The organism is Stenotrophomonas sp. GbtcB23 (assembly GCF_019091045.1).
GTDB lineage: Bacteria > Pseudomonadota > Gammaproteobacteria > Xanthomonadales > Xanthomonadaceae > Stenotrophomonas > Stenotrophomonas rhizophila_A.
On the sequence record NZ_JAGXKC010000032.1, the window covers coordinates 1 to 50,904 of the forward strand.

At 67.5% G+C, this 50,904-nt stretch carries 46 protein-coding genes and 1 tRNA gene; 26 read left to right on the top strand and 21 right to left on the bottom strand.

The window, feature by feature from the left end:
* From KVS69_RS13425 to KVS69_RS13435, 3 genes are all read right to left on the bottom strand, one after another.
* Positions 1–73 (bottom strand) — tRNA-Ala (locus KVS69_RS13425).
* Between the two features lie 56 nt (positions 74–129).
* A complete protein-coding gene (locus KVS69_RS13430) occupies positions 130–2,475 on the bottom strand; it encodes a heavy metal translocating P-type ATPase (RefSeq protein ID WP_217538513.1) in 2,346 nt (781 codons plus the stop codon).
* Positions 2,472–2,870 carry a heavy metal-responsive transcriptional regulator gene (locus KVS69_RS13435; protein ID WP_093535924.1) on the bottom strand — a complete coding sequence of 133 codons (399 nt, stop codon included), beginning with the start codon at positions 2,868–2,870 and terminating at the stop codon, positions 2,472–2,474. Before KVS69_RS13435 ends, KVS69_RS13430 begins: the two co-directional genes overlap by 4 nt.
* 217 nt (positions 2,871–3,087) lie before the next feature.
* Here KVS69_RS13435 and KVS69_RS13440 point away from each other — a divergent pair, with 217 nt between their 5' ends.
* The 8 genes from KVS69_RS13440 (at position 3,088) to map (ending at position 12,448) form a co-directional block, all read left to right on the top strand.
* Positions 3,088–4,158, top strand: a complete 1,071-nt coding sequence (locus KVS69_RS13440; RefSeq protein WP_237334251.1) for a helix-turn-helix domain-containing protein — start codon at positions 3,088–3,090, stop codon at positions 4,156–4,158.
* Positions 4,159–4,242: 84 nt separating this feature from the next.
* Positions 4,243–5,076: a thiol:disulfide interchange protein DsbG gene (gene dsbG / locus KVS69_RS13445; RefSeq protein WP_093535922.1), complete on the top strand. Its 834-nt coding sequence runs from the start codon at positions 4,243–4,245 to the stop codon at positions 5,074–5,076.
* Positions 5,077–5,436: 360 nt separating this feature from the next.
* Positions 5,437–6,819 carry a DcaP family trimeric outer membrane transporter gene (locus KVS69_RS13450; RefSeq protein WP_254622184.1) on the top strand — a complete coding sequence of 461 codons (1,383 nt, stop codon included), beginning with the start codon at positions 5,437–5,439 and terminating at the stop codon, positions 6,817–6,819.
* 13 nt (positions 6,820–6,832) lie between these two features.
* Complete coding sequence (adiC, locus tag KVS69_RS13455; protein WP_217538515.1) at positions 6,833–8,182, top strand: arginine/agmatine antiporter; 1,350 nt, start codon at positions 6,833–6,835, stop codon at positions 8,180–8,182.
* A 21-nt stretch (positions 8,183–8,203) separates the two neighbouring features.
* Positions 8,204–10,492, top strand: coding sequence for an Orn/Lys/Arg decarboxylase N-terminal domain-containing protein (locus KVS69_RS13460; protein WP_095362671.1), 2,289 nt, complete (start codon positions 8,204–8,206; stop codon positions 10,490–10,492).
* 26 nt (positions 10,493–10,518) lie between these two features.
* Positions 10,519–11,421, top strand: a complete 903-nt coding sequence (locus KVS69_RS13465; protein ID WP_068852615.1) for a cation transporter — start codon at positions 10,519–10,521, stop codon at positions 11,419–11,421.
* A 47-nt stretch (positions 11,422–11,468) separates the two neighbouring features.
* Entirely contained in the window at positions 11,469–11,681 is a 213-nt protein-coding gene (locus tag KVS69_RS13470) for a ParD-like family protein (protein WP_068852612.1), read from the top strand.
* Positions 11,678–12,448, top strand: coding sequence for a type I methionyl aminopeptidase (gene map, locus KVS69_RS13475; RefSeq protein ID WP_217538516.1), 771 nt, complete (start codon positions 11,678–11,680; stop codon positions 12,446–12,448). Before KVS69_RS13470 ends, map begins: the two co-directional genes overlap by 4 nt.
* A gap of 14 nt (positions 12,449–12,462) precedes the next feature.
* Here map and KVS69_RS13480 read toward each other — a convergent pair whose 3' ends face one another.
* On the bottom strand, positions 12,463–13,242 hold the full coding sequence (locus tag KVS69_RS13480) for a response regulator (RefSeq protein WP_184126899.1): 780 nt from the start codon (positions 13,240–13,242) through the stop codon (positions 12,463–12,465).
* On the bottom strand, positions 13,239–14,363 hold the full coding sequence (locus KVS69_RS13485; protein ID WP_217538517.1) for a histidine kinase: 1,125 nt from the start codon (positions 14,361–14,363) through the stop codon (positions 13,239–13,241). Before KVS69_RS13485 ends, KVS69_RS13480 begins: the two co-directional genes overlap by 4 nt.
* A gap of 187 nt (positions 14,364–14,550) precedes the next feature.
* Between KVS69_RS13485 and KVS69_RS13490 the strand changes: the two genes are divergently transcribed.
* The gene (locus KVS69_RS13490) at positions 14,551–14,871 is read left to right on the top strand and encodes a hypothetical protein (protein ID WP_217538518.1); all 321 of its coding nucleotides are present in this window, start codon (positions 14,551–14,553) and stop codon (positions 14,869–14,871) included.
* 23 nt (positions 14,872–14,894) lie between these two features.
* On the opposite strand, the gene KVS69_RS13495 is transcribed toward KVS69_RS13490, so the two are convergent.
* Positions 14,895–15,842, bottom strand: coding sequence for a LysR family transcriptional regulator (locus KVS69_RS13495; RefSeq protein ID WP_217538519.1), 948 nt, complete (start codon positions 15,840–15,842; stop codon positions 14,895–14,897).
* A gap of 114 nt (positions 15,843–15,956) precedes the next feature.
* Between KVS69_RS13495 and KVS69_RS13500 the strand changes: the two genes are divergently transcribed.
* The 3 genes from KVS69_RS13500 (at position 15,957) to KVS69_RS13510 (ending at position 19,130) form a co-directional block, all read left to right on the top strand.
* Positions 15,957–16,358 (top strand): RidA family protein, encoded by a 402-nt coding sequence (locus KVS69_RS13500; protein ID WP_217538520.1) that lies wholly within the window; start codon positions 15,957–15,959, stop codon positions 16,356–16,358.
* A gap of 106 nt (positions 16,359–16,464) precedes the next feature.
* On the top strand, positions 16,465–16,869 hold the full coding sequence (locus KVS69_RS13505; RefSeq protein WP_068852588.1) for a VOC family protein: 405 nt from the start codon (positions 16,465–16,467) through the stop codon (positions 16,867–16,869).
* Between the two features lie 83 nt (positions 16,870–16,952).
* Entirely contained in the window at positions 16,953–19,130 is a 2,178-nt protein-coding gene (locus KVS69_RS13510) for a hypothetical protein (RefSeq protein ID WP_217538521.1), read from the top strand.
* Between the two features lie 11 nt (positions 19,131–19,141).
* Here the strand turns inward: KVS69_RS13510 and KVS69_RS13515 are convergent, their stop codons facing one another.
* The gene (locus KVS69_RS13515) at positions 19,142–19,327 is read right to left on the bottom strand and encodes a hypothetical protein (RefSeq protein WP_217538522.1); all 186 of its coding nucleotides are present in this window, start codon (positions 19,325–19,327) and stop codon (positions 19,142–19,144) included.
* Between the two features lie 98 nt (positions 19,328–19,425).
* Here KVS69_RS13515 and KVS69_RS13520 point away from each other — a divergent pair, with 98 nt between their 5' ends.
* Entirely contained in the window at positions 19,426–20,325 is a 900-nt protein-coding gene (locus KVS69_RS13520; RefSeq protein WP_184126882.1) for a LysR substrate-binding domain-containing protein, read from the top strand.
* 3 nt (positions 20,326–20,328) lie between these two features.
* Here KVS69_RS13520 and KVS69_RS13525 read toward each other — a convergent pair whose 3' ends face one another.
* From KVS69_RS13525 to imuA, 5 genes are all read right to left on the bottom strand, one after another.
* Complete coding sequence (locus tag KVS69_RS13525) at positions 20,329–21,096, bottom strand: YggS family pyridoxal phosphate-dependent enzyme (protein WP_217538523.1); 768 nt, start codon at positions 21,094–21,096, stop codon at positions 20,329–20,331.
* A 291-nt stretch (positions 21,097–21,387) separates the two neighbouring features.
* Positions 21,388–21,894, bottom strand: coding sequence for a hypothetical protein (locus KVS69_RS13530; protein ID WP_068852574.1), 507 nt, complete (start codon positions 21,892–21,894; stop codon positions 21,388–21,390).
* A gap of 106 nt (positions 21,895–22,000) precedes the next feature.
* Entirely contained in the window at positions 22,001–25,102 is a 3,102-nt protein-coding gene (locus KVS69_RS13535; protein WP_217538524.1) for an error-prone DNA polymerase, read from the bottom strand.
* Positions 25,099–26,514, bottom strand: coding sequence for a DNA polymerase Y family protein (locus tag KVS69_RS13540; protein WP_217538525.1), 1,416 nt, complete (start codon positions 26,512–26,514; stop codon positions 25,099–25,101). Before KVS69_RS13540 ends, KVS69_RS13535 begins: the two co-directional genes overlap by 4 nt.
* A gap of 9 nt (positions 26,515–26,523) precedes the next feature.
* Positions 26,524–27,141 (bottom strand): translesion DNA synthesis-associated protein ImuA, encoded by a 618-nt coding sequence (gene imuA / locus KVS69_RS13545; protein WP_068852565.1) that lies wholly within the window; start codon positions 27,139–27,141, stop codon positions 26,524–26,526.
* A gap of 100 nt (positions 27,142–27,241) precedes the next feature.
* On the opposite strand from imuA, the gene KVS69_RS21330 reads away from it, so the two are divergent.
* The 3 genes from KVS69_RS21330 (at position 27,242) to KVS69_RS13560 (ending at position 33,308) form a co-directional block, all read left to right on the top strand.
* Entirely contained in the window at positions 27,242–27,805 is a 564-nt protein-coding gene (locus KVS69_RS21330; protein ID WP_217538527.1) for a helix-turn-helix domain-containing protein, read from the top strand.
* A 246-nt stretch (positions 27,806–28,051) separates the two neighbouring features.
* Positions 28,052–30,868 carry a glycoside hydrolase family 3 C-terminal domain-containing protein gene (locus KVS69_RS13555; protein WP_217538528.1) on the top strand — a complete coding sequence of 939 codons (2,817 nt, stop codon included), beginning with the start codon at positions 28,052–28,054 and terminating at the stop codon, positions 30,866–30,868.
* Between the two features lie 544 nt (positions 30,869–31,412).
* A complete protein-coding gene (locus tag KVS69_RS13560; RefSeq protein ID WP_217538529.1) occupies positions 31,413–33,308 on the top strand; it encodes a CocE/NonD family hydrolase in 1,896 nt (631 codons plus the stop codon).
* Positions 33,309–33,320: 12 nt separating this feature from the next.
* On the opposite strand, the gene KVS69_RS13565 is transcribed toward KVS69_RS13560, so the two are convergent.
* On the bottom strand, positions 33,321–34,415 hold the full coding sequence (locus tag KVS69_RS13565; protein ID WP_068852552.1) for an alkene reductase: 1,095 nt from the start codon (positions 34,413–34,415) through the stop codon (positions 33,321–33,323).
* Positions 34,416–34,576: 161 nt separating this feature from the next.
* Here KVS69_RS13565 and KVS69_RS13570 point away from each other — a divergent pair, with 161 nt between their 5' ends.
* From KVS69_RS13570 to lldD, 4 genes are all read left to right on the top strand, one after another.
* On the top strand, positions 34,577–35,335 hold the full coding sequence (locus tag KVS69_RS13570) for an SDR family NAD(P)-dependent oxidoreductase (RefSeq protein WP_068852549.1): 759 nt from the start codon (positions 34,577–34,579) through the stop codon (positions 35,333–35,335).
* Between the two features lie 114 nt (positions 35,336–35,449).
* On the top strand, positions 35,450–35,908 hold the full coding sequence (locus tag KVS69_RS13575) for an MgtC/SapB family protein (protein WP_217538541.1): 459 nt from the start codon (positions 35,450–35,452) through the stop codon (positions 35,906–35,908).
* On the top strand, positions 35,905–36,339 hold the full coding sequence (locus KVS69_RS13580; RefSeq protein WP_184123359.1) for a VOC family protein: 435 nt from the start codon (positions 35,905–35,907) through the stop codon (positions 36,337–36,339). The genes KVS69_RS13575 and KVS69_RS13580 overlap by 4 nt, the downstream gene beginning before the upstream one ends.
* A 74-nt stretch (positions 36,340–36,413) precedes the next feature.
* Positions 36,414–37,556: an FMN-dependent L-lactate dehydrogenase LldD gene (gene lldD, locus KVS69_RS13585; protein WP_217538530.1), complete on the top strand. Its 1,143-nt coding sequence runs from the start codon at positions 36,414–36,416 to the stop codon at positions 37,554–37,556.
* A gap of 572 nt (positions 37,557–38,128) precedes the next feature.
* Here the strand turns inward: lldD and KVS69_RS13590 are convergent.
* Entirely contained in the window at positions 38,129–38,434 is a 306-nt protein-coding gene (locus KVS69_RS13590) for a hypothetical protein (RefSeq protein WP_217538531.1), read from the bottom strand.
* A 101-nt stretch (positions 38,435–38,535) separates the two neighbouring features.
* On the opposite strand from KVS69_RS13590, the gene KVS69_RS13595 reads away from it, so the two are divergent.
* On the top strand, positions 38,536–39,030 hold the full coding sequence (locus KVS69_RS13595; protein WP_345776809.1) for a DUF1543 domain-containing protein: 495 nt from the start codon (positions 38,536–38,538) through the stop codon (positions 39,028–39,030).
* Here the strand turns inward: KVS69_RS13595 and KVS69_RS13600 are convergent.
* On the bottom strand, positions 39,012–39,704 hold the full coding sequence (locus tag KVS69_RS13600; RefSeq protein ID WP_217538532.1) for a hypothetical protein: 693 nt from the start codon (positions 39,702–39,704) through the stop codon (positions 39,012–39,014). The two genes, KVS69_RS13595 and KVS69_RS13600, sit on opposite strands and share 19 nt — an antisense overlap.
* A 238-nt stretch (positions 39,705–39,942) precedes the next feature.
* On the opposite strand from KVS69_RS13600, the gene KVS69_RS13605 reads away from it, so the two are divergent.
* A complete protein-coding gene (locus KVS69_RS13605; protein WP_068854682.1) occupies positions 39,943–40,707 on the top strand; it encodes a SapC family protein in 765 nt (254 codons plus the stop codon).
* A gap of 66 nt (positions 40,708–40,773) precedes the next feature.
* Here KVS69_RS13605 and KVS69_RS13610 read toward each other — a convergent pair whose 3' ends face one another.
* Both KVS69_RS13610 and KVS69_RS13615 read right to left on the bottom strand, forming a co-directional pair.
* Positions 40,774–42,132 (bottom strand): CpaF family protein, encoded by a 1,359-nt coding sequence (locus KVS69_RS13610; RefSeq protein WP_217538533.1) that lies wholly within the window; start codon positions 42,130–42,132, stop codon positions 40,774–40,776.
* Entirely contained in the window at positions 42,117–43,382 is a 1,266-nt protein-coding gene (locus KVS69_RS13615) for a fimbrial protein (RefSeq protein ID WP_254622181.1), read from the bottom strand. Before KVS69_RS13615 ends, KVS69_RS13610 begins: the two co-directional genes overlap by 16 nt.
* Before the next feature lie 304 nt (positions 43,383–43,686).
* Between KVS69_RS13615 and KVS69_RS13620 the strand changes: the two genes are divergently transcribed.
* Positions 43,687–44,670, top strand: a complete 984-nt coding sequence (locus KVS69_RS13620; protein ID WP_217538534.1) for a helix-turn-helix domain-containing protein — start codon at positions 43,687–43,689, stop codon at positions 44,668–44,670.
* 276 nt (positions 44,671–44,946) lie between these two features.
* Here the strand turns inward: KVS69_RS13620 and KVS69_RS13625 are convergent, their stop codons facing one another.
* The 3 genes from KVS69_RS13625 to KVS69_RS13635 all read right to left on the bottom strand — a co-directional run bounded on the left by KVS69_RS13625 (position 44,947) and on the right by KVS69_RS13635 (position 47,866).
* The gene (locus KVS69_RS13625; RefSeq protein ID WP_093535850.1) at positions 44,947–45,342 is read right to left on the bottom strand and encodes an OsmC family protein; all 396 of its coding nucleotides are present in this window, start codon (positions 45,340–45,342) and stop codon (positions 44,947–44,949) included.
* A 102-nt stretch (positions 45,343–45,444) separates the two neighbouring features.
* Complete coding sequence (locus tag KVS69_RS13630) at positions 45,445–46,305, bottom strand: phosphatase PAP2 family protein (protein WP_217538535.1); 861 nt, start codon at positions 46,303–46,305, stop codon at positions 45,445–45,447.
* A gap of 22 nt (positions 46,306–46,327) precedes the next feature.
* The gene (locus KVS69_RS13635) at positions 46,328–47,866 is read right to left on the bottom strand and encodes a histidine kinase (RefSeq protein ID WP_217538536.1); all 1,539 of its coding nucleotides are present in this window, start codon (positions 47,864–47,866) and stop codon (positions 46,328–46,330) included.
* A 258-nt stretch (positions 47,867–48,124) separates the two neighbouring features.
* Here KVS69_RS13635 and KVS69_RS13640 point away from each other — a divergent pair, with 258 nt between their 5' ends.
* The 3 genes from KVS69_RS13640 (at position 48,125) to KVS69_RS13650 (ending at position 50,492) form a co-directional block, all read left to right on the top strand.
* Positions 48,125–49,183 (top strand): helix-turn-helix domain-containing protein, encoded by a 1,059-nt coding sequence (locus tag KVS69_RS13640; protein WP_217538537.1) that lies wholly within the window; start codon positions 48,125–48,127, stop codon positions 49,181–49,183.
* A 151-nt stretch (positions 49,184–49,334) separates the two neighbouring features.
* A complete protein-coding gene (locus tag KVS69_RS13645; protein WP_217538538.1) occupies positions 49,335–49,982 on the top strand; it encodes a response regulator transcription factor in 648 nt (215 codons plus the stop codon).
* A 120-nt stretch (positions 49,983–50,102) separates the two neighbouring features.
* Positions 50,103–50,492, top strand: a complete 390-nt coding sequence (locus KVS69_RS13650) for a response regulator transcription factor (RefSeq protein ID WP_217538539.1) — start codon at positions 50,103–50,105, stop codon at positions 50,490–50,492.
* 13 nt (positions 50,493–50,505) lie between these two features.
* On the opposite strand, the gene KVS69_RS13655 is transcribed toward KVS69_RS13650, so the two are convergent.
* Positions 50,506–50,904: hypothetical protein (locus tag KVS69_RS13655; protein WP_217538540.1), on the bottom strand; the 399-nt coding region annotated here is incomplete at its 5' end.

The following is a 50,904-nucleotide window of genomic DNA, read 5'->3' on the forward strand; positions in this document are numbered from 1 at the left end:
TGGAGCCAGGCGGGATCGAACCGCCGACCTCCTGCATGCCATGCAGGCGCTCTCCCAGCTGAGCTATGGCCCCACGTCGTGAGGAGCGAGATCATAGCGATGCTGTTTTCGATTGGCAAGGAAAAACTGTCATGACGTTGGCAATCGTTGATGGCGAAGACGCAACGCATTGCTGATCACCGACACCGAACTGAGGCTCATCGCCACCGCCGCCAGCATCGGCGACATCGTGATGCCCAGTGGATACAGCACACCTGCCGCCACCGGAATGCCCAGGCCGTTGTAGAGGAACGCGAAGCCCAGGTTCTGCCGCATGTTGCGCACACTTGCGGACGACAGCTGGCGCGCCCGCAGGATCCCGCGCAGGTCGCCCTTGACCAGCGTGACCTGTGCGCTGGACATCGCCACGTCCGTGCCGTTGCCCATCGCGATGCCGACATTGGCGCTTGCCAATGCAGGCGCATCGTTGATGCCATCGCCGGCCATGGCCACCGTGCGGCCCTGTGCCTGCAGCGCGCGGATCAGTTCGGCCTTGTCCGCCGGGCGCATTTCACCGTGCACCTCGTCCAGGCCCAGCTCGCGCGCTACGGCTTCCGCCGTGGCGGTGCCGTCGCCGGTCGCCATCACGATGCGCAGGCCATCGCGGTGCAGCTGTGCGATGGCTTCGGCGGTGGACGCCTTGATGGGGTCGGCTACTGCAATCAGCCCGGCCAGGGTGCCGTCGACGGCCAGGAACATCACGCTGGCCGCCGCCTCGCGCAATTGCTTGGCATCGGCGTGCAGGAGCTGCAGGGAGATGTGGTGGTCGGCCATCAGCGCGGCGTTGCCGAGCAGCAGTGTCCTGCCTTCAACCGTGCCACGCACGCCAAGGCCGGTGAGCGAGTCGAAGTCCTCCACCGATGCGAGTGGGCGGCCTCGACGGCGCGCTTCGGCGACGATCGCTGCGGCCAGCGGGTGTTCGCTGCCCTGGTCCAGGCTGGCCGCCCAGTGCAGCACGTCGTCGGCCGCGAATCCGGACACCGCCTTTACGTCGCGGAAGGCGGGCCGGCCTTCGGTGAGCGTGCCGGTCTTGTCCACCACCAGCGTATCCACGCTGCGCAGCGCTTCGATGGCCTCGGCGTCGCGGAACAGCACACCCTGCTGCGCGGCGCGTCCGGTGGCGACCATGATGGTCATCGGCGTGGCCAGGCCAAGGGCGCAGGGGCAGGCAATGATCAGCACCGCCACCGCGCTGAGCACCGCATGCGTCCACGACGGGTCCGGTCCGAACAGGCCCCAGCCGAAGAAGGTCAGCATCGCCGCGCCCAGTACCGCCAGCACGAACCAGTAGGCGACCTTGTCGGCCATCCGCTGCATCGGTGCGCGCGAACGCTGCGCCTGCGCCACCAGCTGCACGATCTGCGCCAGCATGCTGTCGTCGCCCAGCCGCTCGGCACGGATCACCAGGCTGCCGGTCCCGTTGAGGGTGGCGCCGATGACGGTATCGCCCACGGTCTTGGCCACCGGCACCGGTTCGCCGGTCAGCATCGATTCGTCCACCGTGGAACGACCCTCCAGCACGCTGCCATCCACTGGTACTTTCTCGCCCGGCCGCACCCGCAGGCGGTCGCCGGGCTGCAGTGCCGTGATGTCCACGTCTTCCTCGTGGCCGTCCTCGCGCAGCACCCGCGCGGTTTTCGGTGCCAGCCCCAGCAACGCCTTGATCGCCGCCGAGGTCTGGGCGCGGGCGCGCAGTTCCATCAGCTGGCCGAGCAGGGTGAGCGAGATGATGACCGCCGCCGCTTCGAAGTACACGCCCACGTGGCCGTGCTGCTGGAACGACGGCGGGAACAGTCCGGGCGCAATCGTTGCCACCACGCTGTAGCCATACGCGGCCAGCACACCGGTACCGATCAGGGTCCACATGTTCGGGCTGCGGTTGCGGATCGACTGCGCCCAGCGCTGCACGAACGGCCAGCCTGCCCACAGCACCACCGGCGTGGCCAGCACCAGCTCGATCCACACCCGCACGCCCGGCGGCACGCCGTGCAGCAGCGGGGTCATGGCCAGCATTGCCAGCGTCATGGTGGCGATGCTCAGCGGCAAGCTCCACCAGAAGCGCCGGCGGAAGTCGGTGAGCTCCGGATTTTCGCCCTCGTCCAGGCTGGGCATCATCGGTTCCAGCGCCATGCCGCAGATGGGGCAGGTGCCGGGCCCTTCCTGCACGATCTCTGGATCCATCGGGCAGGTGTAGAGCGTGCCGGCCGGTACCGGTTCGGCGATGTGCGAGGCAGGGTCGAGATAGCGCTGCGGCGCAGCGATGAATTTGCGCCGGCAGCCGTCGCTGCAGAAGTGGTAGTCGCTGCCGGCATGCCGGGCATGGTGCGCGGTGGTGTCCGGGTTCACGTCCATGCCGCAGACCAGGTCCTTGACCGTGTTGCCTGCCGGGGCGCCACCGCCGTGCGCAGCGCAGCAGCTGCCTTTGGGCGCGGTCATCGGTGGGGCTCCGTGAGTGCACCCAGGATCGGGCACTGTTCCAGGCCGCCATGGCCGGGGCAGGCATCGACCAGTTGCTCCAGCGCGGCATGCATGCGCTGCAGTTCGGCAACGCGCTGTTCGATGTCCTGCAGCTTCAGCACTGCCGCCTCGCGAACCTGGGCCATGTCCTGGCCGCGCTGGTCGCTCAGGGCGAGCAGTTCGCCGATTTCCTCCAGGGTAAAGCCCAGCGCCTTGGCGCGACGGATGAAGCGAAGGCGGGTCAGGTCGGTGTCGTTGAAGACCCGGTAGCCACCGGCACTGCGCTGGGCCGTGGGCAGCAGATGCTGGCGCTCGTAATAGCGCACGGTATCGATGGGCACGCCGGCCTGGCGTGCGAGTTGTCCAATGTTCACGGCGACCTCTCTGGGGAGCAGGCGCACAGTGTGGACCCTGGAGTCTGGTCAAGAGTCAAGGGTTTGCTGCGGCGGCCTCCAATGTCGTTACCGGTCCGGATTTACAACTAGTTTCATAGCTGCCGTGGGGGGCGCTCCGTACGCTCCATTGGAATCGCCGTCAGGCCTTGATCCAGCAGGGTTTGGCGGTCTCAGCAGCCGTTCCAGGAGCGCCGCCATGGAAGCACTTCCCCCCTCTTCATCGCCCACCCACAAGCCCACGTCCCCGACCCTGATGGAAGTCGCGGTGCTCGAATACCCGGGCAGCCTGCGTGCTGCCGCACCGGTGCTGTCCGAACTTGCCCAGCGCTGCAACCGCACCGCTGCGGCGGGTAAACGCACGGGCGCGCGCATGCTGGTGACCCGCTGGACGCTGTCCACGCGTGGGCATGGCATGCAGCGGGTGGCCGGCGCCGAACTGTTCGGCGATACCCCGCCGGCCGTGATCGTGGTGCCGGGTAACGAGCCCAGCTGGCCGCTGATGCAGGCCGACGAACGCATGCTGACCTGGCTGCGCGACTGCCATGATGCGGGCAGCCTGCTGGCGGGCTGCGAAGAGGGTGGGCTGCTGCTGGCCTCGGCCGGGGTCATGACCGGGCGCTCGGTCAGCGTCCCCGACTTGTCGCGTTGCCCGTCGCTGGCGGCGGTGGTGCCGGGCTGGCATCCGAGCGAGCGCGCGCTGGTGGACGACGGCGACCTGCTGACTGCTTCCGGCCCGGATGCATGGAAATATCTCAGTCTGCGGCTGCTGGCCCGGATCTACGGGCAGAGCGTGATGAGCGCGGCCATCCAGCAGCTTCAGCTGGTCATTCCGCGCGGCGTGCAGGAAGACCTGGAGCGCTTCAGTCCGAACTTCGCCCATGGCGACCGCGGCATCCTGAAGGCGCAGCGATGGCTGCACGGCATCGCGGCGCGTGGCGTCACCCTGCAGGACATCTGCGACGCGGCAGGGCTGGAGCCGCGCACGCTGCAGCGGCGCTTCCTGAAGGCCACCGGTCTGCGTCCGATTGCCTACTGCCAGCGGCTGCGCATCGCAAAGGCGCAGCTGCTGCTGCAGGCGGGCGGTGCGGTCGATGAGGTGTCGTGGGCGGTGGGGTACTCCGACCAGAGCGCCTTCCGCCGGCTGTTCCTGCGCATCGTCGGAGTGACCCCGGCGCGTTACCGGCGGCAGATTTTCGCGCAACGGCGCGAGCGTCCCCGCAGCCCGCTTGCGCAGCTGCAGGGCGAACCGTTGCGCCCGGCGGCCTGAGCCGCTGCGCCAGTGGCTGCAGGGTCAGGCAGATGCGTCTACCCTGTGGGCCATTCGCCGTTCGCGTGCATTCCAGGAGTTGCCATGTTGTTGAAGACCTCGCCCGTGCTGGGCTCCGTGCTGAGCGCTGCATTGCTGCTGGCAGTCGCCGGCTGCAGCCAGGCCCAGCAAAGCCCCGCCACCGCGAAGGCGACGGCCCAAGCGGCATCCTCGAAGAGCGCCAACCGGCCGGCCGTGCTGCAGGGCATCGAGAAGCAGGGCTTCGAGGTCATCGGTGAATTCGACGCACCCGGCGGCCTGCGGGGCTTCGCTGGCGTGGTCGGCGGACAGCAGCCCGCTGCGGCTTACGTAACGGCGGACGGCAAGAATGTGATGGTCGGCACGCTCTTCAATGAGAAGGGTGAGGATGTCGGCGCGGCGCCGCTGGAAAAGCTGGTGGCCAAGCCGATGTCGGATCGGATCTGGAAGCGGCTGGATGGCAGTGCGTGGGTGCGCGATGGGCGCGCCGATGCCCCGCGCGTGGTGTACACGTTCAGCGACGCCAACTGCCCCTACTGCCATCGCTTCTGGGAAGCAGCGCGGCCGTGGGTGGACAGCGGCAAGGTGCAGCTGCGCCACGTCATGGTGGGCGTGATCCGCGAGGACAGCCCGGCAAAGGCGGCCGCGATCCTGGGCGCGCCCAATCCAAGCGCCGTGTTCCTGCAGAACGAACATGACTTCAGCAAGGGTGGCATCAAGCCGGCCGCGACGATCACGCCGGCGCTTGCCAACAAGCTCGACGCCAACCAGGTGCTGATGGTGGAACTGGGCTTCCAGGGCACGCCCGGCATCCTGTTCCGTGATGCGCAGGGCATGGTGCAACGCGTGTCCGGCATGCCGCAGGGCGAGGACATGGAAAAGGTGATGGGCCCGCGTTGATCTGAATCAAGGTCGACCCGCATGCGCGCAGCCACACTGCGCGCATGGCGTTTGACAACGTAAAACTTCACGAAAAACTCACTCCCGACTTGTTACTCAGGGCGCTGGCGCGCGCAGCTTCTGCGCGTCACCCGGGATGAGGAGGGAATCCCACGCGGGTGCACTGCCGATTGCAGCATGGCGATTGCAGCATGTCGCCGGGGTTGCTGCGGTCGTCGTTCTCCTGCGGAGCAGTACCGGGTTGCCGTTATCGGCCGTGCTTGTGAGCACAGCTGACACCGGCAGTATCGTCTGCAGTTCAGGGAGGACGTGATGCGTTGCGCTGCCGTGCTGCTGTTCTCTGCCTTGGCGCTTTCCGCGATGCCGGTGCATGCGCAGGATTCCGCCGACGCCCTGCGCCAGGACATCCGCACCCTGCGACAGACGCTGGAGGCGATGGAAAAGCGCCTCGATGCGCTGGAAACCGCCGAAGGCCACGCGCCTGCGCAGCGTCCCGAGGTAACTGCGGTTGCGCCCACGGCGATCACGCCGTCCGCCACGCTTCCCCATGCAACCACCACCCAGGTGCCCGGCACCGGCCAGGCGATCCTGCCGCCGCGTGATTCAGTGGCCGATCCGTCATCGGCCGCCTCGCGGCCGGACAGTGCGGCCGGCCCGACCGATCCGGAACTGAAAGGGTTCCTGGCCATCCCCAATACCGACACGCTGATCCGCATCGGTGGCTATGCCAAGCTCGATGCGATCGTGGATACCCGTGCGGCCGGGGACGAGGATCAGTTCGTGACCTCCACCATTCCGGTGGGCAGCGCGCATCGCGATGTCTCCAACTTCAACCTGCATGCCAAGCAGACCCGTTTCAGCTTCGAAGCACGCCGCCCGACCAACCGCGGCAACCTGCGCTTCTACCTGGAGAACGACTTCTTCGGCAGCAGTGACGGCTACCAGTTCCGGCTGCGGCATGCCTACGGCCAGCTCGGCAACACCTACGCCGGCTATGGCTACGCCACCTTCATGGATGCCGACAGCCTGCCCGACACGCTGGACTTCGCCGGTCCCGGCGGCGCCGGCTACCTGCTGGTGGCCGGCATTCACCACAGCTTCGCGATGGGCAAGGGCAACACGTTGACGGTGGCGGCCGAAGATCCCGATGCACAGCTGGCGGGGACCACCGAGGCAACGGTAGCCGCCAACCGGGTGCCGGATGTGACCGTTACCGCGCGCCTAGAGCGTGACTGGGGCCACCTGCAGTTGGGTGGCGTGGCGCGCAGCCTTGGCTACGACGGCGACCAGCGCGACGACCGCCGCTTCGGTGGCGGCGTCCAGCTCAGCGGTTCGGCGTCGGTCGGCGAACAGGACCTGCTGCTGTTCGGCGCGCTCGGCGGCAAAGGCCTGAGCCGCTATACCGCCGACCTCACCGGTTCGGACCTGGATGCGGTGATCGGCCAGGACGGTCGCCTGCATGCGCTGTCACTGCAGGGCGGCTTCGTGGGTTACACGCACTACTGGTCGCCGTTGTGGCGCTCGAACCTGATCTACGGCCAGCTCACGATGGCGCGCAACGCCGCGCTCGCGGCCGATGCGTTCCGCCAGAGCCGATACGGGGTGTTCAACCTGATCTGGAGCCCGGCGCCGTCGTGGACGATGGGCATGGAAGTTCTGTACGGGCAACTGGAACAGCAGGACGGGCAACGCGCCGACACGGTGCGGGTGCAGGGCAGCCTGCAATACAACTTCATCAAGTAGCGGAGAGACCGTCATGGCGCAAGCGAAGAAAATCGGGGTTGTCGGCGCCACCTTCCTGGTGGCCGGCAACATGATGGGCTCCGGCGTGTTCCTGCTGCCGTCCAGCCTGGCCAAGATCGGCACCGCCTCGATCTGGGGCTGGCTGGTCACCACCGCCGGCGCACTGCTGCTGGCCTTCGTGTTCGCCAAACTGGGCAAGCTGGCGCCCATGGCGGGCGGCCCGTATGCGTACGCCCGCGACTGGTTCGGGCCGTACATGGGGTTCCAGACCAACACCATCTACTGGTTCGCCAACTGGATCGGCAACGTCGCCATCCCGATCGCGGCGGTGGGCTACTTCAGCTACTTCTTCCCGATCCTGTCCCAGCCGATACCGCGCTGCATCGCCGTGCTCGCGCTGGTGTGGGCGCTGAGTTTCGCCAATGTGATCGGCCCGGCCTTCGTCAGCCGCCTGCAGACGGTGACCACCAGCTTCGCGCTGGTACCGATCCTGGGCATTGCCATCTTCGGCTGGTTCTTCTTCGACCCGGCCATCTTCAAGGGCGCCTACAACGTCTCGGGCGAATCCAACTTCGGCGCGATCTCCAGCGCGGCGGCGCTGACGCTGTGGGCCTTCATCGGGGTCGAGTCGGCCTCGGTCACCGCCGGCGTGGTCGAAAACCCGGAGAAAAACGTGGCGCGGGCCACCCTGGCCGGGGTGTTCCTGGCTGCGGTGGCGTACATCGCCAGCTCGTCGGTGATCATGGGCATGGTGCCCAATGGTGACCTGCAGGTCTCCGATGCACCGTTCGCGCTGGCGGCGGCCAATGCGGTAGGCGGCTGGGGCGGCGCGCTGGTGAGCCTGTGCGCCTTTGTCGGCGCCGCCGGCTCGCTCGGCGGCTGGATCCTGCTGACCGCGCAGAGCGCCAAGGCGGCCTCGGACGATGGCCTGTTCCCCAGCATCTTCAGCAAGACCAACAAGGACGACGTGCCGGTCAAGGGCGTACTGATCGTGGCGGTGCTGATGACCCTGGCCGTCCTGCTCACGTCCACGTCGGAAACCGCCTCGGCGCAGTTCGACGTGATTACGTCGGCGGCGGTGGTATTGACCCTGCTGCCCTACATCTATTCCTGCGTGGCCTGCTACTTCGTGGTCGAACGCTCGCACACCCTGGTGCATACCGGCGCGTTCTGGTTCCTGACCAGCATCACCGTGGTGTACTGCCTGTGGGCGATCTTCGGCTCCTCCGGCAGCATCGTGCAGTACGCCTTCCTGTTCGTGCTGTTCATCACGGTGTTCTACCCCTTCTTCAGCGAGGAGCGCCGCCGCCAGCGCGGCCAGCTGCCGCCGCTGGACAGTCCCGTCAGCACGAAGATTCCGTGACCTTCCCCCAGGAGAAATGCTGTGTATTTCAAGTCTCTGGATTACCCGATCATCGTCATCGACGACGACTACGAGTCCCCGCGCATCGGCGGCATCCTGATCCGCGCGCTGGTCGAGGAACTGCGTGGCAACGACCAGCGCGTGCTGTGCGGGCTGACCCTGGCCGATGCCCAGGCCGGTGCGCGTACCTATGTGGCGGCCTCGGCGGTACTGATCTCGATTGACGGCACCGAAGACAAGCCCGGTGAGTTCCAGCGCCTGCTGGGGTTCCTGCGCGAGCAGAGCGCACGCCGCGGCGGGTTGCCCGTGTTCCTGTACGGCGAGCGCCGCACCATCGAAAAGGTGCCGAGCAAGCTGCTCAAGTACGTGCACGGCTACATCTTCCTGTTCGAGGACACCAAGAGCTTCATCTCGCGCCAGGTGATGCGCGCGGCCGAAGACTACATGCAGCAGTTGCTGCCGCCGTTCTTCAAGGCGCTGATCCACCACACCGCCGAATCCAACTACTCCTGGCACACCCCCGGCCACGCCGGCGGTGTGGCTTTCACCAAGTCACCGGTGGGGCGTGCGTTCCATCAGTTCTACGGTGAGAACACGCTGCGCAGCGATCTGTCGATCTCGGTGCCGGAGCTGGGCTCGCTGCTCGACCACAGCGGGCCGATCAAGGAGGCGGAAAACGAGGCTGCGCGCAACTTCGGCGCCGACCACACCTTCTTCGTCACCAATGGCACCTCCACCGCCAACAAGATCGTCTGGCATGGCACGGTGGGGCGGGGCGATGTGGTGTTCGTCGACCGCAACTGCCACAAGTCGCTGCTGCATTCGCTGATCATGACCGGCGGCGTGCCGGTGTACTTCACCCCCAGCCGCAATGCGCACGGCATCATCGGGCCGATCAGCCTGGACCAGTTCACCCCCGAGGCACTGCAGCAGGCCATCGCTGCCAACCCGCTGGCCAGCAAGGCGTTCCGCGCCGGCTCCAAACCACGGATCGCGGTGGTCACCAATTCCACCTATGACGGGCTGTGCTACAACGCCGAGAAGATCGCCGACGAGATCGGCAGCGCGGTCGATTTCCTGCATTTCGACGAGGCGTGGTACGCCTATGCGGCCTTCCATCCGTTCTATGAAAACCACTACGGCATGGCCAAGGGCAAGCCGCGTGGCCAGGACGCGATCATCTTCACCACCCATTCCACCCACAAGCTGCTGGCCGCGTTCTCGCAGGCCTCGATGATCCACGTGCGCAACGCGGCGACCCGCGAGCTGGATGCCGAACGCTTCAACGAAGCGTTCATGATGCATACCACCACCAGCCCGCATTACGGGGTGATTGCCGCCTGCGACGTGGCGTCCAAGATGATGGAGGGTGCGGCCGGTGAATCGCTGGTGCAGGAAATGCACGACGAGGCGATCGCCTTCCGTCGGGCCATGCTGCACGTACGCGAGGACCTGGGCCGCGACGACTGGTGGTTCAGCGTGTGGCAGCCGGACAAGCTGGAGCGCTCGCTGGGCAAGGGCGATGCACCAACGCCGATGGTGGCCAAGCGCGAGGAATGGTACCTGCAGCCCGATGCGCATTGGCACGGGTTCGATGGCCTGGTCGAAGACTACGTGCTGATCGACCCGATCAAGGTCACCCTGCTGACCCCGGGCCTATCCATCGACGGAGACCTGGGCGAGCTGGGCATTCCCGCCGCCGTGCTGAGCAGGTTCCTGTGGACGCGCGGCATCACGGTGGAGAAGACCAACCTGTACTCGGTGCTGTTCCTGTTCTCGATGGGCATCACCAAGGGCAAGTGGAGCACGCTGGTGACCGAGCTGATGGCCTTCAAGGAACTGTTCGACAACAACGCGCCGCTGACCCGCGCGCTGCCCGACCTGGCGGCAGACTATCCGCAGACTTACGGTGGCTGGGGGTTGCGCGACCTGTGCGAGGCCCTGCATGCCTTCAACCGCGAGTTTGCGGTGGCCCAGGTGATGCGTGCGATGTACGTGGACCTGCCCGAGCCGGTGATGACGCCGGCCGAGGCCTACGACCACCTGGTGCGTGGCCAGATCGAGCGCGTTGATATCGAAGCGATCAGTGGTCGTGTCGCCGGGACCATGCTGGTGCCTTACCCGCCGGGCATTCCGACCATCATGCCGGGCGAGCGCTTCGGCGCGCAGGATGAGCCGATCATCCAGTCGCTGCGCATTGCCCGCGAGCAGAATGTGCGCTTCCCGGGCTTCGAGTCGGACGTGCACGGGCTTATCATCGACCGTGACGGCGACGTGCCGAGCTACAAGGTGGAGGTGCTGAAGACCTGAGCGGCGGCCAGGATCTTCGGCAGGCGATGGATACAGCACGCGAGCAGCGGATCCTGAAATTCTCGATTGGCGTGACGGTGGCGGTCAGCGCCACCGGCTTCATCGGCGGCCTGCTGGTGGGATCGCAGGCGATCCTGTTCGACGGGGTATACAGCCTGGTGGATGTTGCCCTCACGCTGGTGGCGCTGGCCGTGCTGCGCCTGCTGGGGCGTGAGGGCAGCCCACGGTTCCAGTACGGCTATTGGCACCTGGAGCCGATGGTGGAAGCGCTGGGTGGGGCGATCCTGGCGTTGGCCTGCATCTATGCGTTGGCCAATTCGATCATCGGGCTCACCACTGGCGGGCACGTGATCCGCGCCGGGCCGGCGTTGATGTGGGCGACCCTGTTGTGCGTGAGCAACCTGGGCATGGCCGCGTTCGTGCGCGTGCATGCGGCGCGATTGCATTCGCCGCTGCTGTGGCTGGACGTACGCGCCTGGCTGCTCAGCGGCATGATGAGCCTGGCGGTGGTGCTGGCCTTTGCGCTGGCGCTGCTGCTGGAAGACGGCGACCACGCGCACTGGATTCCATTCCTGGATCCGCTGGTGCTGGCGATCATCAGCCTGGCGGTGTTGCCGGTGCCGCTGCGCGGTGCGTGGAAAGCGATGCGCGAGGTGCTGCAGGTGGCGCCCGATACGCTGGACGCGCGCGTACAGGCGGTGATGACGCAGTTCGTGGCCGAGCACGGCTATCTCGGTTTCACCAGCCATGTGGCCAAGATGGGGCGGATGCGCTTCGTGGAGATCCACATCCTCACCCACCCGGACACGGTGATCGGCACCATCGGCAGCGTCGATGCCCTGCGCGATGACATCGCCGAGCGGCTGGATGCCCGCGGCAGCGAGTTCTGGCTGACCATCGATTTCACCGCCGATCCTGCCTGGACCTGAAATATACGTATCGTATATGATGCGTATATTCCGTACCGAGGCATCCCATGGGCATCGTCAACATCGACGACGAACTGCACGACAACCTGCGCCGCGCCAGCGGCGTGTCCGGCCGCTCGATCAACGCCCAGGCCGGCTTCTGGATCAAGGTGGGCATGCTCTGCGAAATGAACCCCGGCATGAGCTACCAGGAGATCGTCAATCGTGAGCTGCGCGCGGCCGGGGTAGATCCCGGTGCCCTGCGGGTGGCGGTCGCGTGATCAAGACGCTCGAGGAACAGGCGCTGATGCGGGCATCGGGGCGGTTGTTGGCGTCGGTATTCGAGGCACTGGACCGCTTGCCGCTGGAAGGCATGAGCACCCTGCAGGTGAACGACTGGGTGGAGCGCTTCATCGTCGATGAACTGCATGCGCGGCCGGCCAGCAAGGGCCAGTACGGCTTTGCGTATGTGCTCAACAGTTCAGTGGACAATGTGGTCTGCCATGGCGTGCCCGCGGCAGACGAGATCCTGCGCGGCGGCAGCATCGTCAACCTGGACATCACGCTGGAGAAGGATGGTTTCATCGCCGATTCCAGCAAGACCTACCTGATCGGCGAGGTCGATTTCCAGGCGAAGCGGCTGGTGCGGGTGACCCGCGAGGCCATGTGGAAAGGCATCTCGGTGGTGCGCCCGGGGGCGACGCTGGGCGATATCGGCTTCGCCATCCAGCAGCACGCCAAGGCGCACGGCTACAGCGTGGTGCGCGAGTTCTGCGGGCACGGCATCGGGCGCGAGATGCACGAAGACCCGCAGGTGCTGCATTACGGCAAGCGCGGTACCGGCGTGGAGCTGGAGCCGGGCATGACGTTCACCATCGAGCCGATGATCAACCAGGGCCGTGCGGCGATCGACATGAGCGAGGACGGCTGGACCGTGACCACCCGTGACAGGAAGTTGTCCGCGCAGGCCGAACATACGGTGCTGGTGACGGAAACCGGGGTGGACGTGCTGACCCTGCGCGAAGGCGAGCGCATCCCGACGGCGTAGCGCCACGCCCGGCGCTACGGTGTGTCCCGGGTGGAGACGAGCTTGAGGAACGCCTCGTTCTGGTAGCGGCTCATGCGCAGCTGCTGGCCGGTGTCCAGGGTGACCACGTGGTGGCCGTTGAACCACGGGTGGATCGCCTTGACCCGCCGGATGTTGACGATGGCCGAGCGGTGCACGCGGGCGAAGTGGCGCGGGTCCAGCCGGGCGGCGAGGGCGGCCATGGTGCCGCGGTGTTCATGCATGCGGCCGGCCAGGTGGATCTCGGCGATGTTGCGTGCGGCCTTGATCCAGACGATCTCGTCCACGTCGACCAGCACCACGTGTTCGTCGACCCGTACCGGTATCCGTTGCAGGTAGGCCTCACGCTGGCGCAGTGCATCCAGTGCCTGCAGGATCTGCGTCGCCGTCTGCGCACTGGTGCCGGCGGCAGTTGAAAGGCGTTGCCGGGCGCGCTGCAGGGTAGCAGCAAAGCGTTCGCGGCTGAACGGCTTGACCAGGTAATCCACCGCATTGGCCTCGAAGGCCTTCACCGCGTACTGCTCGTAGGCGGTGACGAACACGGTGGCCGGCATGCGCTCGGCGCCGATGGTGGCCACCACGTCCAGGCCGGTGATCGCCGGCATCTGGATGTCCAGGAACACCAGGTCGGGCGAGTGCTCGCGGATGGCGTTCACTGCGGAGACGCCGTCGCCGCATTCGCCCAGCAGTTCGATCTCCGGGTCCTCGGCCAGCAGGCGCACGATCGCGCGGCGCGCGAGCGGCTCGTCGTCCACCACCAGCACCGACAGGGTCATGCCGGCGCCACTCCCGCCGTGAACTCCGGCGCTTCGTCTTCCACCTCCAGGGTACGGAAGGGCAGGCGTACACGGCAGGCCACGCCCTCGGGCCAGATCATGTCCAGCCGCACGTCGGCGGCATCGCCGTACAGCTCCTTCAGGCGCAGCCGGGTGTTGGACATGCCGATGCCATGGCCTGCGGGCGCGCCGGGCGTGGCGTCAAGCGTGCTGTTGCGGTTGCGCACTTCAATGCACAGCACCTCGCCGTCGCGGCGCGTTTCGATCTCGATCACGTCACTGCCCACGCGCTGCCCGATGCCGTGGCGCACCGCATTCTCCACCAACGGCTGCAGCAACAGGCTGGGCACGGCGCAGTCGAGAGTATCCGGGGCGATATAGGTACGGGTGGTCAGCCGGTCCTTGAAGCGCACGCGCTGGATGCCCAGGTACAGCTCGATCAAGTCCAGTTCCTGGCGCAGGGGAATCTCCTGGCCGTCGTAGTCTTCCAGGAAGGCGCGCAGCAGTTCGCTCAGGCGCAGCAGCATGTCTTCGGCCGAGACCGTGTCTTCGTCCAGCAGGGTGATGATGGCGTGCAGCGTGTTGAACAGGAAATGTGGCTGCAGCTGGGATTTCAGCGCGAGCAGCCGCGATTGCGCCAGTTCGGTGGCCAGCCGGCTGGCTTCCATTTCGCGCCGCGCCTTTTCGGCCTGGAAGTGCAATGCCTGCTGCAGCGCGAACAGCGCCCAGTAGGTGAGCAGCCCGATGGCGAAATGCTGCGCCAGGAAGTACCCGAGCTGTTCGAAGAAGCCGCTGGGTTCGAACAGCGCGGAGGCCGCTGCGCCGATGAGCATCGCGCCGAAGGTCACCGCCAGGCTGGCCACGACCTGCCTGCCCAGGCCAAGCAGGCGGCGCTGGGGATCCAGCGGGTAGCGCTCGGCCAGGCGGAACACCAGCGGTGCCAGTGCTGCCCAGGTGTACCACTGGATCATGGCCCAGCGCAGGTGCACCAGGAAGGGCCAGCTGTTGCCGTGCAGCCCATCGCTGAGCGAATGCTGGACGGCAAACACCAGCACCACGGCCGTCCACAGCAGCAGGTAGCGGGAAAGGGGGATCGACGTACTGCCAAGGCGAACCATCATGGCCGGTATCCAGGACGCCCGGCGCGGCGGGGCAGGGCCATCTTAGGCGTGCGGGCGGGCCCGGAGAAGCGCCATGAGGGCCCATTACGATTGGTCCTGCCGGGACGACGATTGGTCCCGGATCGGTGGCGTGCGCGGGGCGGCCAGCGGCCTGATGGCGGCGAACCCAACCGCCGGAGATGCCGCGATGTTCCCGATCCGTCTTGCCGTCCTGACCAGCCTGCTTTTCGCCACGGCCACGCATGCCGCCGCCCCGCGTTACCTGACACTGCTCAACCGCGCCCACGACAGCATCACCACGCTGGAGGTGGCCACCGCCGGCAGCGATGCGTTCGAGCAACGGCCGATCGACACCATCGACGGTGGCGGGGGCAGCACCACGATGCGCCTGGGCGATGCCGGCTGCCGCTTCGACCTGCGCCTGCAGTTCCGTAACGGGCGCACGGCGATCTACCGCGACGTCAACGTGTGCAAGGGCGATACGCTGGTGATCGCGCCGCTGCGGTGATGCATGCGTCCCGTTGGCCGATCCTACTTGTCCCGCTGCGGTGGCATCACCGGCACGTGTTCGGCCATGAGAGCCGCTACCCAGTCGACGAACACGCGCAGTTTGGCGCTGACGTGGCGGTTGGGACGGAAGGCGATGTGCAGCGGCATCGGGTCGACCTGCCAGTCGGTGAGCACGCGTAGCAGTTCGCCGCGCCCGGCGTGTGCGGCGGCAACGTAGTCGGGCAGCCAGAGCACGCCGAGCCCGGCTACTCCGGCCGCCAGATAGGCGTTGCCGTCGTCGACCGCCAGCTGATGCCGGCCGTGCACGGTCAGCGTTTCCTCGCCACGCCGCAGCGCGTAGGGCATGGCGCCTGCACGCCGCGATCCCCGGTAACCGATGATGCGATGCGGTTCGGCTTCCAATGCCTTGGGGTGGTCGGGCATGCCAACCGTGGCCATGTACTGCGGCGCGGCGTACAGCCCGGCCTGCAGGTCGCCGATGTGTCGCGCGACCAGCGAGGGGTCGGTGAGCACGCCGCCGCGGATCACGCAGTCCACGTTCTCATCGATCAGGTCGACATTGCGGTCGCTGACGCCCAGGTCGAGCTGGATGTCCGGGTACCGCGTGTGGAAACCGGGCAGCGCAGGGACGAGCAGGAACCGCGCCAGCGGCGCGGTCACATCCACCCGCAGCCGGCCGCGCGGGCTGGCGGCGAAGCTGGAGAGGCTGGTTTCTGCATCATCCAGATTGGCCAGCAACCGCGAGACATGCTCGTAGTACGCCGCGCCATCGTCGGTGACATTGACCTGGCGGGTGGTGCGGTTGAGCAGGCGCACGCGCAGCCGCGCTTCCAGCTGCTGCACCAGCTGGGTCACCGTGGTGCGGCTCATGTGCAGGGTATGCGCGGCCCGGGTGAAGCTGCCGGTCTCCACGACGCGGGCAAAGGCCTGCATGGCATCGAAACGGTCCATCGGCACTCCTGCGGTCAATTGTTTGGATTCTACAAACAGTGATGGACAAGGTTGGTCGTTTATCGGCCGGGCCGGGGCGCCTACCGTGGACATATCCCATCACCCGGGGCAAAAACCCCTCTGGAGTCTGCAATGGCAAGTCGTGACGTCGTGTTCCCCTCTGGCCGGCAGGACCTGTATGCCCGCTACCGCTATTCGCCGGCGGTGCGGTCCAACGGCTTCCTGTTCGTGTCCGGCCAGGTCGGCAGCCGCGAGGACGGTTCGCCCGAACCGGGCCTGGAAGCGCAGGTGCACAAGCTCTTCGAGAACCTCAACGCGGTGCTGGCGGCCGCCGGCTGCACGTTCGACGATGTGGTCGACGTGACCGTTTTCATGATCGACCCGGACCGGATCCTGGAGCGGGTGTGGGCGATCGTGCCCGAGTACTGGGGCCAGGCGCCGCACCCGACCCTGACCGCGGTCGGGGTCACCTGGCTCAGCGGGTTCGACGTGGAGTTCAAGGTGGTGGCCAAGCTGCCCGACGCTGGCGCCTGAGCGCTGTTGCATGTGTCACGGGACAACGGCAGGCCGGTGCAACGGCCTGCCGTTTTCTTTTGCGCGGGCAAGGGCATAGGATCAGCACGGACCCAGGGAGACTGCGATGGCAAAGGTGACCGGAATCGGTGGGGTGTTCTTCAAGAGCCGTGGCGACCGCGCGGCGCTGGCCGAGTGGTACCGGCAGCACCTGGGCATGACGCTGGAGGAGTTTGGTGGCGCGGTGCTGCGCTGGCCCGACGACAAGGCCAATGACGGCGGGTTGACCGTGTGGGCGCTGGCCGAGCCTGACAGCCAGTGGTTCAGTCCCAGCGATGCGCCTTTCATGATCAATTACCGGGTGGATGACCTCGAGGGTCTACTGGCGAACCTGCGCGAGGCTGGCGTGACCATCGTCAGCGGGCCGGAGACGCATGAGAACGGGTCGTTCGCCTGGATACTGGATCCGGAGGGGAACAAGCTGGAGTTGTGGCAGCCGATGGCGTGGGACCCGGAGCGGCGTGCCGGTTGAGCGGCATCGGGGCGCTTCTTCACACGACTCCGTCGCCCGGTTGTCGATAGTGGCCGCGTCACTCCGCTTCGTCGCAGAACTCCATGCCCCTGATTCCCGAGCGCGTCCGGCGCTGGCCCCGGCCATGGCGCGTGGCGTTGCTTACCTTGCTGGCGCTGTATGCGCTGTACCTTGTTGCCGGCAACGTGTTCCTCAACACGCCGCTGTTCGATGCGGTCACCAACCGCAAACCTGAAAAATTCAGGCTGCAGACCGGGCCGGCGCTGACGCTGCTGCCCGGGCACGCGGTTGTCTGGAACGTGCGCATCCGCGGCCAGGCCAACCATACCGTCTACATCTTCCGTGCCGACCGTGCGAGCGCGTGGATCTCGCTGGCGCACCTGTTCAAGCGCGAGGTCCGCATTCCAGGCATCAACGCCACCGGCGTGGAAGCGGACATCCAACGGGTGGAAAAGGCGATCCCGCCACCGCCGCGTGGTGATCGCGGCTGGAACATCCGGCTGGATGCGATCCACAGCGACAGCATCCGCAGCGGCCGCTTCGGCAAGCTGCTGATTGCCGGGCAGGGCCATGGCACGGTGGGCTTCCAGAAGCAGGTCAAGGGCGGGCCGTCGGAACTGTTCGATTCCACCGCTGGCTTCGAGCAGGCCACGATCACCTACGACGGGGTCAAGCTGCTCGACGAGGCGCACCTGGCCGCGCGCTTCCATTACCCGCGCCACTACCGGGATGAAGCCCCGGGCCTGCGCAAGTTCGTCATCACCTTCGCGCAGCTGCAGGTGGACGGGCGCAGCCAGGCGATCAAGATCGACACGGCCGGGCCACACGTCAAGGTCGGCAGCGTCCCCGCCGAGGCACGGCTCACGGCCGATGTGGTGATGGACCGCGGCCTGCTGCAACCCGGCAGCCGGGTGGTGTGGCGGGTGCCGGTGCATGCCGGCGTCCATGCACCCGATCGCGGCCTGTTGTCACTGCAGCTGGACGTGGCCCAGGACATGCGCGTGCAGGCACGCCTGCCGCGCGACCCGGAAACCGGCAGCGAACTGCACGCGGACCTGCGCGTCACCGGCCGGAAGATTCCGTTCGAGGCGCCGGCCGAACTGTTGCCGCGGCTGTCCGGGCAGGTGCGTGGCGCGTGGCGGTTCGAGTCGTTGAACTGGATTGCCGATCTGTTCGTGCGCAAGCCGTGGTTCAAGCTGGAAGGTGGCGGGCTGCTGCAGGGTGACCTGCGCATTGCCGATGGCCAGTTGGCGCCTGGCAGCACCCTGGAGGTGCCGCAGGTGGCCGCCATTGCCGAGGTGGCGGGCGTGCGCATGCAGGGCGATGCACATGCGCTGGGACGCATCGTCAACGGTGCGCCGCCGCAGGCGGAATTGAAGGTCGATATTCCCACGTTCCGCGCGGCCCCGTCCGATGCGCCCAAGGCGGTGTTGTTCGACGGCAAGGCGCTGGCGTTGACCCTGCGCGGCGATGCACGGCTGCAGCAGCTGCGCGACGGCATGCGCGCGCAGCTGCGCTTCAACGACGCGCGGGTGCCTGACCTGAGCGCCTACAACCGCTACGTGGGCAACGACAATGTGCGTCTGCTCGGGGGTACCGCACTGCTGAGCGGCGACGTGACGCTGGATGCTGCCGGCCGGGTCGGGCAGGGCCGCGCCGACCTGCGCGGCACCGGTGCGCGCATGCAGGCCGCCGGCCTGTCGCTGCGTGGCGATGCCCAGGTCAAGGCGAGGCTGCAGCGTGCCGACTTCGACGCTGGCCAGTTCGACCTGGGCGGCACCACGCTCAGCCTGCGCAACGTGCAGGTGGACGGCGATGCCGCCAAGGGCGGCTGGTGGGGCGAGGTCGACCTGCGCAGCGGGCACATCCAGTCAGAGGCACCGTTCCAGGTGGACGCACGTGCCGACCTGCGGCTGCGCGATGCCGGTCCGCTGCTGGGCATCTACGCCGAGCGCAGCCAGTACCCGCGCTGGGTGCTGGGCCTGCTCGATTCGGGTGAAGTGCAGGCCAGCGGCCAGCTGCGCTGGCGCCGCGAGCACCTGGCGGTGGACGACCTGCAGGCCGAAAACGCGCGGCTGTCGCTGCGCGCCCGGCTGGACATGGAGCAGGCGCAGCGCCGTGGCGACCTGTACCTGCGCTGGGGCCTGCTCGGGGCCGGCATCGAACTGGACGGCGGCAAGCGCACCTGGCACCTGTCCGGGGCGCGCGACTGGTACGACAGCCGCCCCCGGGTGCTGCCCGAGGCCAAGCCGGCTCCGTAAGGCCGGAGGTCTCAACGCCGCGCGGCACCAACCTCGCAGGCAGCCCGAGCCGGTAGCGCTACGGGCTGCGTGGCTGTCCCGGTCACCGCCCGCGCCGTGTCAGCGGCGGAGAGCTTTTCCGGCTCCGCCAGCGCCCGCGCCAACCCCGCATCGGCGATATGCCCGTGCAGGAACAACAATCCGCTGTAGATGTTCATGTGCGTCCTCCACTTGAGTGGACCTCACGATAGGGGCAGGATGGACGGTGCAAAAGCGATCCTTTCGCAAGTCTTTCTTGAACTGGATTCAAGTCGCCATGTCCCGTATCCCGCTCCAGCCGCTGCAGAATTTCGTTACCGCCGCACGCCTGGGCAACCTGACCCGCGCGGCCGATTCGCTGAACCTGACCGTCAGCGCGCTCAGCCACCAGATGCGGCAGCTGGAGGAGCGCCTGGGGTATGCGCTGCTGCAGCGCCAGGCACGCGGGGTGCGGGTGACGCCCGAAGGGCAGCGGTTGCTGGAACAGGTGGGTCCGCATCTGGATGCGATCGCGCAGGCGCTGCAGCCGTTCGGTGCGCGCCACGACCGCGTGCTGTCGGTCAGTGCGTTGCCATCGATGGCCTCCAACTGGCTGGTGCCACGGCTGGGCTCGTTCGTGGCCTGCCACCCGGAGATTGAATTCAACCTGGAATCCAGCGAGCGGCTCACCGATTTCGAGCGGCAGCTGCAGTGTGATGCTGCGTTGCGGGTGGGTGCCGGGCAGTGGAGCGGCCTGCATGTGGAGCCGCTGTTCGATGAGTGGCTGATGCCGATGGCCAGCCCGTCACTGGTCGAGCGCATGGGCGGGCTGGGCGCGCTGCCGCTCTCGCAGTGGCCGCTGCTGGGGGACCCGGATGGCGAGTGGCAGCGCTGGTTCGCCTCGGTCGGCGAGGTTGCGCCGTCGCGCTATGTGGCCATGCTCAATGACTCCGAATCGCACCATCGTGCCGCGCTGGATGGCTTCGGGGTCGCACTGGGGCGGGTGACGCGGGCGCGGTTGCTGCTGGATTCGGGCCAGTTGATTGCTTTGTCACCGCATCGGTTGAAGACGCGCTGGTCGCATTGGCTGGTCTATCCGCCACGGTCGTCCACGCACCGCGGGTTCCTGGCGTTTCGTGAGTGGCTGCACGCACAGGCCGCGGAGCATGCGCGGCATATGCAGGCGTTGGTGGGGTGACGATCAACCCGCAGGGGTTGGCCAATAGTGGCTGTCGGGGGTGCTGCGCGCGCCGAAAATCGCCTGGCCTACGCGTACCACCGTGGCGCCTTCCTCGATGGCGATCTCGAAATCGCCGGACATGCCCATCGACAGTTCGTCCAGGCTGACGCCCACCGGCAGGGTCGGACGCAGGCGCTCACGCAGGTCGCGCAGGCGCACGAAACACGGGCGCACCTGTTCGGGATCCGCCGAGAACAGCGCCAAGGTCATCAAGCCGCGCACGCGCAGCTGGGGGAAGGCGGGCAGCTGCTGCACGAAGTCGGCCACCTCGATCGGGTCCAATCCGTACTTGCTGGCTTCGCCGGAGGTGTTGACCTGCACGAACACATCCAGCGTGCGGCCTTCCTGCGCCAGCCGCTGGTCCAGCGCCTGGGCCACGCGCAGGCTGTCCAGCGCCTGGAATTCGCTGGCGAAGCGGGCCACATCCCGCGCCTTGTTGGTCTGCAGGTGGCCGATCAACGACCAGCGGATGCCCAGGTCGGCCATGGCTTCGGCCTTGCCCTTGGCTTCCTGCACCTTGTTTTCGCCCAGCGTATCGCAGCCGGCCTGCACCGCCAGTCGCAGCCGCGCTTCGTCCACGGTCTTGCTCACCGGCAGCAGCCGCACCGTGGCCGGATCGCGCCCGGCACGGGCGCAGGCAGCGGCAATGCGTGCGTGCACCGCGTCCAGGTTGCGGCGGAAATCTTCGACGGTGGCAGCCTGCGGCCAGATGGGTGCGACGATGGACATGACGTGTTCCGGAACCGGCGAGGCACGAATTTTCGCACGGGCAAACGAAATGGGTCGGTAACATTTCGCGGCCCATCGGCGCCTGCGTGGGCCGGCCAACGGCCGGCGCTACCGGTATCCGAAGCCTGCGGTTGATTGATCCCGATCTCAATGGGCCCGTAACGGTTCGTAGCCCCGGCCGTTGGCCGGACACCGCGCGTAGCGCGGCCCAAGCGTCCGGAGACGGTCCCGCAACGATGCCAGCCGGTACGCCGGCGTTTACACCTTCCGAAGCCCACCGTCAGGCGTCGATCAGGGCGCGGCAGTGGTCCCCGGACGGATGTAATGCGACTGCCCGTTGTCGTTGAGGAAGATCAGCTCCGGCTTGCCCTGCCAGGAGGTGAGCATGGCGCCGGTGCTGTTCTGGTGCTTGATCACCAGGGTGGCGCCACGATCCGGGTTCGCGGTGATCTTGAACACTTCGGTGGTGCCCTTGGCGTCATCCAGCGTGAGCGAGGCCTCATCGCCGACATCGGCAGTGCCATAACTGCCCCGTTCGGAACCGTCGGCACCAAGCAGCACCACGCCCGACAGCGGCGAGGCGCGCGGGCCCTGCGACACGCCCCTGCTGAGCGGATCGGGCAGCGGCGCGCCCAGGATCACCCGCGCCTGGCCGCTGCCGTCCTGGATGACCAGCCCGCGGGCGGTGATCACCCGCTCGGCGGACTGGCTGCGGTGCAGCTGCACGGCGGTGTACCCCGAGACCAGCAGGGCAAGGCTGGACACTGCCAGTGTGGTGAGGGTGAGTACGCGCGACATGGCAGGTTCCGGATCCTTGGATGGCAGCGACGATAGCCGAAGCCGTCATGGCCGCACCAGTCGGAAAAGTCTGTATCTATCGTCAGCGTGAAACCGGTCACAGCAATCAATGGAAGTCGCGGCTGTGGGTACGCACCCCCTCGATCAGCGCATCGAGGTTGTGCATGCGCTGCACGATCAGGTGCTGCACGCCATCCACCCGCTCCAGCCGGCCATCGATCTGCATCAGCTGCGCCTCCACCAGCACCCGGTGCTGGCGGTCGGCGGTCCTGCGCCAGACCACTGCGTTGACCATGCCGCTTTCGTCTTCCAGGGTGAGGAAGGTCACCCCGCTGGCGGTCTGCGGGCGCTGGCGCATGCGTACCAGGCCGGCGAAACGCACGCTGCGCCCGTGCGGCAGCTGCGCCAGTTCATCGGATCGCTGGCAACGCCGTGCGCGCAGCTCGTCGCGCAGGAACGACACCATGTGCTGGCCCAGGGTGGTGCCGGTGCTGTTGTAATCGGCCTGCATGTCCTCGAACGCACTCGGCGCCGGCAAGGCCACGGCGGCGTCGGCGGTGGCGCGGACGTTCTCGAACAGCGGCAACGGCTTTTCCACCCCCGAGACATCCCAGCGCGCGCGGTGGCGGTGCCCGCTCAGCCCCTTCAGCGCGCCGGCGTCGGCCAGCAGCCCCTGGTGGCGGCGGTCCAGCCGGGCCCGCTGGCTGAGGTCGGCCACGCTGTCGAAGGCATGGCGCGTACGTGCCTGCATCACTTCCTCGGCCACCGCTTCGCTGAAGCCATCGATCATGCGCAGGCCGAGCCGGATGCCGGGCAGGGCATCGGCCTGCGTGGCCGGCACCAGCGTGCAGTTCCAGTCGCTGTGGCGCACGTCCACCGGCAGCACCGGCACGCCATGCCGGCGCGCATCCTGCAGGATCTGGTCGGGGGTGTAGAAGCCCAGCGGCTGGCTGTTGACCAGGCTGGCGGCAAACGCGGAGGGGTGGTGGCATTTGAGCCAGCAGCTGACGTAGGTGATCAGCGCGAAGCTGGCCGCGTGGCTTTCCGGGAAGCCATAGCTGCCGAAGCCCTTGATCTGCTCGAACAGGCGCTCGCCGTAGTCGCGGCTGTAGTTGTTCTTTGCCATGCCGGCCAGCAGCTTGTCGCGGTGCGGTTCCAACCCGCCGTGGCGCTTCCAGGCGGCCATCGAACGGCGCAGCGCATCGGCCTCGCCCGGGGTGAAGCCGGCGGCGGCCACTGCCAGCTGCATCACCTGTTCCTGGAACAGCGGCACGCCCAGGGTGCGCTTGAACACTTTCTCCAGTGCCGGCGGGTAGTCGATTTCTTCGATCCCTTCTTCCTTGAGCCGCTTGCGGCGGTTGAGGTAGGGATGGACCATGTCGCCTTGGATCGGCCCGGGCCGCACGATCGCCACTTCGATCACCAGGTCGTAGAAGCAGCGCGGCTGCATGCGCGGCAGCATCGCCATCTGCGCGCGCGATTCGATCTGGAACACGCCCAGCGTATCGGCGCGGCAGATCATGTCGTAGGTGGCGGTATCGCCGGCCGGGATGTCGGCCATGCCCATCGCCGGCTCGCCATGCGCGTGCAGCATGGCCAGGCATTTGCGCACGGCGGTGAGCATGCCCAGCGCCAGGCAGTCGACCTTCATCAGCCCGGTGGCATCCAGGTCGTCCTTGTCCCACTGGATCACGGTGCGGTCGGCCATGGCCGCGTTCTCCACCGGCACCAGGGTGGACAGGGGGTGCTCGGAAATCACGAAGCCGCCCGGGTGCTGGGACAGGTGGCGTGGGAAGTCCACCAGTTCGGCGGTGAGCGCCACCACCCGCTGCATCAACGGCGTGTCCGGGTCGAAGCCGCGTTCGCGCAGGGCCTCGGGCAGTGGCTCGTGGCTGCTCCAGCGGTCCAGGCAGGCGGCCAGTTCGTTGACCTGGTCCGGCGGCAGGCCGAGCACGCGGGCCACGTCGCGCACCGCGCTGCGGCCACGGTAGCTGATCGCCACGGCGGTGAGCGCGGCACGTTCGCGGCCGTAGCGGTTGAACACATACTGCAGCACTTCCTCGCGCCGTTCGTGTTCGAAATCGATGTCGATGTCCGGCGGTTCGTCGCGTTCTTCGGAAATGAAGCGCTCGAACAGCAGTTCCATGTGGCTGGGGTCGATCTCGGTCACGCCCAGCACGAAGCACACCGACGAATTGGCCGCCGAGCCACGGCCCTGGCACAGGATCTGCTGGCTGCGGGCAAAGCGCACGATGTCGTGCACGGTGAGGAAGTACGACTCGTACTGTTTGAGGTGGATCAGCCGCAGCTCGTGTTCGATCTGCCCGCGCTGCGCCTCGCTGGCGCCGCCGGGCCAGCGCCAGCGCATGCCCTCTTCGACCAGGGTGCGCAGCCAGCTGGCCGGGTCGTGGCCGTCGGGCACCAGCTCGCGCGGGTAGGTGTACTGCAGCTGCGCCAGGTCGAACCGACAACGCTCGGCCACGCGCAGGGTTTCCTCCAGCAGCTCGGGCGGGTACAGCGCGGCCAGCGCCTGGCGGGTGCGCAGGTGGCGTTCGCCATTGGGAAACAGGTGCCAGCCGGCATCGGCGATGGTGCAGTGCTGGCGGATCGCGGTGAGGGTGTCCTGCAGCGCACGGCGGCGCCGCACGTGCATGTGCACATCGCCGCTGGCCAGCAACGGCAGGTCGTGGGCGTAGCCGAATTCCAGCAGCGCTTCCAGCCGCGCCACGTCGTCGGCGTCGCGGTGCAGTTCCACCGCCAGCCACAAGCGGTGCGCGAAGCGCGCATGCAGCCAGGCCGCATCTTCGGCAGTGGGCGAACGCGCCGGCCACAGGCACAGCAGGCTGTCGGGCAGGGCATCGAAGTCCTCGCGCAGGCAGCGGTATTCGCCCTTCGGCGCACGCCGGCGGCAGGTGGTGATCAGCTGGCACAGCCCGGCATAGGCGGCCTGGTCGGTGCACAGCAGCACCACCTTGGGCCCGTCCTCGATCTGGAATTCCGCCCCGGTGATCAGCGCCAGCGCGTGCTTCTTCGCCGCCTGCCAGGCGCGCACGATGCCGGCCAGCGAACATTCGTCGGTGATCGCCAGGGCCTGGTAGCCCTGTTCCTTCGCACGCGCGAACAGCTCCTCGGCAATGGAGGCGCCGCGCTGGAAACTGAAGGCCGACAGGCAATGCAGTTCGGCATAGCCGGGCAGGGCGGTGCTCATGCGAACCAGCCGTGCAGCATGAACGGCCCATGCCGCGCGCCGGCGGCGGTGTAGGCCCAGGCGCGCTGGCCCAGCGCCGTTTCCACCACGTAGTAATCGCGGCGCACATCGCCTTCGTCCCACCAGCCCGATTCAATCCGCTCCGGCCCGGAGAGGATGCGCAGGTCCGGGTCGTACAGCGGCTGCGGCGTGGCCAGCAGCCAGCCCGGGCGCAGCGGCAGGGTGGGTGGCGGGCCCTTGATGGCCTGTGCGGCGGTGCCGCTGGCGCGTTCGGGGCGGTGTTCGGCGCGCAGCCCCACGCCCTGCACGGCATCGTCGCCCAGCCGCGCGCGCAGGCGTTCGCGCAGCTGTTCCCACGGCATGGCCTGCTGCGGGCGCGGGTCGAACAGGTCGCGCGCGGCCGGCACGAACGGCGGCAGGTGTTCGGCCTGCAGGCGCAGCCCACGGCTGCCGGCGGGCAGGCGCAGGTGGTCGACGCGGTTGCGCGCCAGTTCGAACAGCATCGCCGCATCGCGTTCGGGGGCGAGCAACCCTACGGTGAGCCGGGTGTCGGGGTGGCGCTCGTGTTCGAACCACAGGTCGAACTGCTGCGCGCCGCCATCGCGCGAACACAGGAAGGCGGCCAGGTCGGCGGTAAGGCGGCGCAACGGGAACAGCAGGGCCTGGGTGGATTCGATTTCATACTCGAACTCGATCCGCGCATCGAACCGGTCCGGCGGCCGGAAGTACTGCAGCGGCGCACTGCCGATACCGCGCAGCGCATCCAGGTGGGCCAGCACCTGGGCCGGGAAACGCCGGGCCAGGCTTTCGCGGGGCAGCGCGAAGGCCGCGCCCAGCGTGCGCAGGCCGGAGCGCGCCAGTACCGTGACGGCCTCGGCCGGCAGGCCGCTGCGGTCGATCGGGATCTGCGCCAGTGCAGGTTCCAGCGCGGTCGCATCCACGCCCAAGCGGGCATGCACGCGGGTGAGTACCCAGGCGGCGTGCGGGTTGGGTGCCGCTACCAGCCGATGGCGGAAGCCGAGTTCCTTCAAGCCCTCGCGCAGGCGCTGTTCGATCGCCGGCCAGTCACCGAACAGGGCACGGCTGGCGCCGATCTCCAGCGCCAGCGCATGCGGGAAGGCCAGGCTCACCTGCGAGCTGATGCCGTACAGCCAGCTGGCCAGCAGCTGGCGGGTGTCCTGTTCGGCGCGCGGGTCGTAGTCCACCGTGAGCATGTCGCGGGTCAGCACCTGCGCGGCCGACAGCAGCATGCCGCGGCGCAGGCCGAGCTGGCGCGCCGCCGGGCTGACCGCATGCAGCACCCGCCGCTGGGCCGGGCCGCTGACCAGCACCAGCGGCGCGCGCGGATCGGGCTGCTGGCGCAGGGCCGCGTCCAGCGCCAATTGAGGCAGCAACAGGCAGGCCCACTGCATGGTGGCGCCTCAATGGGCCAGGGCCAGCGGCAACGGCTGCGCCGGTGCCATGCCGCCGCGGCATTTGAGCACCCGCACCTGGCCGGCATCGAGCTGCAGGCGCAACGGGGCGGGGGAGGGGTTGCGGGCCAGCCGGCTGTCGCGGAAGGCAAAGCCCAGGCACTGGCCGGTTTCGGCGGCCACCTGCAGCCGGCGCAGGGCGCGGTCGTCGGCGTGCCCGGGCCAGCACAGCACCGCCGCACACGCAGCCGAGCGCAGGCATTGTTCGGCCGCCCACAGCGCTTCGCGCGGGCTGGCATGCACTACCTGCAGCTGGCCCAGGGCCAGCCCGGCGCCGGCCCAGGCTGGCGCATGTGGCAGGTGCGGCGGGGCGACCAGCACTACGGTCTGCTGCAGCTGGCTGAGCCGGGCCAGGGTCGGCCAGACCAGCGCCAGTTCCCCTTGGCCGGGCGCGGCCAGCAGCACCTCGGACAGGGCCGAGGGCGGCCAGCCGCCGCCGGGCAACCGGCTGTCCAGCGCCGGGTGCCCGGTCGGGTGGGCAGCGGCTTCCCGCGCCGTCCCGCGCGGCTGCCCGCGCCAGACCTGGCGGCTTTCCAGCAGCTGTTCCAAGGCCACCACCGCGCCCATCAGCGCACCTCCCTGGCAGGCTGGAACAAGGGCAAATGGGCGGGAAACCTGAACATGGAGGCGAGGATAGGCAGGGCAGGTGTCAAGGGTTGAGACCGACATGCTACGTGTTATTAGCAAAATTGCTAATGAATTTACCCGCCCTGTCGGTGACCCCGTAACAATTCGTAGCCCCGGCCGTTGGCCGGACACCGCGCGCAGCGCGGCCCAAGCGTCCGAAGCCCAATTCACATCAGCCCACCGCACATTTCCCGACGTTTACCGCCGCCGAGGCCGACAGGGCATCCAGCAACGGCTGGGCGTAGTAGACATTGGCCTCCGCCGCTTCAGCGATTTCCAGCGCGGCCTGGGCATGTCGCGCAGCATGCTCAGCCAGCGCCTCCAGGCCCTGCAGGATGCGGGTGTGCTGACCCAGCAGGCCGCCGCCGATAGCAGCCGATACCTCGACTACGTGCTCACCGCCCAAGGCCAAGCGCTGTTCCCGCTGGTGGTGGCGCTGCGCCAATGGGGCGAGGGCCATCTGTTCGATCCGTCTGAACCGCGTTCGCACCTGCAGGTGATCGGCACCGGGCAGGCCGTGGCACCGCTGCTGCCGCGCGACGCCGAGGGCAGGGCGCGGACGGCGGCGGAGACCGAAGTAATCAAGCCGGATTCACTGCCGTGAACCTGAACACGCTGTTGACACGAATGAACAGGGTGAACGACTCTTGAGCGGATGGGTGCTGGTCACGGCACCCGACGGATGCGGTGGCTGTGGCGACAGGCGGAGGGGCCTGATCGTGGCTGGCGTGCCCGTGTACTTCGATCCCGAGCGCAGTTGCGTGCCGGGATCCCGCCATGACGGCGCTGCACCCTTCTGCGGCAAGACTCCCTGGATTTATTGCGTCAGCAAAAGGTGTTTCGCCCGCTTATGAAAACGATTACAAAGCCCTTGGCCCTGACGGCCGCCATCGCCCTGTCGCTGTCTGCCCCTGCCTTTGCCGCACCGGCGGTGGGTGGCGACGCCTTCACCGTGCTCCGCCTGGACCAGGCACCGACGTACCTGGATGCCAAGCTGGTGGCCGAACAGCTGCAGGCGCTGGACGTGGATGCGCTGACCATCGGCAACGTGATCCGTCCGGCCGACAGCATGGAAAGCGCGCAGGCACCGGACCCGCTTGCAGCATTGGCCGACGACCTGGGCTACACCTATCGCTTCGTCAGTGCCGACCCGGCTGCGGCCGAACAGCGCGGCAGCATCGTGCTCTCACGCCTGCCAGTGGAAGCCGAATCGGGTGTGGAAGCGCCGGGCCTGAACTACCTGCGCCTCAACGACGGCCGCCACGTGGTGGCGCTGTACACGCGCGCTGCCGAGGCCGATGGCGCGGCGGTCAAGACGCTGGTGGACAGTTCGCGCCTGGGTGCGCCGGCGGTGCTGCTGGGTACCGATGCGGACATCGCCACCGCCGCGGGTTTCGCCGCCATCGGCAAGGGTGCCGGGTACAGTGCCGGCTTCGATGCCGCCACCACCAAGCCGGTCAAGCTGCGCCTGGATGCCGATGCGAGCATCGCCGGCCAGCTGCTGACGCTGGGCTACAACGCCCCCGTGGGCGGCGACACGCCGTGGATGGACACCGGCCTGGGCGCGGATGCGCGCGCCAGGCTGCTGGTGGCGCGGATGACCGCGGACGAGAAGTTCCAGATGCTGCACAGCTACTTCGGGCTGGGCAAGGATGGCGGGCCGCTGCCGGAAGGCGCGGTCGGTTCGGCCGGGTTCGTGCCGGGCGTGCCGCGCCTGGGCATTCCGTCCCAGCAGTCGGCCGATGCCGGCGTGGGCGTGACCAACCCGGGCGGGATCCGCAAGGGCGACCATGCCACGGCGATGCCCTCGGGCCCGTCCACCGCCTCGAGCTGGAACCCGCAGATCGCCTTCACCGGCGGTGCCACCATGGGCCGCGAAGCGTGGCAGCAGCGCTTCAACATCCTGCTGGCCGGCAGCGTCAACCTGCAGCGCGACCCGCGCAATGGCCGCAATTTCGAATACGCCGGCGAAGACCCGGTGCTGGCCGGTCGCCTGGTGGGTGAGTCGATCCGCGGTGTGCAGAGCCAGCACGTGATCTCGACGATGAAGCATTTCGCGCTCAACGACATGGAAACCTCGCGCAACTTCCACAGCGCCGAAATCGGCGAACAGGCGATGCGCGAATCGGACCTGCTGGCCTTTGAAATCGCCCTGGACGAAGGCAAGCCCGGTTCGGTGATGTGTTCCTACAATCGCATCAACGGCACCTACGGCTGCGAGCACGATTACCTGATGAACGAGGTGCTCAAGCAGGAATGGAAGTTCCCCGGTTTCGTGATGTCCGACTGGGGCGGCGTGCACAGCGGCTCGAAGGCGGCGCTGGCCGGCCTGGACCAGCAGTCGGCGGGCGAGGTGTTCGACAAGGCGGTGTATTTCGATGCGCCGCTGCGGCTGGCCGTGGCCGGTGGCACGGTGCCGCAGGCGCGCTTGGACGACATGGTGGCGCGGATCCTGCGCACGATGTTCGCGCACGGTAATTTCGACCTGCCGCCGCAGCATGTGCCGATCGACGATGAAGCGGGCTTTGCGGCCGCGCAGCGCACGGTGGAAGAGGGCAGCGTACTGCTGCGCAACGCCGGCGACGTGCTGCCGCTGGGCAAGGAGGTGCAGCGCATCGTGATCATCGGCGGGCATGCCGACAAGGGCGTGATCGGGGGCGGTGGTTCGTCGATGGTGGGCTGGACAGCGCGTGGCACCAATGCGGTGCCGGGCGTGCTGCCGACCACCTGGCCGGGCCCGGTGATCTTCCACCCGTCCTCACCGCTGGAGGCGCTGCGCGCCGAGCGCCCGGATGCGACCATCGAGTACGTGGACGGCCGTGACGTGGCGGCTGCCGCGCGCGCTGCCGCCGCGGCCGACGTGGCGATCGTGTTCGCGACGCAGTGGTCGGCCGAGTCGGTGGACCTGCCGCACATGAAGCTGCCGGACAACCAAGACACGCTGATTGCCGGGGTGGCCAAGGCCAACCCGAAGACGGTGGTGGTGCTGGAAACCAACGGTCCGGTCGAGCTGCCGTGGCTGCAGCAGGTGCCGGCGATCCTGCAGGCGTGGTACCCGGGCATCCGCGGCGGTGAGGCCATTGCGGCGCTGCTGACCGGCAAGGTGAATCCCTCGGGCCGGCTGCCGGTGACGTGGCCGGTGGACGCATCGCAGCTGCCTCGCCCGCACGTGAACGGGCTGGGCTTCAATCCGAAGCAGAAGCCCGACGACACCATCGATTACAACATCGAAGGCGCCAACGTCGGCTACAAGTGGTTCGCGGCCAAGGGCCTCACGCCGCAGTTCGCGTTCGGCCACGGGCTCTCGTACACGCAGTTCCAGTACGACAACCTGACCTACACGGCGATGGGCCAGCGCCTGGTGGCGACGGTGGACGTGCGCAACACCGGCAAGGTGGCCGGTGCGGACGTGGCGCAGCTCTACCTGAAGATGCCCGAAGGCAGCACCACGCCGATCCGCCTGATCGGGTTCCAGAAGGTCACGCTGCAGCCGGGCGAATCGCGCCGGATCCGCATCGAGGCCGAACCGAAGGCGATGGCCAGTTTCGATACGCGCGACAAGCAGTGGAAGATTGCGGAAGGCCGTTACGAGCTGCAGCTTTCGCGCTCGGCCAATGAGCCGCTGCAGACCTCGCCCATGGTGTTGGATGGTGGTGTGGTGAAGTAAGGCCGGGCGTGGTGCGTGGGCGTTTGGAGCGCTCACGCATTGTGGCGAACAGCCTTGGTCTGGGGGCGTGCCTGGCTTGGCTGGCGGGTGTGGGTTTGCGGGACACGCCGCAAGTACGTCCATGTAGGCTCGTTCGCGCCATCCATGGCGCTCTACGGTCCCGCAAACCCACCCCCGCCAGCCTTTGACAGTTGGCTGGTGACCCACGGAAATCAAAGGCAACAGCAACAGCGTTTGTCCACCGCTTTTTCCGTGGCCACCGACTCACTTTCAAAGGGCCGGCGGGCATGGGGGTACGGGGGCTTTGCGAAACATGGATGTTTCGCAAGAGCCCCCATGGATGGGTTTACGGCGCCCCCCGTACCCCCATGCCCGCCGGCCCAAGCCAGGGACGCCCGCAGACCAAGGCTTTGGCTTCTAAGGCTCTGGCTCTCAAGGCTTTGCTGTAAAAGGCCGTTCGCGGCCAACCATCGGCACATATCGGCAGGGGAAGAACGGCGCTAGGCTGCGGAGGTTGGTCGCCATCACCTTCCCGGAGAGAGCCATGCGTGTTCGTGTCGTGCCTGTCGTGCTGTTGAGCCTGATGATTGCCGCCAGCGTGTCGGCGCAGACCGCGCCGATGACGCCGGATATTCCGGCCAAGGGATTCGTCACCCCTACTGCGGGGTATGACTACGACAAGCGCGAAGTGATGATTCCGATGCGCGACGGGACCAAGCTGTATACGGTCATCGTCGTGCCCAAGGGCGCGCGCAATGCACCGATGCTGTTGACCCGTACGCCCTACGACGCCGCCAACCGCGCCAAGCGCATCGATTCGCCGCACATGCGCGACATCCTCCCGCAGGGCGACGAAGTGTTCGTCGATGCCGGCTATATCCGCGTGTTCCAGGATATCCGCGGCAAGTACGGTTCTGAAGGCGATTATGTGATGACCCGGCCGCTGCGTGGCCCGCTCAATGCCACCAAGGTCGACCATGCCACCGACGCCTGGGACACCATCGACTGGCTGGTCAAGCACGTGCCCGAAAGCAACGGCAAGGTCGGCATGCTGGGCTCCTCGTATGAAGGCTTCACCGTGGTGATGGCGCTGACCAACCCGCACCCCGCGCTGAAGGTCGCCGCGCCGCAGAGCCCGATGATCGATGGCTGGATGGGCGATGACTGGCTCAACTACGGCGCCTTCCGCCAGGTCAACTTCGGCTACTTCACCGGCCAGCTGGCCAAGCGCGGCAAAGGCCCGTCCATTCCCAGCACCGGCTACGACGATTACACCACCTTCCTGCGTGCCGGCTCGGCCGGTGACTATGCCAAGGCCAATGGCCTGGAACAGCTGGCGTGGTGGCACAAGCTGGTGGAACACCCGGCCTACGATGCCTTCTGGCAGGAACAGGCGCTCGATGCGCGCATGGCCAAGACCGAATTGAAAGTCCCCACCATGTGGCTGCAGGGCCTGTGGGACCAGGAAGACATGTGGGGCGCGGTGCACAGCTATGCCGCGATGGAGAAGCGTGACACCGGCAATACGCTCAACTATCTGGTCATGGGCCCGTGGCGGCACAGCCAGGTCAACTATGACGGCAGCAGCCTGGGCGCGCTGAAGTTCAACGGCGATACCGCATTGCAGTTCCGCCGTGACGTGCTCAAGCCGTTCTTCGACCAGTACCTGGTCGATGGCGCGGCCAAGGCCGATACGCCCCCGGTGCTGATCTACAACACCGGCGAAAACCACTGGGACAAGCTGCAGCAGTGGCCGCGTACCGCTGCCCAGACCAGACCGCTGTACCTGCGCGCCGGCGGCAAGCTCTCGTTCGAAGCGCCGCAGGCGGGGGAGGCCACGTACGAAGCCTATGTGTCCGACCCGGCCAAGCCGGTCCCGTTCGCGCCGCGTCCGGTGCGCTTCGCCGACCGCGACATGTGGACCAGCTGGCTGGTCAAGGACCAGCGCTTCGTCGATGGCCGCACCGACGTGCTGACCTTCGTCAGCGAGCCGCTCACCGAACCGCTGCGGATCGGCGGCGCGCCGCAGGTGAACTTGCAGGCGGCCACCAGCGGCAGCGACAGTGACTGGGTGGTGAAGCTGATCGACGTGTATCCGGACCAGGTGCCGTCGACGCCGGAGATGGGCGGCTATGAGCTGGGCGTGTCGATGGCGATCTTCCGGGGCCGCTACCGCGAAAGCTTCAGTGAACCCAAGGCGATCGCCTCCAACCAGGTGCTCGATTACAAATTCGGCCTGCCCACCGCCAACCACGTGTTCCAGCCGGGCCACCGGGTGATGGTGCAGGTGCAGTCCAGCCTGTTCCCGCTGTACGACCGCAATCCGCAGACCTTCGTGCCCAACATCTACCTGGCCAAGCCCGGCGATTACCAGAAGGCGACCCAGCAGGTGTGGCATGCACCGGGCAACGCGTCGTTCATTGCGTTGCCGGTGTACTGATGCCGAGGGCGATTACCCGGACACGCTCGGGTAATCGGTATAGCCCTTGGCGCCGCCGCCATACAGCGTGTCCGGATCGAGGTCGGACAATGCCACGCCCAGGCGCAGGCGTTCGACCAGGTCCGGATTGGCGATGAAGGCGCGCCCGAATGCGATCATGTCCGCATAGCCGGACGCGATGGCCTGCTCGGCACTGTCCTTGTCGTAGCCGTTGTTGGCGATCCACGGGCCCTTGAACTTCGCGCGCAGCGCCGCGTAATCGAACGCGATGTTGTCGCGCGGGCCACCGGTGGCGCCTTCGATCACATGCACGAAGGCCAGGCCGCCAATGGCATCCAGGCGCTCGACCGCACGTTCGAACAACGGCTGCGGCTGCGAATCCCGCGCATCGTTGGCCGGGGTCACCGGCGACAGGCGCACGCCGGTACGCTCTGCGCCGATTTCCGAAGCGATCGCGCGCACCACTTCGTCGAGCAGGCGCGTTCGGTTTTCGATACTGCCGCCGTATTCGTCGGTGCGCAGGTTGCTGCCATCACGCAGGAACTGATCGATCAGGTAGCCGTTGGCGGCATGTACTTCCACGCCGTCGAAACCGGCGGTGATCGCATTGCGTGCGGCCTGGCGGAAGTCCTGGATCAGCGCGGGAATCTCGTCCAGGCGCAGCGCGCGCGGCTCGGAGACATCCTCGAAGCCCTTTGCGGTGAAGGTCTTGCCATTGGCGCGCAGCGCGCTGGGTGCCACCGGCACTTCGCCGTCCGGAAGCAGGCTGGTGTGCGAGATGCGGCCCACGTGCCAGAGCTGCAGCACGATGCGGCCGCCGCGCGCATGCACCGCATCGGTCACCTTGCGCCACGCATCGATCTGGGCTTGGCTGTAGATGCCGGGCGTGTCCAGGTAGCCCTGGCCGAGCGGGCTGATCTGGGTGGCTTCGGCGATGATCAGGCCGGCGCTGGCGCGCTGCTCGTAGTACTGGATGGCCAGCGGGTTGGGCACGCGGCCTTCGATGGCGCGGTTGCGCGTCAACGGTGCCATCGCGATGCGGTTGCCGACCTCGATCGCGCCGAGCCGGGTGGGGGTGAACAACGTACCGTCAGGGGACTGTGTCATGTGCGATGCCTTGGGGAAGAGAAGTCGTGCAGGGGATACGACACCCAGCATAGGCCCGGGTGCGTTGCAGCGATGGGAAGCATTGTTGCGGGGCGCTGCGTGCACGTTGTGTAACGCATCCGGGGCGTAGGGTAGTGAGGTACCCAAGCAGAGGCAGTGCAATGATCGATTACCAACTCAAGGGCAAGGTCGCCATCGTCACCGGTGGCGTTTCCGGTATCGGCCTGGCCGTGGCCGAACTGCTGGCCGATTCCGGCGCGGCGGTGGCGGTGTGGGACCTCAAGGACGACGCGGTGCAGAAGACCGCTGAGGCCATCCGTGGTCGTGGCGTCAATGCGATCGGCATCGCCCTGGACGTCACCGATGAAGCGGCGGTGGACGCGGCCGTACAGCGCACGGTGCAGGAACTGGGCGGGCTGGATATCGCGGTCAACAACGCGGGCATCGGTGGCCCGTCGGCGACCAGCGGCGAGTACCCGGTGGACGGCTGGAAGCGCGTCATCGACGTGAACCTCAACAGCGTGTTCCTGTGCCAGCGCGCGCAGATCCAGGCGCTGCGCAAGGGCGGCAAGGGCGGCAGCATCATCAACATGGCCTCGATCCTGGGCCAGGTCGGGTTCGCCAATTCGGCCGCCTACGTGGCCGCCAAGCACGGCGTGGTGGGCCTGACCCAGACCGCAGCCTGGGAACACGCGGGCGACAACATCCGGGTCAACGCGGTGGGTCCGGGCTTCATTGCCACGCCGCTGCTGGACAAGATGGATCCGACCGTACGCAAGGCGCTGGAAGCCAAGCACGCGCTGAACCGGCTGGGGAAGGCGGAAGAAGTGGCAGCGCTGGTGGCCTGGCTGGCCAGTGCCGACGCGTCGTTCGCTACCGGTACGTATTACGCCATCGATGGCGGTTACCTGGCCCAGTAAACACCGTGGGGCAGGGGCGGGCCTGGCCCGCTCCTGCACGCCATGCTCACGCCCGACTTCACGGCACTCCCACGACGCTCACGCAAGGCTGGAACCATTGCCGAGGAGAGCTGGATGGGACTGGAACAGGATCTGTCGATTCTGCTGCGCATCGCCGCAGCAATGTTGTTTGGTGGCGTGCTCGGCCTGGAGCGGGAATTGGGCAAGCACGCCGCCGGGCTGCGCACGCACATGCTGATTGCCGGCGCGGCCGCGCTGATCGTCGGCCTGGGCGACAGCATCGCCGAGCATTTCCAGCAGGAGCGCTACCGCGACCTGCTGCAGGTGGATCCGGTACGCCTGATCGAGGCGGTGGTGGCGTGCGTTGGCTTCGTGGCGGCGGGCACCATCCTGCGTGGCAACCGCGATGATGAGGTCAGCGGTTTGACCACGGCCAGTTCGCTGATCATGGCCGCGGCCATCGGCATCGCGGTGGGGATCGGGGAATTTGTGATTGCGATCGGGGTCAGCGTGATGTGCGTGATCGTGCTGACGGTGTTCCGTCGATTGGCAAAAAAGCTGGAGTCACCATGAGCAGCGAGCGTCCGTTCGAGATCAAACGCCTTGATCACCTGGTGCTGCGGGTACAGGATCTGCAGCGTGCGGTGGCCTTCTATCGCGATGTGCTGGGCTGCACGGTAGCGCGCGAGCGCCCGACGCTGGGCATGGTGCACCTGCATGCAGGATCCTCGATGATCGACCTGGTGAGCGTGGAAGGTGCACTGGGCAGCCGTGGTGGTCCGGCGGCCGGCGCGCAGGGACGCAATCTTGAGCACCTGTGCCTGCGCATCGAACCGTTCGACGAGGCGGCGCTGCGCGAGCACCTGACGATGCACGGGGTGGCGGTGGATGGGCAGGTCAGCAGCAACCTGGGTGCGGAAGGCGATGGGTTGTCACTTTACCTGCGCGACCCCGATGGCAACGGGGTGGAGCTCAAGGGACCGGCCAGTCCGTGCTGCGGTTAGGCAGCCAATCCGCTGTGGGCGCGTAGATCTTTGGTCTAATGGGCGGATCGTGAACGCTTCGCCATGGTTGGACCATGATCATTTCCGCTTCCACCGATTACCGCGCCGCCGCGCAACGCCGGCTGCCGCCGTTCCTGTTCCATTACATCGACGGCGGCGCCTACGCGGAGCACACGCTGCGCCGCAATGTCGAGGACCTTGCCGGGATCGCGCTGCGCCAGCGGATCCTGCGCAACGTGGCCGACCTCAGCCTGGATGCGGAGCTGCTGGGTGAGCGCATGGCGATGCCGGTGGCGCTGGGGCCGGTGGGGCTGACCGGGATGTTTGCGCGACGGGGCGAGGTGCAGGCGGCGAGAGCGGCGGCGAGCCGCGGCATTCCGTTCACGCTGTCGACGGTGTCGGTGTGCGCGATCGAGGAGGTGGCGCCGGCCATCGGTCGCCCCATGTGGTTCCAGCTGTATGTGCTCAAGGACCGCGGTTTCATGCGCAATGCGCTGGAACGGGCCAAGGCGGCGGGGGTCACCACGCTGGTGTTCACGGTGGACATGCCCACGCCCGGCGCGCGCTACCGCGATGCGCATTCGGGGATGAGCGGCCCCAACGCGCCGTTGCGGCGCATGCTGCAGGCCGTGACCCACCCGCGCTGGGCGTGGGACGTTGGGTTGCGTGGGCGCCCGCACGACCTGGGCAACATCTCCACCTATCGCGGCAATCCCACCGGGCTGGGCGATTACATCGGCTGGCTGGGCAGCAATTTCGATCCTTCCATTTCGTGGAAGGACCTGGAATGGATCCGCGAGTTCTGGACGGGGCCGATGGTGATCAAGGGCATCCTGGATCCCGAAGACGCGCGCGATGCGGTGCGCTTCGGCGCCGATGGCATCGTGGTATCCAACCATGGCGGCCGCCAGCTGGACGGGGTGCTGTCGACGGCGCGCGCGCTTCCGGCCATCGCCAGTGCGGTCAAGGGTGAGGTGGAGATCCTGGTCGATTCGGGCATCCGCAGCGGGCTGGACGTAGTACGCATGCTGGCGCTGGGTGCGGACGGCGTCCTGCTGGGCCGCGCGTTCGTGTATGCGCTGGCGGCTCACGGCGAAGCCGGCGTGGCCAACCTGCTGGATCTGATCGCAAAGGAAATGCGCGTGGCGATGACGCTGACCGGTGCGCGGAACATTCGCGAGATCAGTGAGGATTCGCTGGTGGGTTTGTCGCGCTGAAAGCGGTAAAGCGGTAAAGCGGTAAAGCGGTAAAGCGGTAAAGCGGTAAAGCGGTGAAGCCTTGGTCTGCGAGTTTGCCTGGCTTGGGCCGGCGGGCATGGGGGTACGGGGGGCGCCGTAAACCCATCCATGGGGGCTCTTGCGAAACATCCATGTTTCGCAAAGCCCCCGTACCCCCATGCCCGCCGACCCTTTGACAGTGAGTCGGTGGCCAGGGAAAAGCGACAGCGTCGCGGCTGTCGTTGCCGTTGCCTTGCGTTTGATTTCCGTGGGCAACCAGCCAACTGTCAATGGCTGGCGGGGGTGGGTTTGCGGGACCGTAGAGCGCCATGGATGGCGCGAACGAGCTTACATGGGTGAAGGCGCACTGCTTGCGAGGCACTGCCTCGCGTGCGACTGAACGCACAGCCGCTGGCGGCTGGGCCGGGCCGCGGAGCGGGACTTGCGGCGTGTCCCGCAAACCCACACCCGCCGGCCAAGCCGAGAACGTTCGCAGACCAGGGCTTTTGCTTTTGCTTTTGCTTGTGCTCTTGCTCTTGCTCTTGCTCTGCGCCGTACGCGCTAAACCAACATCACTCGCAGCGGACTGCAGTGATGATGTTGTCCTTGTCGAGGTAGACGCGCAGGCGGTCGGGGCGGTGGTCGCGGGTGGCGACGGTGGAGCCGGGACCGATGGGGATGATCAGGCCGGCGCCGCTCTGCTTGAAGACAGTGCGCATGGTGGCTTCGTCGGCATTCTTGCCGATGGCCCAGGTCAGGCCTTCGGCGTGGCATTCGCCGCTGCCGGTGATCTCCGGCCCGGGCGCGGTGGCGCAGGCGGACAGGGACAGGGTGGCCAGGGCCACCAGCGGAAGCACGTTGCGCGAACGGGTCGTCATGGGTCGCTCCTGCGGTTGCCAGCCCCGACCATACCACCGCCGTGGTGGCCCCAGGGTGGGCGCCGCTACACTGGTGGCCGGAGTCGACCAAGGAGCCGGTGGTGCTGCACGTGTTCATGCTGGGTGGGCGTCATGCCCGCGCGCGGATCGAAGTCCATGACGTGGCGTTCGCCAACGTTGAACGCATCGAGGATGCGTATCCGCAGCTGCGCCGGGACTGGTTTGGCGAGGCCAAGGGGCTGCACGTCGATGGCTGGCTGGCCGTCGATGGGGTCGAGGACTATCGGGTAGGGTTTGGCGACGCCGCCCCGGCGGCGGACGAGCCCCGGCTGTTCTTCGTCAATCTGGGTGGCTATGTGCCCGGCGCACTGGGCGAGGCGCATGATTACCTGCTGCTGGTCGCGCCCGACCTGGCGGCGGCCCGGCGCAAGGCCAAGGCGCTGCAGGATGCGCGCTGGGACAAGCCGCATACCGATGCGTTGCTGGAGGTGGATGACTGCATCGCCATCGACCAGGTGGGTGGCCGCCATGTACAGCTGGTGCGCGCTGCGCATGCAGGCATCGAACAGGTCAGCGATTACATCGTGATCGGCTGAGCGCGCAGCGTCGACCACAGCGCCTCCAGGTGCTGCACGAACGCTGCCGGCGCGGTCGCCAGGTTCGCGCTGCCGTGGCGCTCGCCGCCGAAGGGCTCCTCCCCGGGCAGCGACACCCGCGTTTCACCTTCGATTCCGTAGCCGGTGCCGCCGTCTATCAGGCTGATGTGCAGCTGGTGCGGGTCGATGCCGCCCCCACAGAACGTGTGGCTGGCCAACGTGATCTCTGCCTGGCCATCGCCATCCAGGTCGGTCACGCCCACGTGCTCCAGGAACCAGCCCGCTTCCAGGTCCAGTCCGGCGCAGGGCTGGCGGATCTGACGCTGCCATTGCTTGCTCCAGGCCCCGCGCGGGTCCGACCGGGCATGCAGCTGCGCAGTCAGCACTGCGACCTCGAGCACGTTGCCGCTGTCGGCATCCTCATGGGTTTCGTCTCTTCGCTCCAGCACCAGCAGGCCTTCCCCGTGGCGGTCGCGAAAATGCACGCGCCGAAGCACGTGGTCGCCCCCCGGTAGCGGCGCCGCAGTGGCCACCGGTTCGGGAAGCAGGGTCAGTTCGTGCACCGCCGCCGCCGGCCCCTGCTCGGCACAGCCAGCCAGTGCCAGGCAGGCGGCCCCCATCAGCACAGGGTTGAGCAGGCGGAACAGGCGGGGCGGGCAGGCGGGATCGTGCATGGGGGGGGCGTCGCGTAGCTGCCGTGATCATTACCCATCCCGTGCCGGCATGACCACGCACCGCGTCGCGACCGGCTCGTTTCGAGGGCCGGGATTGACCCCCCGGGCCCGTGTTGCTGCAGTGCAGCGAATTCACCGGGCGGTAGCCGGCTGCAAAACAGCCACGCTATAGTGGTCGATCAATGCGGTGCCCGCTTTCGTGCCCGGGCTGTATGGCGCGTCGTACCTGACCAAATTCATGACTGCTGAAACGACTACTCCGCCGGCCGCTCCGGCCCAGGCTTCCGGTCCGCTGTTCTACCGCCAGCCGCTGCCGCTGCAATCGGACAAGCACGCCAACTGGCGCCTGCGTCCGGGTTCGCTGGCGTTTGCCGCCGAGACCAACGCCATTCCGGCGGTGATCGGCGAATTCGGCATGGCCGCCCAGCATTTCCCCATCCTGTTCACCGGCCAGGATGCCTCGCCGATCGTGGCCGTGGGCCTGGCCCGCCGCAACCTGTTCGTGACCGACGGCAAGTGGGCCGATGACACCTACGCCCCGGCCTACCTGCGCCGCTATCCGTTCGTGTTCGTGCAGGCCGAGGACGACAATTTCCTGCTGGCGCTGGATGCCGATTCGGAACAGGTCAACCAGGGCGTCAGCGACGAAGGCGAGCCGCTGTTCGTTGATGGCAAGGCGACCGAACTGGTCGACAACGCCATGAAGTTCTGCGCTGATTTCACCCGCGAATACGAACAGACCCGCCAGTTCAGCGCCGCGCTGAAGGAACAGGACCTGCTGGTCGAGCGCAGCATCGACGTGACCCTGCCCAGCGGTGAAAAGATGTCGGTGAACGGCTTCCACGTGGTGGACGTCGAGAAGTTCGCCAAGCTGCCCGACGCCATCGTCCTCGCCTGGCACCGCAACGGCTGGCTGGCGTCGATCCACCACCACCTGAGCTCGCTGGCGCGCTTCAATGCGCTGGTGCAGCGCCAGAGCGCGCAGGTCGCTGCCGCGGCCTGATCACGCAATGGCGTGTGAGGACGGAAAACGGCGGCCGCAGGGCCGCCGTTTCTGTCTGTCCCGGCATCAGGAACGGCTGCCCCGTGCCTGGCGCAGCTGCCGTCGGAATGCCTCCAGCTTGCTGGAGCGGGGTTGGAGGTCGATCCCGACCCAGCGGTCCTGCTCGCGGCCATCGGCATCGATCTGCAGTTCGTGATGGAACAGTTCGCGGGTGCCGATGGCGCTGTCGCTGATGCCGGTCACCTCGCTGATCGACGCCACCACGCGGCGACCGCTGCCCAGTCGCTGGACATGCACCACGAAATCAACCGCACTGGCGATCTGCCGACGCACGTTGTCTTCGCTGCCCTGGAAGCCGGCGAGTCCTGCCAGGATCTCCAGCCGTTGCAGGCAGTCGCGCGCGGAGCTGGCGCGCACAGTGGCCATGGAGCCATCGTGCCCGGTCGTCATCGCCTGCAGCATCTCGATGACCTCGGCGCCGCGCAGTTCACCGACCAGGATCCGGTCGGGGCGCATGCCCAGGCTGCTGCGCATCAGCTCGCGGATGCCGACCGCGCCCTGGCCGTCCACGCACGGTGCGCGGCTTTCCAAGCGCACGACATGCGGGTGCTTGAGCGTCAGTTCGGCAACCTCCTCGACGGTGGCGATGCGTTCGTCGGCCGGAATGTATCCGGCCATGGCGTTGAGCAGCGCGGTTTTCCCCGAATCGGCGGTGCCGCAGACGAGGACGTTGCAGCGGCCCAGCACCATCGCGTTCAACAGCGCATGCACGGCGGGATCGAACGTGCCCATGCGCAGCAGCTCGTCACAGGTGAACGGGGTCCTGCGGAACTTGCGGATGGAGACCACCGGGCCATCCAGCGCCAGCGGCGGGATGATCGCGTTGAGATGGCCACCAGCGGGCAGGCGCACGTCCGCGATCGGGCAGTCTTCGTCCAGCCGGCGCCCCAGCGGGGCCAGGATACGGCGCAGGATCCGCAGCAGGTGGTCATCATCGGTGAAACGCTGGTTGATCGGCACCAGCTGTCCGGCCTGGGAGACTTGGATATCCCGGTAGCCGTTGATGAGGATGGCATCGATGGCGGGGTCGCGCAGCAGGTCTTCCAAGGGGCCGAAGCCGGTCAGTTCCTTGACCAGCGCGGCTGCCACGATTTCCATTTCGGCGGCATTGACCGGGATGCGCCATTCCTGCACGAACCGGTCGGTCTGGGTGGTTACGTAGCGGGCTACCGTGACCGGCGACCAGGCGTCGATGTCGACCTGCCCATCCTCGATGCTGTTGAGCAGGTGCTCATGGGCAGCGGCCAGCACCCGCAGGAAGTCCTCGGACTGCGCGAACGGCACCCGTGGTTCCGCTGCCGGATCCGCCGGCACGGAATCCGCATGCGCAGCGACCGGGCCGAGCGGGGCTACTTTCTTTTCCATTGACGGCTGTCCAGGAAGCGCGTGAGAGTTTCCAGCGGGGTGTGCGGCCGCGCAGGCGGCGCGGCAGGGCACAGGCGCGCCAGCAAGGGCGCGAGCGCGCGCAGGTAGGGCGCGCGGGGGGCATCGTGCAACAGCAGGTGCCCATGGTTGGCGCTGGTGCGAAGGCGTTCGCAGCAGGGCAGGGTAGCCAGCAGCGGCAGGCCGAACCGGTCAGCGATCTGGGCCGGGCCCAGTCCGCCGCCCTGGTGGTGGCGGTTGATGACCAACTGCAGGCGCGCGTCGCGGCTGCCGATGGCGTCCAGGTGTTTCAACACCTGGTCGAGTGAGACCAGCGTGCCGATCGCCGGGTCGGCGACGAGCCAGATCTCGTCGGCACCGTTGAGGAGGGAGCGGGGAACCTGGCGGACCGGAACACCACCCAGGTCGCACAGCACCGTGCCGAACACGCCGCGCAGGCGCTGCATCAGGACCGCCGGATCGGCAAGGGCACCGCCGTCTCCGCTTGCCGGCTGTCCCAGCAGGTGAAGTCCGCCTTCGTGCCGGGTCACCACCGTGCGGACCAGGTTGGCGTCGATGCGGTTGGCATGGCGCAGCGCATCCTCGTAGTGGAACTGGCTGTCCACGTTGAGGTACAGCGCGGCATCGCCGGCCGGATGGCCGAGATCGACCAGCAGGGTGTCGGTGGCGTCGTCCTCTCCGGCGCGGGGCACGGCGAGCTGCTGTGCCATCACCCCCAGGTGGGTGGCCAGCGTGCTGGTGCCGACCCCGGCGCGTACACCCAGCAGCAGGATCAGCCGGGCCTTCGCGGCGCCCGGCGCAGGCAGGTCGGGAACATCGGCAGGCAGGGCGGCGGCGCGGCGCAGCACGGCGTCGATCTCGGCGGTGCTCGCTTCCAGGTCGAGAATGTCGCGCAGGCCCGCCCGCACCGCCGCGACAATGCCATCCTCCTCCTTCGACGAGGTCGACCCTACCGCGACCAGCGGCAGGTCGGGATGACTGCGCTGGAGCCGCCTGGCCAGCTCGCTGGAGGCCTGGGCGGCCCCGCGCAGATAATCCAGCAGCACCACGCAGGGGCCGCTGCGACGATGGACGTCGAGGGCACCCGCCGGCGCGGCACTGTCCTGCCAGTGCACGCGCATGCCGACCGGGAGCCGGGCTTCGAGCAGGGCGGCCAGGTGGCTGGCCGGTGCGTAGAGGACGAGGGTCATCGGTGGCGGCCTGGGGTGCAGCAGCTGGAGGGGAGCGGCCATGGGAAGCGTCCTTGCGCGCGGGGCACGTCGGACGATGTTCCGCCACCGCTGGCCCCGCCGGATGCACAAAATCGGCAGGGTCTTACACGCCACCCCCGTGATGGCCCCATGGACATCAAGTGAATGGAGGATATTGACGCCGTGTAAACACCTTCACGCAGAAACTCCGCGAAAACACACCGATATTCTGTCCGGTAGAACCAGCGACGCATTCCGAGGGGGGAATGCACAGCAAACCAGGAAGGGGCCTGCACGGTGGATGGCGACCATCGTGGAGTCCACGCCAAACGGGGAATCCGCTGTCATGGCCGATGGTGAAGTGCAGGAGATTCACGGTACCGCGTTACGCCAGCATGACCTGGCGTCCCTGGGCGGTGTGCTCCGGGTCTGCGAACTGGAACTGGTGCTGCTGGACGACAACGGGCCGCGCGCATCGATCCAGGCGCAGGTGCATGATGAATCGCTGTTCTGCACGGTCACCTGCGGTTTCCAGTTCCGCGGACGCTTCGTGTTGCCGCCGGAATGGTGCCTGCTCGGTTTCATCCACGAGACCGACCCATCGCGAAGCTGGTGCCACGGCGTGAGCCTGGGCGCGGGTACGGCATTGACGGTGTTTCCCGAAGGCGCAAGTGAATTCGCGCTCAGTGCCGGCAGCCGTTTCAGCTTCCTGCTTACGCCCATGCACCGGGTGCAGCGCAAACTCACCGAACTCAGCCTGCGTTCGAACCTGCCTTTCGGGCAGGCACTCTCGCTGTTCGATGCGGGCGCCAGCGGTTGCGGGCTTGCCGGGCGCTACGCGCAGCTTCCCGCATGGCTCGGCGGCGCGGATCCGGCCCTGCCTGCTGACGCTGCTGCGCTGCTGCTGCACGAACACGTGCAGGCGTTGCTCGCGGCACAGGGGCAGAGCCGGGCGGCCAACTCCCGTGCGCGCCGCGCGCACTATCTGATCTCACAGCGCGCCGAATCCTTCATGCGGCAGAATCTGCGGCGCAACATCTACATGCACGAAATCTGCGCCGCAGCGGGCGTGAGCGAGCGTGCCCTGCGCTATGCCTTCGAGGACCTGTTCGGAACCTCGCCCAACCGGTACCTGTCGATGCTGCGGCTGTGCGCCGCATGCCGCGGCCTGTCGATGGCCGACGCCACCCGCAAGTCGGTCAAGGCGGTGGCGCTCAGCTGTGGCCTGTGGGATCTGTCGCGGTTCGCCGACAACTATCGGCGCGTGTTCGGTGAGCTGCCCCGGGACACCCTGATGCGTGCGCCTGCCTCGGCGGGCATCCCGGCCTGAAGGCACGTTTCCGGCAACGTGCCGGAATTGCGCATCCACATGCCGCATTCCTCCCTCGTCTTGCCGGAACGCACGTTCGTGCTGCCGGATCGAAGCGTCTGCGCGTCCATCCCAGCGTTCTAATGACCACGAAGCGCCAACGCGTGGACAGGGCCCTGGAGGTCCGGGAGCACGCGACCGGCAGGCTTTGTCCTGGCTCGCTGTCAACCGCGGGATGTCTCCCCCGTCATCGCTCAGGGGGCAGCGAGCCAGGCCATTTCTCGCCTGCGATCCGTCTCAGCCGGCAGCCCGCTCGCTGGTGATCACCGCACCTTCGCGCATCACCAGGGTCACCGGCGTCCGTTCCACGACGTCCAGCAACCGTTGCCACTGCGCGTCATCAAGCGCACCGCTGGCATGCAGCACCCGGTGGACCAGCAGGCGGTTGTCGGCGTCGCGGGAGGAGGACAGTTCGGCGCGGAACTCGCCGAGGTCCCAGCCCTTCTTCTCCGCATACATGCGCAGGGTGATGGCCGTGCAGGCCGACAGCGCCGCCAGGTACAGCTCGAACGGCGCCATGCCCGCGCCCTGTCCGCCCAGCGTGGCAGGCTCATCGGCCACCACGTGGTGTGCACCGGCCTGGATCTGGTGCCGGTAGTTGGGGCCGTCGGAAACAATCTTGACCTGTGCCATGGCGCACGCTCTGCAACGGGAATGTGGGGCGCCGAGCATGCCATGCCGGCTGGCTGCGCGCAGCCTGCCAGCGGCGGGACGGTTTGTTGCCTTCGCGGGTGGCTACTCCACGCTGGGTATCTTCACCTTCAATGCGGTCGCCTCGGCGTCGCAGTCCTGGGCCACCACGCCGCTGCCGCGCAGGCTGTCGATCTCGGCACGGGCCGCCCTCATGTCCGCGTTGAAGGTTTCATTGGCATGCAGCACCGCGACGGCGCCAGCGCCGACCGCACGCCCCTGCAGTACATCGCTTTGCCAGTGCGCGTTGCAGATCAGCCGGTTTTCGCCGAACGCGCGACCGCGGGCGAGCACGGCATCGGCCTGGGCCGGGCTCAGCTCGCTCAGCAGCAGTGCCCAGGCCCAGCCGATCGAGGTATGCCCGGAGGGATAGGAGCCGTCGGTGCGCAGCGAGGCTTCATCGGCCGGGAAGCAGGTCTTCTCTTTGTAGAACACGAACGGCCGTGTGCGCTTGTAATGGTCCTTGGCCGCGTACGTGGCCAGGCCCGCATCGACGAGGGTGCGTTGCAGCAGCAGGTAGAGGCGCGGCGTATCCTGCTGGCTGATCGGCACCCCCAGCGCGCAGGAAAACGTGCTGGCCACCTGCGGGAAGCGCAGGTCGGCATCGCGGCTGGCCAGTGCGTAGCGCGGACTGGATTTCAACTTCTGCGATGCCCGGCTGGTCGCCTGGTCACGGGCAAACCCGGGCGAACCCTTGGCGGGAGGCGGCGGCAGCAGGACCAGGCTGTCGGGCAGCGCACGTCCCAGGTAGCCGGCGGGCACGCCCGGGCGCAGCTCCGGAACGGGCGCAGGCGGTGGCGGCAGCGCGGAGGGGAGCAGCGCCGGTGATGGGCTGGTCAATGGGCCGGTGGCGCAGCCGACCAACAGCGCGACGGCAAGCCAGGACGCCTTGCGATGAGCGGGCATGGACACCTCCATCCGTAGGGTTCTACTGGCCGGCCGCACCACGCGGCGCGGCATCGCGCAGGGGAAAGCGCACTTCGATCCGCGCACCGCCGAGCGGGCTGGTGCCCACGTGCAGGGTGCCGGCCAGCAGGCGTGCGCGTTCTTCCATGCTGATCAGGCCCAGTCCGGGCGTGCGCCGCAGGTGGCTGGACAGGATGCCCACGCCATCGTCATCCACCCGCAGCACCACGTTCTGCCCACGCACGCACACCAGTACGTCGGCCACGCTGGCGCGCGCGTGCTTGTCCACGTTGTTGACCGCTTCCTGGACGATCCGGAACAGGCTCAGCTCCTGATCGTCGTTCAGGCGTGGCGCGTCCTCGATGCTGCAGCGCAGCCGCAGCCGTCCCCGTGCGTTGCGCTTGATGCAGAACGCATCCAACGCACTGGCCAGCCCGGTGAAGCGCAGGATGCTGGGGTGCAGTTCGTGCGAAATGGCGCGGATGTCGTTGGACACCGACAACAGCTGGTCCTGCAGTTCCACCACGCTGGGGCGCTCGGCAGGCGGGATGTGGTTGCGCAGGGTGCTGAGCCGGATCGAGATCGCGGCCAGCGACTGGTTGACGTCGTCATGCAGGTCGCGCGCGATCCGGGTGCGTTCCTCTTCCTGCACCACCAGCATCCGCCCGGTGACTTCGCCCAGGCGCGCGTACGCACGCTGCAGTTTTATCCGGTTGGACAGCTTCTGCTCGGAGAGTGCGCCCAGGAACAGCAGTGCGAACCCCGTGCACAGGGTCCAGGCCTGGCCGGTGAGCAGGTTGCGCTCGGGCGTCCAGAAGCCGAACGGTCCCATCGCTTCCACGCCCAGCTGCATCCCCAGCACCGCCACGACCACCATGGTCAAGGATGCCCCCGCGATGCCAAACACGATCAGTGCCCAGACCAGCAACGGAATCGGCGCCAGGGTGAGCAGCGGGGTGACCACCCCGTCCTGCCAATCCACCGTCCACAGCACCACCAGCAGGCCCAGCAGCAACAGGGCCAGGCCCAGCGTCTGCCAATGCCAGCCGTGGCGGCGCTCGGGCGCTTCAAGGATGCGGGCCACGTTGACCAGGGCCGGCACGATCAGCAGGTAACTGACGCTGCTGGTGAGGGCCAACTCGCGCATCGTGGCGGGCGCCAGCGCAGGACCGCGTCCACCCAGCGCCAGCGCGTACCACCACGCCCCGCACAGGGGCAGCAGCACACAGGCCAGCAGGAGGAACAGGGTCAGGTCGCGGTAGTCCTCCAGCGCAGCGCGCTCGCCGCGCCAGCGCAACAGCAGCCACGCCACCATTGCCACCATGGCGAACTCGCCCAGGCTGGCCAGCAGGCGCGGCAGTGCCGACAGCGGCACCAGCAGCAACGACAGCACGGTGCCGGCGCAGGCGGCGAGGATGCACCCGCGCCATTGGCTGCGTGGTGTGAACAGCAACCAGCCCAGCAGTACCGGGCCGGGTATCCACAGCACATGCAGCTGCGGGTTGGGGGCAAGCGTGGGCAGCCACTGGCCGAGCATGCAGCCGAGCAGGAGCGGGAGCACGTTTGTTATGAGGATGCGCACATCCAGTGGAGACGATGTGAAGCGCTCACTCCGACGCAAGGACAAGCGGTTGCGGGTAGTGTCGGCCGGGGGCGTCCCGACCTGGTTCACCTGGCTGCTGGCCTGCACTCTGCACCTCGGGAGATGCGCGGGATCACCACACTGGCAATCCATGCGCCATAACGTGGTACGACTTTCGGGTGAGCAACGGACTGCGACCGGTCACGGCTGGGGGCTTTGGCGGCACGACTTGTCGCCATGTCGCAACGGCCCCACAATCGCGCCGATGAGAACAGGTTGACTCGACGCGCGCTATCCACATTCCGACGAATCCGGGAGCTGGCGATGGACGAACCGATGTCCCCCTACAGCCGTTTTGTCGTTGACGGCTTCGATGCGGACGCCCTGCTGGGGGTGGTGCGCGATACCCGCTTCGAACAGCGGCTGCTGGCTGCCGGCCACTTTCGCGCCTGCGTGCAACGCCTGGTCTTTCCGGAATTCAGCCTGGACAGCGGCGCCTACACGCTGCCGATCTTTGCCAGTGGAAGCTTCAGCCAGGGCATGATCGCGCTGGCCCTGGCCGTCACCTGCGCGCAACCGATGTGGGCCAACGGACGCTGGATCGCAGCGGGCCAGATCATGGTGTTTGCCGAGGACAGCGAGTTGAACGTGCGCCCCAGTCCCGGGGGCTGGCAATGGGCAGTGATGCTCATTCCGCGCACCGTGCTGCAGCGGGAAGCAGTGCAGCGGGTCGGGCGCGAATTGCGGCTGCCCAAGGTGGGCTGGTACAGCCGCGCGGCGGCCCCCAGGGACGCCCGCAACCTGCGCGAAGGGGTGTTCACGGTGCTTCAGGACGCCGCCGGTTGGCAGGGGATTGTCCGGCCCGAGCAGCTGGAGATGCAGGCATCCACCCTGCTCGGGGTGTTCATCGATGCCGTGGCGGCATCCGATGGTGGTCCCGAACGGCGGGGGTTGGGCAGCTGCAACGAACGCCGCCGCGACGCCATCGTGCGCCAGGCCGAGGCCTATCTGAAATTGCAGCTGGAGAATCCCTATGACAGCCGGGCGCTGTCCCGGCACCTGGGCGTGGGCGAACGCCAGCTGGAGCGTCTGTTTCGTGATGCTTACGGACATGGCCCGTGCCATTGGCACCAGCTGGCGCGGTTGAACCTGGCCCGCAGTGCCCTGCGGCATGCCCGGGGCTCGGTTGGGGTGACCGAGGTGGCGACGCGTTTCGGCTTTGCGCATCTGGGGCGGTTCTCGGTGATGTACCGCGACGTGTTCGGCGAAAGCCCCCGGGATACCCTGCGTGGCTGAACCGTTTTGAACGTCCGTCACAGTGTGAAACAACGTCACGGCGCCATCACGTCCGCACCATCAAGGTCGAATCGTTGTGCGGGGCCGGCGCTACCGCTGGCCCGCAGAGCACTTCAATCAGGGGACGATTGATGCCACGGGAGACGACAACATGCAGGTTTCGTATTCGCCGGCGGAGTGCCGGTATCGCAGGGTAGTGCTGGCCGATGACCACCGCGTGGTGGCTCAGGGCATCGAGCATCTGCTGGAAGGCCGGTTCGAGTCGATCGAACTGGTGTCTTCCGGACAGGAACTGGTTGACGCCGTAAGGCGGGATCCTCCCGACGTGGTGGTGGCCGACATCAGCATGCCTGGCCTCACCGGCATCCAGGCGCTGCGGCGGATGCGCGAGGAGGGCTACGAAATGCCGGTGGTGTTCCTCACCATGCATGACGAGTCGAGCATGGCGGCCGAAGCGATCCGTGCCGGCGCGCGCGGGTATGTGCTCAAGAGCGCGGCGGGCGAGGAACTGGTGCGGGCCCTGGCCGGCGTGATGGGCGGGCACACCTATGTCACCCCGACGCTGGCCGCAGATGCCATCACCAATGCGGGCCGGCAGCAGTACGTGCTGACCGACAAGCAGCTGCGCATCCTGGAGTACGTCGCGCGCGGGCTGCGTTCCAAGCAGATCGCCTACGAACTAGGGGTGTCGGTGCGCACGATTGAATCGCACAAGTACGCGATCATGCAGGAGCTCGGCGTGCACGGCACGCTGGAACTGGTGCGCAAGGCCGAACACGAAGGCCTGATCCGGCACTGAGCACCGTCTGCATACGGGACGCGGGCAAGTAGATTTACTTGCCCGCGTCCGGTTGTTTTTCCCTTGTCCGGTGGACAGGCACGGCACACCATCAGGGAACGCGTCGACCTGGCGGGAACCATGAATGCTGCCCGTGTGCTGCTTGCCGAAGACGGCTCCGCCATGGGCCGGCAACTGCGTGGCCTGCTTGCCGAACAGTTCGAGGTGATCGGCCTGGTGCAGGACGGCGCCTCGCTGGTCAAGGCGGCGCAGTCGATGCTGCCCGACGTGGTGGTGACCGACATCGCCATGCCCGAGCTCAACGGCCTGGAAGCGGCGCGGCGGCTGCGCGTGCAGCGGCCGGTACTGGGCGTGGTGTTCATCACCGTGCATGCCGAGCCGCAGATGGTGGACCAGGCCATGGCCCTGGGCCCGTGCAGCTATGTGCTCAAGTCCGATGCCGGCGACGACCTGGCGCTGGCCGTGCAGGCCGCGCTGCGTGGCGAACGCTTCGTTTCGCGCTCGCTGTAGGCGGTGGATGGGTTCATATCAGCATGCCCGCGAGTTTCGCGACCAGATCGTCCACCGACATGGCCACCAGCGCCAGCGGAAGCAGCGGGACGAGCGTGGGAAGTGCCATTCCCATCAGGGTCCAGCGCGTGACCGGTACCACCGACATGGCCGTCGTGCCCTGATACACCGCACTGAAGTCGGCGAAGGCCGACGCGTCGTTGTGGTCGAGCAGCGATTCGGTGCTGGCCGTGTCCTCGCTGGCAGCCTTCCAGCGATCATCGAATGACGCCGCCGCGCGGTTGCCCAACGCGCTGAACCGGTACAACGCGTGGCGGCGCGCGCGGATGAGCGTAGGCGAGAGCAGCAGCAGCGGAGCAACCAGCAGCAGGGTCTCGCCAATGACGTAGCCTGCCAGCAGGTGCCGGCATGC

Excerpts from the sequence above, each read along its gene's own strand:
- KVS69_RS13580 (WP_184123359.1), top strand. The coding sequence starts at position 35,905 with ATGAGCAGCGAGCGTCCGTTCGAGATCAAACGCCTTGATCACCTGGTG.
- KVS69_RS13450 (WP_254622184.1), top strand. The coding sequence starts at position 5,437 with ATGCCGGTGCATGCGCAGGATTCCGCCGACGCCCTGCGCCAGGACATC.
- KVS69_RS13515 (WP_217538522.1), bottom strand. The coding sequence starts at position 19,327 with ATGAACATCTACAGCGGATTGTTGTTCCTGCACGGGCATATCGCCGAT.
- KVS69_RS13490 (WP_217538518.1), top strand. The coding sequence starts at position 14,551 with ATGTTCCCGATCCGTCTTGCCGTCCTGACCAGCCTGCTTTTCGCCACG.
- KVS69_RS13600 (WP_217538532.1), bottom strand. The coding sequence starts at position 39,704 with ATGCACGATCCCGCCTGCCCGCCCCGCCTGTTCCGCCTGCTCAACCCT.
- dsbG (WP_093535922.1), top strand. The coding sequence starts at position 4,243 with ATGTTGTTGAAGACCTCGCCCGTGCTGGGCTCCGTGCTGAGCGCTGCA.
- KVS69_RS13480 (WP_184126899.1), bottom strand. The coding sequence starts at position 13,242 with ATGACCCTGTCGGTGCTGGTGGTGGACGACGAGCCGCTCGCGCGCCGC.
- KVS69_RS13535 (WP_217538524.1), bottom strand. The coding sequence starts at position 25,102 with ATGAGCACCGCCCTGCCCGGCTATGCCGAACTGCATTGCCTGTCGGCC.
- KVS69_RS13530 (WP_068852574.1), bottom strand. The coding sequence starts at position 21,894 with ATGTCGCGCGTACTCACCCTCACCACACTGGCAGTGTCCAGCCTTGCC.
- KVS69_RS13565 (WP_068852552.1), bottom strand. The coding sequence starts at position 34,415 with ATGACACAGTCCCCTGACGGTACGTTGTTCACCCCCACCCGGCTCGGC.
- KVS69_RS13615 (WP_254622181.1), bottom strand. The coding sequence starts at position 43,382 with ATGGCCGCTCCCCTCCAGCTGCTGCACCCCAGGCCGCCACCGATGACC.
- KVS69_RS13500 (WP_217538520.1), top strand. The coding sequence starts at position 15,957 with ATGGCAAGTCGTGACGTCGTGTTCCCCTCTGGCCGGCAGGACCTGTAT.
- KVS69_RS13510 (WP_217538521.1), top strand. The coding sequence starts at position 16,953 with ATGCCCCTGATTCCCGAGCGCGTCCGGCGCTGGCCCCGGCCATGGCGC.
- KVS69_RS13640 (WP_217538537.1), top strand. The coding sequence starts at position 48,125 with ATGTCGCAACGGCCCCACAATCGCGCCGATGAGAACAGGTTGACTCGA.
- lldD (WP_217538530.1), top strand. The coding sequence starts at position 36,414 with ATGATCATTTCCGCTTCCACCGATTACCGCGCCGCCGCGCAACGCCGG.
- KVS69_RS13610 (WP_217538533.1), bottom strand. The coding sequence starts at position 42,132 with ATGGAAAAGAAAGTAGCCCCGCTCGGCCCGGTCGCTGCGCATGCGGAT.
- KVS69_RS13630 (WP_217538535.1), bottom strand. The coding sequence starts at position 46,305 with ATGCCCGCTCATCGCAAGGCGTCCTGGCTTGCCGTCGCGCTGTTGGTC.
- KVS69_RS13430 (WP_217538513.1), bottom strand. The coding sequence starts at position 2,475 with ATGACCGCGCCCAAAGGCAGCTGCTGCGCTGCGCACGGCGGTGGCGCC.
- KVS69_RS13560 (WP_217538529.1), top strand. The coding sequence starts at position 31,413 with ATGCGTGTTCGTGTCGTGCCTGTCGTGCTGTTGAGCCTGATGATTGCC.
- KVS69_RS13440 (WP_237334251.1), top strand. The coding sequence starts at position 3,088 with ATGGAAGCACTTCCCCCCTCTTCATCGCCCACCCACAAGCCCACGTCC.
- imuA (WP_068852565.1), bottom strand. The coding sequence starts at position 27,141 with ATGGGCGCGGTGGTGGCCTTGGAACAGCTGCTGGAAAGCCGCCAGGTC.
- KVS69_RS13485 (WP_217538517.1), bottom strand. The coding sequence starts at position 14,363 with ATGATGGTTCGCCTTGGCAGTACGTCGATCCCCCTTTCCCGCTACCTG.
- KVS69_RS13525 (WP_217538523.1), bottom strand. The coding sequence starts at position 21,096 with ATGTCCATCGTCGCACCCATCTGGCCGCAGGCTGCCACCGTCGAAGAT.
- KVS69_RS13620 (WP_217538534.1), top strand. The coding sequence starts at position 43,687 with ATGGCCGATGGTGAAGTGCAGGAGATTCACGGTACCGCGTTACGCCAG.
- KVS69_RS13575 (WP_217538541.1), top strand. The coding sequence starts at position 35,450 with ATGGGACTGGAACAGGATCTGTCGATTCTGCTGCGCATCGCCGCAGCA.
- KVS69_RS13465 (WP_068852615.1), top strand. The coding sequence starts at position 10,519 with ATGGATACAGCACGCGAGCAGCGGATCCTGAAATTCTCGATTGGCGTG.
- KVS69_RS13505 (WP_068852588.1), top strand. The coding sequence starts at position 16,465 with ATGGCAAAGGTGACCGGAATCGGTGGGGTGTTCTTCAAGAGCCGTGGC.
- KVS69_RS13555 (WP_217538528.1), top strand. The coding sequence starts at position 28,052 with ATGAAAACGATTACAAAGCCCTTGGCCCTGACGGCCGCCATCGCCCTG.
- KVS69_RS13590 (WP_217538531.1), bottom strand. The coding sequence starts at position 38,434 with ATGACGACCCGTTCGCGCAACGTGCTTCCGCTGGTGGCCCTGGCCACC.
- adiC (WP_217538515.1), top strand. The coding sequence starts at position 6,833 with ATGGCGCAAGCGAAGAAAATCGGGGTTGTCGGCGCCACCTTCCTGGTG.
- KVS69_RS13570 (WP_068852549.1), top strand. The coding sequence starts at position 34,577 with ATGATCGATTACCAACTCAAGGGCAAGGTCGCCATCGTCACCGGTGGC.
- KVS69_RS13540 (WP_217538525.1), bottom strand. The coding sequence starts at position 26,514 with ATGCAGTGGGCCTGCCTGTTGCTGCCTCAATTGGCGCTGGACGCGGCC.
- KVS69_RS13645 (WP_217538538.1), top strand. The coding sequence starts at position 49,335 with ATGCAGGTTTCGTATTCGCCGGCGGAGTGCCGGTATCGCAGGGTAGTG.
- KVS69_RS13605 (WP_068854682.1), top strand. The coding sequence starts at position 39,943 with ATGACTGCTGAAACGACTACTCCGCCGGCCGCTCCGGCCCAGGCTTCC.
- KVS69_RS13470 (WP_068852612.1), top strand. The coding sequence starts at position 11,469 with ATGGGCATCGTCAACATCGACGACGAACTGCACGACAACCTGCGCCGC.
- KVS69_RS13650 (WP_217538539.1), top strand. The coding sequence starts at position 50,103 with ATGAATGCTGCCCGTGTGCTGCTTGCCGAAGACGGCTCCGCCATGGGC.
- KVS69_RS21330 (WP_217538527.1), top strand. The coding sequence starts at position 27,242 with ATGCTACGTGTTATTAGCAAAATTGCTAATGAATTTACCCGCCCTGTC.
- KVS69_RS13520 (WP_184126882.1), top strand. The coding sequence starts at position 19,426 with ATGTCCCGTATCCCGCTCCAGCCGCTGCAGAATTTCGTTACCGCCGCA.
- KVS69_RS13625 (WP_093535850.1), bottom strand. The coding sequence starts at position 45,342 with ATGGCACAGGTCAAGATTGTTTCCGACGGCCCCAACTACCGGCACCAG.